This is a genomic window from Nitrospirota bacterium, assembly GCA_016214855.1.
In the GTDB taxonomy this organism is placed as follows: Bacteria; Nitrospirota; Thermodesulfovibrionia; order Thermodesulfovibrionales; family UBA6898; genus UBA6898.
In genome coordinates, this window is sequence record JACRMT010000004.1 from 56,886 (window position 1) to 114,556 (window position 57,671).

The 57,671-nt window shown below is 51.7% G+C and carries 52 protein-coding genes, 1 tRNA gene and 2 pseudogenes (2 of these 55 cut by a window edge); 42 read left to right on the top strand and 13 right to left on the bottom strand.

Features of this window, described 5'->3' with window-relative positions; all coding sequences use genetic code 11:
• From HZB62_02275 to HZB62_02350, 16 genes and pseudogenes are all read left to right on the top strand, one after another.
• Positions 1-1,735, top strand: a pseudogene (locus HZB62_02275) (site-specific DNA-methyltransferase) (it extends 987 nt beyond the left edge of the window).
• A gap of 53 nt (positions 1,736-1,788) precedes the next feature.
• Entirely contained in the window at positions 1,789-4,506 is a 2,718-nt protein-coding gene (locus tag HZB62_02280) for a DEAD/DEAH box helicase family protein (protein MBI5073988.1), read from the top strand.
• A gap of 125 nt (positions 4,507-4,631) precedes the next feature.
• A complete protein-coding gene (locus HZB62_02285; protein ID MBI5073989.1) occupies positions 4,632-4,895 on the top strand; it encodes a type II toxin-antitoxin system HicB family antitoxin in 264 nt (87 codons plus the stop codon).
• Between the two features lie 164 nt (positions 4,896-5,059).
• Positions 5,060-5,911: a lipoyl synthase gene (lipA, locus tag HZB62_02290; GenBank protein MBI5073990.1), complete on the top strand. Its 852-nt coding sequence runs from the start codon at positions 5,060-5,062 to the stop codon at positions 5,909-5,911.
• 16 nt (positions 5,912-5,927) lie between these two features.
• The gene (locus HZB62_02295; protein MBI5073991.1) at positions 5,928-7,226 is read left to right on the top strand and encodes a homoserine dehydrogenase; all 1,299 of its coding nucleotides are present in this window, start codon (positions 5,928-5,930) and stop codon (positions 7,224-7,226) included.
• 16 nt (positions 7,227-7,242) lie between these two features.
• Positions 7,243-7,488, top strand: coding sequence for a sulfurtransferase TusA family protein (locus tag HZB62_02300; protein MBI5073992.1), 246 nt, complete (start codon positions 7,243-7,245; stop codon positions 7,486-7,488).
• Positions 7,488-8,291 carry a molybdopterin-synthase adenylyltransferase MoeB gene (moeB, locus tag HZB62_02305; protein MBI5073993.1) on the top strand — a complete coding sequence of 268 codons (804 nt, stop codon included), beginning with the start codon at positions 7,488-7,490 and terminating at the stop codon, positions 8,289-8,291. Before HZB62_02300 ends, moeB begins: the two co-directional genes overlap by 1 nt.
• A 4-nt stretch (positions 8,292-8,295) precedes the next feature.
• Positions 8,296-8,703, top strand: a complete 408-nt coding sequence (locus HZB62_02310) for a M67 family metallopeptidase (protein MBI5073994.1) — start codon at positions 8,296-8,298, stop codon at positions 8,701-8,703.
• A 158-nt stretch (positions 8,704-8,861) separates the two neighbouring features.
• A complete protein-coding gene (gene htpX / locus HZB62_02315; protein ID MBI5073995.1) occupies positions 8,862-9,704 on the top strand; it encodes a zinc metalloprotease HtpX in 843 nt (280 codons plus the stop codon).
• Between the two features lie 165 nt (positions 9,705-9,869).
• Positions 9,870-10,748 carry a phosphoribosylaminoimidazolesuccinocarboxamide synthase gene (locus HZB62_02320; GenBank protein ID MBI5073996.1) on the top strand — a complete coding sequence of 293 codons (879 nt, stop codon included), beginning with the start codon at positions 9,870-9,872 and terminating at the stop codon, positions 10,746-10,748.
• A gap of 171 nt (positions 10,749-10,919) precedes the next feature.
• The gene (locus HZB62_02325; GenBank protein MBI5073997.1) at positions 10,920-11,840 is read left to right on the top strand and encodes a tRNA-dihydrouridine synthase family protein; all 921 of its coding nucleotides are present in this window, start codon (positions 10,920-10,922) and stop codon (positions 11,838-11,840) included.
• Positions 11,841-12,062: 222 nt separating this feature from the next.
• A complete protein-coding gene (locus HZB62_02330; protein ID MBI5073998.1) occupies positions 12,063-12,785 on the top strand; it encodes a DUF72 domain-containing protein in 723 nt (240 codons plus the stop codon).
• Between the two features lie 57 nt (positions 12,786-12,842).
• Positions 12,843-13,613, top strand: a complete 771-nt coding sequence (locus HZB62_02335) for a Ku protein (GenBank protein MBI5073999.1) — start codon at positions 12,843-12,845, stop codon at positions 13,611-13,613.
• A gap of 1 nt (position 13,614) precedes the next feature.
• Complete coding sequence (locus HZB62_02340; protein MBI5074000.1) at positions 13,615-14,460, top strand: Ku protein; 846 nt, start codon at positions 13,615-13,617, stop codon at positions 14,458-14,460.
• The gene (locus HZB62_02345) at positions 14,457-15,365 is read left to right on the top strand and encodes an ATP-dependent DNA ligase (GenBank protein ID MBI5074001.1); all 909 of its coding nucleotides are present in this window, start codon (positions 14,457-14,459) and stop codon (positions 15,363-15,365) included. The genes HZB62_02340 and HZB62_02345 overlap by 4 nt, the downstream gene beginning before the upstream one ends.
• 1 nt (position 15,366) lies before the next feature.
• Entirely contained in the window at positions 15,367-16,962 is a 1,596-nt protein-coding gene (locus tag HZB62_02350) for a hypothetical protein (GenBank protein MBI5074002.1), read from the top strand.
• Between the two features lie 140 nt (positions 16,963-17,102).
• Here HZB62_02350 and HZB62_02355 read toward each other — a convergent pair whose 3' ends face one another.
• Positions 17,103-17,543 carry a host attachment protein gene (locus HZB62_02355; GenBank protein ID MBI5074003.1) on the bottom strand — a complete coding sequence of 147 codons (441 nt, stop codon included), beginning with the start codon at positions 17,541-17,543 and terminating at the stop codon, positions 17,103-17,105.
• A gap of 146 nt (positions 17,544-17,689) precedes the next feature.
• Here HZB62_02355 and HZB62_02360 point away from each other — a divergent pair, with 146 nt between their 5' ends.
• From HZB62_02360 to HZB62_02395, 8 genes are all read left to right on the top strand, one after another.
• Positions 17,690-18,142: a nucleoside deaminase gene (locus HZB62_02360; protein MBI5074004.1), complete on the top strand. Its 453-nt coding sequence runs from the start codon at positions 17,690-17,692 to the stop codon at positions 18,140-18,142.
• A gap of 41 nt (positions 18,143-18,183) precedes the next feature.
• Positions 18,184-19,899, top strand: coding sequence for a sigma-54-dependent transcriptional regulator (locus HZB62_02365; protein MBI5074005.1), 1,716 nt, complete (start codon positions 18,184-18,186; stop codon positions 19,897-19,899).
• A gap of 174 nt (positions 19,900-20,073) precedes the next feature.
• A complete protein-coding gene (locus HZB62_02370; protein MBI5074006.1) occupies positions 20,074-22,917 on the top strand; it encodes a PAS domain S-box protein in 2,844 nt (947 codons plus the stop codon).
• Positions 22,918-23,212: 295 nt separating this feature from the next.
• Entirely contained in the window at positions 23,213-24,103 is an 891-nt protein-coding gene (gene prpB / locus HZB62_02375; protein ID MBI5074007.1) for a methylisocitrate lyase, read from the top strand.
• Positions 24,100-25,260: a 2-methylcitrate synthase gene (gene prpC / locus HZB62_02380; protein ID MBI5074008.1), complete on the top strand. Its 1,161-nt coding sequence runs from the start codon at positions 24,100-24,102 to the stop codon at positions 25,258-25,260. The genes prpB and prpC overlap by 4 nt, the downstream gene beginning before the upstream one ends.
• Positions 25,261-25,363: 103 nt before the next feature.
• Positions 25,364-26,815 carry a bifunctional 2-methylcitrate dehydratase/aconitate hydratase gene (locus HZB62_02385; GenBank protein MBI5074009.1) on the top strand — a complete coding sequence of 484 codons (1,452 nt, stop codon included), beginning with the start codon at positions 25,364-25,366 and terminating at the stop codon, positions 26,813-26,815.
• A 36-nt stretch (positions 26,816-26,851) separates the two neighbouring features.
• Positions 26,852-29,548 (top strand): aconitate hydratase AcnA, encoded by a 2,697-nt coding sequence (acnA, locus tag HZB62_02390; GenBank protein ID MBI5074010.1) that lies wholly within the window; start codon positions 26,852-26,854, stop codon positions 29,546-29,548.
• Between the two features lie 54 nt (positions 29,549-29,602).
• Positions 29,603-31,501: a propionyl-CoA synthetase gene (locus HZB62_02395; GenBank protein ID MBI5074011.1), complete on the top strand. Its 1,899-nt coding sequence runs from the start codon at positions 29,603-29,605 to the stop codon at positions 31,499-31,501.
• Between the two features lie 187 nt (positions 31,502-31,688).
• Here the strand turns inward: HZB62_02395 and HZB62_02400 are convergent, their stop codons facing one another.
• From HZB62_02400 to HZB62_02410, 3 genes are all read right to left on the bottom strand, one after another.
• A complete protein-coding gene (locus tag HZB62_02400; GenBank protein MBI5074012.1) occupies positions 31,689-32,954 on the bottom strand; it encodes a site-specific DNA-methyltransferase in 1,266 nt (421 codons plus the stop codon).
• Positions 32,955-32,982: 28 nt separating this feature from the next.
• Positions 32,983-33,072 (bottom strand) — tRNA-Ser (locus HZB62_02405).
• A 131-nt stretch (positions 33,073-33,203) separates the two neighbouring features.
• Positions 33,204-33,611: a hypothetical protein gene (locus HZB62_02410; protein MBI5074013.1), complete on the bottom strand. Its 408-nt coding sequence runs from the start codon at positions 33,609-33,611 to the stop codon at positions 33,204-33,206.
• 168 nt (positions 33,612-33,779) lie between these two features.
• On the opposite strand from HZB62_02410, the gene HZB62_02415 reads away from it, so the two are divergent.
• The 5 genes and pseudogenes from HZB62_02415 (at position 33,780) to HZB62_02435 (ending at position 39,478) form a co-directional block, all read left to right on the top strand.
• Positions 33,780-34,019, top strand: a complete 240-nt coding sequence (locus tag HZB62_02415) for a hypothetical protein (GenBank protein MBI5074014.1) — start codon at positions 33,780-33,782, stop codon at positions 34,017-34,019.
• Positions 34,020-34,023: 4 nt separating this feature from the next.
• Positions 34,024-35,451 carry an FAD-dependent oxidoreductase gene (locus HZB62_02420; protein MBI5074015.1) on the top strand — a complete coding sequence of 476 codons (1,428 nt, stop codon included), beginning with the start codon at positions 34,024-34,026 and terminating at the stop codon, positions 35,449-35,451.
• Positions 35,448-36,998, top strand: coding sequence for a radical SAM protein (locus HZB62_02425; protein ID MBI5074016.1), 1,551 nt, complete (start codon positions 35,448-35,450; stop codon positions 36,996-36,998). The genes HZB62_02420 and HZB62_02425 overlap by 4 nt, the downstream gene beginning before the upstream one ends.
• An 86-nt stretch (positions 36,999-37,084) precedes the next feature.
• Positions 37,085-37,615, top strand: coding sequence for a DUF2238 domain-containing protein (locus HZB62_02430; GenBank protein ID MBI5074017.1), 531 nt, complete (start codon positions 37,085-37,087; stop codon positions 37,613-37,615).
• 1,195 nt (positions 37,616-38,810) lie between these two features.
• Positions 38,811-39,478: pseudogene (locus tag HZB62_02435) on the top strand (hypothetical protein).
• A gap of 56 nt (positions 39,479-39,534) precedes the next feature.
• Here HZB62_02435 and HZB62_02440 read toward each other — a convergent pair.
• Entirely contained in the window at positions 39,535-39,876 is a 342-nt protein-coding gene (locus tag HZB62_02440) for an ArsR family transcriptional regulator (protein MBI5074018.1), read from the bottom strand.
• The gene (locus tag HZB62_02445; protein MBI5074019.1) at positions 39,870-40,382 is read right to left on the bottom strand and encodes a nitroreductase family protein; all 513 of its coding nucleotides are present in this window, start codon (positions 40,380-40,382) and stop codon (positions 39,870-39,872) included. The genes HZB62_02440 and HZB62_02445 overlap by 7 nt, the downstream gene beginning before the upstream one ends.
• A gap of 17 nt (positions 40,383-40,399) precedes the next feature.
• On the opposite strand from HZB62_02445, the gene HZB62_02450 reads away from it, so the two are divergent.
• The gene (locus HZB62_02450; protein MBI5074020.1) at positions 40,400-40,777 is read left to right on the top strand and encodes a UbiA family prenyltransferase; all 378 of its coding nucleotides are present in this window, start codon (positions 40,400-40,402) and stop codon (positions 40,775-40,777) included.
• 223 nt (positions 40,778-41,000) lie between these two features.
• Positions 41,001-41,243, top strand: a complete 243-nt coding sequence (locus HZB62_02455) for a phosphohydrolase (protein MBI5074021.1) — start codon at positions 41,001-41,003, stop codon at positions 41,241-41,243.
• Positions 41,244-41,326: 83 nt separating this feature from the next.
• Here HZB62_02455 and HZB62_02460 read toward each other — a convergent pair whose 3' ends face one another.
• The 5 genes from HZB62_02460 to HZB62_02480 all read right to left on the bottom strand — a co-directional run bounded on the left by HZB62_02460 (position 41,327) and on the right by HZB62_02480 (position 47,177).
• Positions 41,327-41,527 carry a cold-shock protein gene (locus HZB62_02460; protein ID MBI5074022.1) on the bottom strand — a complete coding sequence of 67 codons (201 nt, stop codon included), beginning with the start codon at positions 41,525-41,527 and terminating at the stop codon, positions 41,327-41,329.
• A 103-nt stretch (positions 41,528-41,630) separates the two neighbouring features.
• Entirely contained in the window at positions 41,631-43,532 is a 1,902-nt protein-coding gene (gene htpG, locus HZB62_02465) for a molecular chaperone HtpG (GenBank protein MBI5074023.1), read from the bottom strand.
• A 171-nt stretch (positions 43,533-43,703) separates the two neighbouring features.
• Positions 43,704-45,332 carry a DUF3373 family protein gene (locus HZB62_02470; GenBank protein MBI5074024.1) on the bottom strand — a complete coding sequence of 543 codons (1,629 nt, stop codon included), beginning with the start codon at positions 45,330-45,332 and terminating at the stop codon, positions 43,704-43,706.
• A gap of 62 nt (positions 45,333-45,394) precedes the next feature.
• Positions 45,395-45,712, bottom strand: coding sequence for a hypothetical protein (locus HZB62_02475; protein ID MBI5074025.1), 318 nt, complete (start codon positions 45,710-45,712; stop codon positions 45,395-45,397).
• 58 nt (positions 45,713-45,770) lie between these two features.
• Positions 45,771-47,177 carry a tetrathionate reductase family octaheme c-type cytochrome gene (locus HZB62_02480; protein MBI5074026.1) on the bottom strand — a complete coding sequence of 469 codons (1,407 nt, stop codon included), beginning with the start codon at positions 47,175-47,177 and terminating at the stop codon, positions 45,771-45,773.
• Positions 47,178-47,573: 396 nt separating this feature from the next.
• Here HZB62_02480 and HZB62_02485 point away from each other — a divergent pair, with 396 nt between their 5' ends.
• From HZB62_02485 to HZB62_02505, 5 genes are all read left to right on the top strand, one after another.
• Positions 47,574-48,632, top strand: a complete 1,059-nt coding sequence (locus HZB62_02485) for an amidohydrolase family protein (protein ID MBI5074027.1) — start codon at positions 47,574-47,576, stop codon at positions 48,630-48,632.
• Between the two features lie 84 nt (positions 48,633-48,716).
• Positions 48,717-48,995 (top strand): rhodanese-like domain-containing protein, encoded by a 279-nt coding sequence (locus HZB62_02490; GenBank protein ID MBI5074028.1) that lies wholly within the window; start codon positions 48,717-48,719, stop codon positions 48,993-48,995.
• A gap of 136 nt (positions 48,996-49,131) precedes the next feature.
• On the top strand, positions 49,132-49,278 hold the full coding sequence (locus tag HZB62_02495; protein MBI5074029.1) for a hypothetical protein: 147 nt from the start codon (positions 49,132-49,134) through the stop codon (positions 49,276-49,278).
• A gap of 48 nt (positions 49,279-49,326) precedes the next feature.
• Complete coding sequence (locus HZB62_02500) at positions 49,327-49,497, top strand: hypothetical protein (GenBank protein MBI5074030.1); 171 nt, start codon at positions 49,327-49,329, stop codon at positions 49,495-49,497.
• 2 nt (positions 49,498-49,499) lie between these two features.
• Positions 49,500-50,015, top strand: a complete 516-nt coding sequence (locus HZB62_02505) for a TlpA family protein disulfide reductase (GenBank protein MBI5074031.1) — start codon at positions 49,500-49,502, stop codon at positions 50,013-50,015.
• A 50-nt stretch (positions 50,016-50,065) separates the two neighbouring features.
• Here the strand turns inward: HZB62_02505 and HZB62_02510 are convergent, their stop codons facing one another.
• Together HZB62_02510 and HZB62_02515 are read right to left on the bottom strand one after the other, a co-directional pair.
• On the bottom strand, positions 50,066-50,524 hold the full coding sequence (locus tag HZB62_02510; GenBank protein MBI5074032.1) for a hypothetical protein: 459 nt from the start codon (positions 50,522-50,524) through the stop codon (positions 50,066-50,068).
• 18 nt (positions 50,525-50,542) lie between these two features.
• A complete protein-coding gene (locus tag HZB62_02515; protein MBI5074033.1) occupies positions 50,543-51,403 on the bottom strand; it encodes a cytochrome c3 family protein in 861 nt (286 codons plus the stop codon).
• A 177-nt stretch (positions 51,404-51,580) separates the two neighbouring features.
• Here HZB62_02515 and HZB62_02520 point away from each other — a divergent pair, with 177 nt between their 5' ends.
• The 6 genes from HZB62_02520 to HZB62_02545 form a co-directional block, all read left to right on the top strand.
• On the top strand, positions 51,581-52,120 hold the full coding sequence (locus tag HZB62_02520) for a DUF4337 domain-containing protein (protein MBI5074034.1): 540 nt from the start codon (positions 51,581-51,583) through the stop codon (positions 52,118-52,120).
• A gap of 5 nt (positions 52,121-52,125) precedes the next feature.
• Positions 52,126-53,292, top strand: coding sequence for a class I SAM-dependent rRNA methyltransferase (locus tag HZB62_02525; protein MBI5074035.1), 1,167 nt, complete (start codon positions 52,126-52,128; stop codon positions 53,290-53,292).
• 111 nt (positions 53,293-53,403) lie between these two features.
• Positions 53,404-54,474, top strand: a complete 1,071-nt coding sequence (locus HZB62_02530) for a 3-methyl-2-oxobutanoate dehydrogenase subunit VorB (GenBank protein MBI5074036.1) — start codon at positions 53,404-53,406, stop codon at positions 54,472-54,474.
• Positions 54,475-54,606: 132 nt separating this feature from the next.
• A complete protein-coding gene (locus tag HZB62_02535; protein ID MBI5074037.1) occupies positions 54,607-55,305 on the top strand; it encodes a response regulator in 699 nt (232 codons plus the stop codon).
• Positions 55,302-57,035 (top strand): PAS domain S-box protein, encoded by a 1,734-nt coding sequence (locus HZB62_02540; protein ID MBI5074038.1) that lies wholly within the window; start codon positions 55,302-55,304, stop codon positions 57,033-57,035. Before HZB62_02535 ends, HZB62_02540 begins: the two co-directional genes overlap by 4 nt.
• 84 nt (positions 57,036-57,119) lie before the next feature.
• A protein-coding gene (locus HZB62_02545) for a DUF47 domain-containing protein (protein MBI5074039.1) crosses the window boundary here: on the top strand, positions 57,120-57,671 show its 5' portion. The gene runs 66 nt beyond the window's last position; 552 of the gene's 618 nt are visible here — the first part of the coding sequence; its start codon is at positions 57,120-57,122; its stop codon lies off the right edge, out of view.

Here is a 57,671-nt window from a genome sequence, read left to right on the forward strand (position 1 = left end):
AGCGTAAAATTCCATAATATTTACCAAATGAAAAAAAATAGGCGAAGAAGGTGCCAGACAATATCGTTACCTCATGAAGCCAGACGGAACTTGGAGAGAACTAAGCTCTGAAGACCTATCGAACCCAGACAAATTTAAAACGGAGGGGAAGATTTTTAGCCACGATAACCTTACATCACAAACTGGCAATGACTCTACGATATTTCAATTTAAAGTTGGGGAGACAATTGTTCAGGCCCCTAAGAAAGGTGGATGGAAAACAAACAAGGCAGGAATGGAGAACCTATTACGGGCTGGCCGTCTAATTGTTATAGGTAACACTCCTCGCTATGTACGGCATTTTGATGACTTTCCCATATTTCCACTGAGCAATCGTTGGTTAGATACTTTAATATCAGGATTCGGTGAGGACAAGATTTACGCTGTACAGACACTTTCTAAAGTAGTAGCGCGTTGCATACTTATGACCACCGACCCCGGCGACCTCGTTCTTGACCCGACATGCGGCAGCGGAACAACGGCATACGTTGCGGAACAATGGGGCCGTCGTTGGATAACCATAGACACAAGCCGCGTCCCGCTTGCGCTTGCGAGGCAAAGACTGCTAACCGCCACATTCCCATATTATGAGTTGAAAGATCCAACAAAAGGCCCCTCCTCCGGTTTTGTCTATAAACGGAAAAAGAACAAGAAGGGTGAAAAGGTCGGCGGCATTGTGCCACATATTACTCTTAAGAGCATTGCCAACAATGAACCTCCGAAGGAAGAAGTTCTTGTTGACCGTCCGGAAGAGGTAAACGGCATTATCCGCGTGACAGGCCCGTTCGTGGTGGAGGCTACCATCCCGCAACCTATGGACACGGCTATTGCAGATGAAGAAACAAAGATAAATCCAGGCGAGGCTATCGAGGCGGCGGACTACATAACCCGAATGCTGGAAATACTTCGCAAGGTTGCCACTATCAGGGTATCCGGCAACAAGACTGTTACATTCCAAAAAGTCCGCCGTCCTGCAAAGGCCATGGACCTTCACGCAGAGGCTATGGTTGCAAACGGTGTAGAAAAGCCGGTTGCCTTCTATTTCGGGCCGGAAAACGGCGCAGTTACGGAGACTATGGTCCACAGGGCGTGGAAGGAAGCGAACATGAAGGGCTTTGATCATCTTTATGTCATCGGCTTTGCTATCCAGGCAAACGCGGGCACGCTGATACAGAAGGCGGGCAAAATGGGTATGCCTGCTACATACGTCCAGGCAACAATGGATCTGCAAATGTCCGACCTTTTGAAAAACCAGAGGACAAGTCAGGTCTTCAGCGTAACGGGTATGCCGGAAGTAAAGCTGATAAAGCTCAAGAAGAAGTCCGACACAGGGGAAGCCCTCTACAAGGTGGAACTGCTTGGCCTGGACGTTTTCGATCCCATACCTGAAGAAGGCAAGGATAATTTAGTACATCTGGATGGCAACAACGTACCCTGCTGGTTCATAGACACGGACTACAACGAGCTTGCCTTCTGTGTCTCTCAGGCGTTCTTCCCGAGGACTTCCGCGTGGGACAAACTGAAGAAGGACCTCAAAGGGACTTACGAAGATTCAGTCTGGGAGCATCTTGCCGGGACTGAAAGCGAACCCTTCATGGTAGGTGAACATGAAAGGATTGCCGTAAAGGTGATTGACGATCGGGGAAACGAACTTCTTGTTGTGAAGGAACTTAAAGAGGCCGAGTCTGAAAAATGAGTGAGTTCAACGAAGTCCCTAAGCCGATAATCAACAGTCCTTATGAAGAGCCCATGAAATATTACGAAATCGCCAAGGGCGAGAAGCCTGTTCTGATCGAAGGAGGCCGCCGCGCAGCCTGCTACTACTACCGCCCCCCAAGAAGGTCAACAGGAAGAACTGCTGCGGACGAAGTAGGGACAAAGGTTGATATGCCACTTGTCAACGACATACGTACCCGAATGAAGGAATGGCGTAAGCAAGGCTTTCCAGGCGTCACGGGAACCACAAAAGAGCTTATAGCTTATTGGACGCGGGAGGAGCGTGAGGCAGGACAGAAACTCTTCTTCTGCCAAGTGGAGGCGGCCTTGACTGTTATCTTTCTTAAAGAGGCCAGAGCGGACTTTCTCCAGGGCCTTGAGATACCGCGCGACGAGCCCTTCAAAGAGGCAATGGAGAAGGGTTATTCCGGCTTTGCACGTTATGCTGCGAAGATGGCCACGGGCGCAGGCAAGACCACGGTTATGGGGATGCTGGCGGCATGGAGCATATTGAACAAGGTTGCAGACAGGAGCAATGCCACCTTTTCCGACACAGTCTTTGTGATATGCCCGAACGTGACCATCCGTGAGCGCTTGCAGGAGCTTGACCCTAATCTTGGGGAAAGAAGCCTTTACATGACAAGGGACCTTGTTAGGTCGGACATGATGAAGAACCTCCGCGAAGGGCGAGTGCTGATCACAAATTGGCACATTCTGGAACCTAAGGAACTTAATACCGTTGGCAACGCTTCCTCGAAGGTGGTCAAGCGGGGAGTGCCAAGGCATATCAAGGTTGAAAAGACTGTAGAGGGCAAGAAGGTGGAGGTCGTTGAAACCAAATACATTCAATCAGACACTTCACTCGTTGAAGAGGTGCTGAAAGCGGCCAAGGGCAAGAAAAATATTCTGGTCTTCAACGACGAGGCCCACCATGCATACAGGCTGAAAGAGATAGATAATACCGCGGAAGTGGAGCAGGAAGAACTCTTCAAAAACGGCGACGGCGAAGAGCTTGCATATTACAAGAAAGAGGCCACAGTCTGGATTAACGGCCTGGATAAGATCAATAAGGTGCGCGGAATTAACTGTTGCGTGGACCTCTCCGCTACGCCGTTCTACCTGAACAATACAGGCAATGACCCCGGCAGGCCGTTTCCGTGGGTGGTATCCGACTTCGGCCTTGTGGATGCAATAGAATCCGGCCTCGTTAAGATACCTCAGTTGCCGATTGAAGATACGACAGGGCGCAATATCCCTGCATATTTCAACGTCTGGAAATGGATAGTTGAAGAGAAGCTGACAAGTGGCGAGAAAGGCGGTAGAAGAGGCCAGATCAAGCCCGCTGCCGTGCTGAAATACGCGCATCAGCCTGTTATCCAGCTTGCTACTCTATGGCAGGACACCTTTGCGGAATGGAAAAAGGACATTGAGCAGGGGCTTAGAGGCCCTGTCCCGCCTGTCTTTATCATTGTATGCAGGGATACAAGACTTGCAAAGGTTTTGTCTGACTGGATAGCACTCGGCGAATCCGAAACCACACCTTGCATTGAAGAGTTCAGAAACAGGGACGGGAAAGAGTACACCGTAAGAATCGACTCAAAGGTTGTCGAAGAGATCGAATCCGGTGTCGCCAAAAGCGACGAAGGCCGCCGCTTGCGGTTCGTCCTGGATACCATAGGCAAAACAAGCTGGCCGGGCGAGAAACCGCCTGAAGAGTATGTTCAGCTTGTCAATAAGAAGAACGAGAAAGCCATTGAAGAGGGCGGCGAGCTTATAGACCCGAATGTGCCGCCGGGCAGAGACATAAGGTGCATAATCTCCGTTGCCATGCTCACCGAGGTGTGGGACGCAAGGACGGTCACGCATATTGTCGGCTTGAGGCCGTTTGAGTCGCAGTTGCTCTGTGAACAAGTGGTGGGGCGCGGGCTTAGAAGATCCCAATATCACGATCTGAGCGTTGAGGAAGTGGCAAAAGTGTATGGCGTGCCGTTTGAGCTTATACCCTTTAAGACGAACCCGACAGGCCCCGTTGACCCGCCGCCCAAGATTCACCACGTAAAGGCTCTGTCACCTGAACGGGACCATCTTGCAATTACATTTCCAAGGGTGGAGGGTTATTCCTTCAGAGTGCGAAACCGGATAAACGTTGACTGGTCACGAGTCCCCAAGCAGACCCTCGACCCCGGTGACATACCGGATGAAACCCTTGTGAAGGGGCTTTCAACAGACTCAGGCGGAAAGCTGACCGTCCTCGGACCCGGCAAGACAGAAGACATAACGATGGAAGGATGGCGGGCACGGATTAGACTTCAGCAGGTGGAATTTTTCTTGGCCACGGCTCTTACAAAAAAATACGTCGGTAACCCGGCCTGTGAAATTCCGGCCCATGTGCTGTTCCCCCAGATGCTGGCAGTAGTCAAGAAATACATCGGGCAATATGTCGAACCAGTAGGCCACAGGCAGAACAAGGATGTTTTCCTTTCACCTTATTATGAACATGCACTGGAAGCCTTGAACCGCGCCATAGTCCCTGATGCTGGCTCAGGCGAAGACCCCGAGCTTCCAAGATACGAGTCAGGAAGAGGGCCGGGGTCAACCTTCGATGTGGACTTCTGGACAAGCAAACCCGTCAAGGAATGCCAGAGAAGTCACCTGAACTTTGCCGTGGCTGATACCGCGAAGTGGGAGCAGATAGTCAGTTTCTACTGGTCAGTGGGATTACAGGATCATATACAAAACAACGGACGCTGATAAGGCAATTAAAGAGGCTGTTGAAGGGTTGTCAAACGAAGTGAAGAGGACTAATCAGTAATGGTAAAATGTGGACAAGGATGCAGATCGAGCTGTGCAACTTTTCATAAAATAGGAGGCGATTTATGATACCAATTGATGTTGATGTGATTGTGTTCGAAGAAAATGAGACGTATGTTGCTTATTGTCCTGAGCTTGATGTTTCCAGTTGCGGCAATACTGTCAACCATGCTAAAGAAATGCTCAAGACTGCCATAAGGCTTTTTGTTGAAGAGGCTGAAAAGATGGGAACGCTTGGGGACATTCTTGAAGAAGCAAATTACAAAATGGATGTAAATGGCAAATGGTTGCCGCCTAAACTTGTTGCAACTGAATTAGTGAGCCTGTAATCTGTGGCAATAATAGTTCCCATTCCTGCCGCCAAACTGCGAAAGGTATTTGAGAAGGCAAGATTTAGATTCGTCAGGAGCGAAGGGGATCACTTCGTGTATACAAAGCCCGGTATTTCAAGACCTGTTGTAATCCCCTTAGAAATCTTGCATCTCAATAATCAATGAGACTTCCTGACTGGATAAAAACCCCGTACCGCACTGGCCTTCACGATACAAAGCATATTCTGCGAAGACACGGACTTTCTACGGTATGCGAAGATGCCCGCTGCCCCAATCGGGGTGAATGCTTTTCGAAGCCTACGGCTACCTTTCTTATCCTCGGTTCTCACTGCACGCGCAACTGCGGATTCTGTGCTGTGACGTCTGGGACTCCTGTTGCTGTTAATGCTGATGAGCCTGATCAGGTGGCTGCGGCTGCAGCAGAGCTTGGTCTCAACTATATTGTCATTACTTCTGTCACACGCGATGACCTGCCGGATGGAGGCGCAGGTCAGTTCGCGCAGACAATACACGCACTGAGAAGACGCCTCCCTGAAGCACGGGTCGAAGTGCTTACCCCTGATCTCAACGGCGATCGCAATGCCCTTAAGGTCGTTCTTGATGCCCGGCCGGATGTGTTCAATCATAATATGGAAACCGTACTGAGGCTCTATCCTGTTGTCCGTCATCAGGCGGATTACCAGCGATCACTTGCCGTGCTGAGGGCTGCAAAGGAACTGTTTCCGGCAATGGCTGTCAAATCAGGCTTTATGCTCGGACTCGGCGAAACCATGGATGAGGTTGTTCAACTGCTTGCTGATCTTCGCGACAGCAGGTGTGATCTTCTTACCATCGGACAGTATCTCAGGCCCACCAAGAATAACCTTCCTGTGGTAAAATACATCCTGCCAAAGACCTTTGATGAGCTGAAAGACACTGCTCTCCGTATGGGCTTCAGATATGTTGCTTCAGGTCCGCTGGTAAGAAGCTCTATGCATGCAGAAGAGATGTTTGACAGTCAACGAAATATATGAAGAGGGTGCTAAGCATATGATCAACATTGGGATTATCGGTTTTGGAACGGTCGGCACAGGTACGGCAGGCATACTGCTGAAGAACAGGGATCTGCTGAAACAGCGGACAGGTATTGATATCAACCTGCGCAAGATCGCTGACCTTGATATCAGGAGGGACCGTGGCATCAAGGTCCCGAAGGGCGTATTGACAACAAAAGCGGATGAGCTTTTTAACGATCCGGACATACATATCATTGTTGAACTCATAGGCGGCACTACGATCGCGAAAGATATGATCCTCCGCGCCATCCGGGCAGGCAAACATGTAGTGACCGCCAACAAAGCGCTTCTTGCGACCCATGGTATAGAGATATTCAAGGCTGCCGAAAAGGCCGGCGTCGAGGTAGGCTTCGAGGCTGCTGTTGCAGGTGGTATACCGATCATAAAGGTTCTGCGGGAAGGACTTGTTGCCAACAGGATAAGGGCCGTTTACGGTATCATCAACGGTACCACGAACTATATTCTCTCCAAGATGTCGGCAGAGAAGGCGCAGTTCTCAGACGTATTGAAGGAGGCCCAGAGACTTGGGTACGCCGAGGCAGATCCGACCTATGATATCGAAGGTATCGATTCGGCCCACAAGCTCGCCATCCTCGCATCGATCTCCTTTGGGAGACAGTTTACTATCAGGGATGTGTACCGCGAGGGAATCTCCTGGATATCACCTCTGGATATCGAGTTTGCGCGCGAGCTGGGCTGCAAGATCAAGCTGCTCGGCATTACGAAAGAGACGAATGGTCAGGTTGAACTGAGGGTGCATCCCACGATGGTGCCTGAAGATCTCCTTATTTCGAAGGTCGATGGGGTCTTCAATGCAGTGTATGTGGAGGGAGATGCTGTCGGCTCAACGCTCTATTATGGCCGCGGCGCCGGAGACCTTCCGACAGGCAGCGCGGTGGTGAGCGACATTGTAGACATTGCCCGTGATATTACGGCCAATTCGGTCGGCAGGCTACGCGCATTCGCGAGCTCTGAAAAGCCGATGCCTCTGATGAAGATGGATGATGTGATGTCCATGTATTACTTCAGGTTCTTCGCGATCGACAAACCCGGCGTTCTCTCGAAGATATCCGGCATTCTCGGCAAGCATAACATCAGCATCGCCTCGGTCATCCAGAAGGACCGCATGGAAGGCAAGGCCGTGCCCCTGGTAGTGTTGACGCATATGGCAAAAGAGAAGGGCGTTGTCAGTGCCATGAAAGAGATCAATAAGCTGAAGATCGTGGCAGGCAGGACCGTCTTCATCCGCGTAGAGGGCAAGGGACACCATTAGTCCGGCAGGCACGGTCTTGAATACGATCAAGCCGGATATAACGATCGATATAAGGGGTCTTACATGTCCCTACACCTTTGTTAAGGCAAAGCTTGCGATGGAGGCAATGGAGATGGGGCAGGTGCTTGAGATCCTGCTTGATCATGAAGAAGCGTGCGAAAGTATTCCGAAGGCTATGACTGAGCACGGTCATACTCTTCTCAGGACAGAAAAGGTCGGTGACAGGGACTGGACACTGCTCATACGAAAGGAAAGGGAATAATGGAATTTACAGAGGAGCAGCTGCAACGTTACAGCAGGCATATCATTCTGCCTGAGGTCGGCGGACGCGGTCAGGCAAAGATCATCAACGCAAAGGTGGTTATTGTAGGCGCCGGCGGACTTGGGTGTCCTGTGGGGTACTATCTGACCGCAGCCGGTGTCGGCACCATAGGCCTTATTGACAATGACGTTGTTGAGATAAGCAATCTCCAGCGCCAGATCGCTCACAGCGTGCATACCATCGGCATGCTCAAGGTCGAATCTGCGGAGAAGACATTCAAGGCGCTCAATCCGGATGTGAATATTGTTGCTCACAAGGTCCGCATATCGAAGGACAATATCCTTGACCTTATTAAGGATTATGATATTGTGGTTGACGGCAGTGATAATTTCCCGACCCGCTATCTGGTCAACGACGCCTGTGTTATGGCAAACAAACCTCTTGTCAGCGGAGCGATCCTTAAATTCGAAGGCCAGGTCACTACGATCATTCCGGGAGAAGGGCATTGTTATCGCTGCCTTTTCGAGGAGCCGCCTCCTGCGGGTCTGGTGCCGTCATGCCAGGAGGCTGGTGTATTGGGTGTGCTGACCGGCGTTGTGGGAAGTCTTCAGGCAACTGAGGTCCTGAAGCTGATCCTTGGCAAGGGCGATCCCCTCATGAACTCACTGCTTGTATATGACGCGCTGAAGACCACCTTCAGGAAGGTGAAAGTCCCGAAAAACCGGAACTGCGCAATATGCGGGGAGCATCCGACCATAACCGAGCTGATCGATTATAACGAAGGCTATTGCTCTCTTCCGTAGTTCCATGATTGAACTTGTCATTTCCCGGGAATTAGCTGATCAGATGGTGATGCATTGCAAGTCATGTTATCCGAATGAGGCATGCGGTATTGTTGCAGGGACCGGGAACAGGGTGACAAAGGTCTATCCGATGCCCAATACAGAACCGTCTCCGGTCAGCTATTTAATGGACCCCGGGGAACAATTCGGGTTGATGAAGGAGTTGAGGCAGGAGGGACTGAGCATGCTCGCCATCTTCCATTCCCATCCCCAGTCTCCGGCATATCCGTCGGCAAAAGATGTGAGTCTCGCGTTTTACGATGATGTTGTGTATGTGATCGTAGGCCTGACGGACCCGGAAGCTCCGGAAATCAGGGCATATACGATCGTGGATGGAGCGGTTGAATACTCACTTTTCGATATTGTCCGGTAGCTGCCTATGTTATCTCTTTGGTCCGTTCATGTTGACCCTGCTAGAAGCCATTCATTAAACTATTATCAATGGCGGCAACGTGCATCGAGACCGCTGTTTCGATGAAGATGTTAAATTCGATGGATAAGAGTTTTCTTAAGTGAAGTAAGGAGGTAATTATGAATATAATGAAAACCGTGATGCTCATGCTGCTTCTTACTATGCTCCTGGTTTTTGGCGGTGCAGCCGTCGGTGGACAGTCTGGTATGACCATTGCCCTTATGATGGCCGGCGTTATGAACTTTGTCTCTTATTTTTTCAGCGACAAGATCGTTCTGAAAATGTACCGCGCGAAGCAGGTTACGGAGTCTGAAGCCCCTGTTCTCTACCGTATCGTCAGGACCTTATCGCAGAAGGCAGGCATGCCCATGCCGAAGGTCTATATTATCCCGGACGATTCACCGAATGCCTTTGCAACCGGCAGGAACCCAAACCACGCAGCAGTGGCTGCAACAGAAGGGATCATGCGCATACTGAGCGAAGAAGAGCTTGCAGGCGTTATGGCCCATGAACTTGCCCATGTGAAGCACCGTGATATCCTGATCGGGACCATTGCGGCGACCATGGCAGGTGCTATCAGTTATTTAGGCCATATGGCCATGTTCTTCGGCGGAAGGGGCGATGACGATGAGGGAGGAAGCCCTGTTGCCGGCATTTTGATGATGATCCTGGCCCCTATAGCTGCAATGCTGATCCAGATGGCCATATCCAGATCCCGGGAGTATGCTGCAGATGCTGGTGGAGCGCAGCTGCAGGGCAATCCGATGTCACTTGCCAATGCCCTCGGAAAACTCGATGCAGGCGCTCAGACAATACCTATGGATGCCACGCCCGCAACCTCCCACATGATGATCGTCAGCCCGCTCACCGGCGGCTCGTTCATGAAACTTTTCAGCACGCACCCGCCTGTTGAGGAGCGTATAGCACGTCTTCGGGCTATGAGGATAGGATCTGCTTATTAAGTCATAACCAGAGGAAGTCCAATAAAAAACCCTGCGATACATCTGCAGGGTTTTTTATTGGACTTGAGCTGACGGTGCATTGCCCGAAAAACATCAAAACAGGTGAAGCGAAAAAAAGTCCTGTTGAGGTAAAATAAGCATCCAAAAACTCTTGAGGAGAAAGCAATGAATAATGTTCTGTTGAAGACCGAGATGCCTGATATCACATTTCTGAGGAAAGGAAAAGTAAGGGATATATACGAGGTGCAGGACTATCTCCTTCTGATCGCGACAGACAGGATATCAGCCTTTGACGTGGTTCTGCCAAACGGCATACCGGGCAAGGGCAGACTGCTGACCCAGATATCGTTATACTGGTTCGGCCAGATGCAGAATATCATCAAAAACCATATTGTTGCGACCAAGGTGAAGGATTACCCTTCGGTCTGTCATAAATATGCCGATCAGTTAGAAGGCAGAAGCATGCTGGTAAGAAAGGCAGCGCCCATGCCTGTGGAATGTATAGTGAGGGGATATCTCTCAGGTTCAGGCTGGAAGGAGTACAAAAAGAGCGGCACCGTCTGCTCCATGAAGCTGCCTGAGGGATTGGTTGAATCGTCAAAGCTTGCCGCCCCTATCTTCACCCCGAGCACAAAGGCTGAAGAGGGCCATGATATGAATATCTCTTTTGATGAGATGATCAGGATCGTGGGTAAGGATAGGGGAGAAAAGCTCAGGGATGTGAGCCTGAAGGTTTACACCAAGGCGCGCGATCTGGCAGAAAAGAAGGGGATTATCATTGCTGACACCAAGTTCGAATTCGGCATGTTCAATGACGAACTGATCCTGATAGACGAGGTGCTTACGCCGGATTCTTCCCGCTTCTGGTCTGCAAAGAACTATCAGCCCGGCAAAGGGCAGGACAGCTACGACAAGCAGATCATCAGGGATTATCTTCTGGGCCTTGACTGGGACCAGACCTATCCGGGGCCGGTGCTTCCTGACAATGTTGTTGATAAAGCCATCGCGCGCTATAAAGAGATCTACGAGATCATTACGGGTTAGAGTACGCGGTCCAAGCCTATGGATCTGGAGCAGGAGATTATCATGGTGATTCACATCCGCCACAGGAAAAATGTTTATGACGAACGAAATTAATATTGCCGGTTTTATAGGATCGCCGGTCTGTTAATAATTCGCTCTCTGAGGATCGATCCTCCGCTCTGTCTTGCGCCGATGGCAGGCCTTACCCACAGTGCCCTCCGCAGAATAATGACAGACTTTGGCGGGGTCGGTCTGTTGTCGACCGAAATGCTCTCGGCCAAAAGACTGCCGACCGAAAATCCCCGCATCTCTCCCTATCTGATCAGGTCTGAAAGGGAAAATCCTCTTTCGTACCAGCTCCTGACTGCCGATGCCAGGGAGATCAGCCGGGCCATAGATAAACTTCACACATGCAAGGCTGACGCTGTTGATCTGAATATGGGTTGTCCATCGACTGCGGTCGGCAAGTTCGGCGCAGGCGTCATGCTGATGGAACAGCCGGATGACGCTCGACGCATTACGGCCGAGGCAAGAAAGTGCACCTCCCTGCCGTTGAGTGCAAAGATCCGGCTCGGCAGCGACGCAGACAGCCGGAAATTAAAGGCCTTCTGCTCCATGCTCGAAGGCGAGGGCATTGATATGCTTGTTGTGCATGCCCGGTTCAGGCATGAGCCCTTTGCAAGAAATCCGCGCTGGGAATATATAGCCGAAATAAAGGAATGCATTACTATACCGGTCATTGCCAATGGAGGGATCTTCTCGATAGAGGATGCGGAAAAATGTCTGAGAGTATCCAATGCAGATGGCCTGATGCTGGGACGGGGAGCGATCATAAAACCCTGGCTTTTTGCCGAAATTGCACGATGTGTATACGGTAAAGATCTCCCGGTCCCTGTTGTTTCGCTGCCGGATATGTACGCTGCCTTCATCGAGGCATTAACCGCAGATTACCGCCCTATGTATCGTCTCGGCAGGCTGAAGGCATTTACCCACTACTTCGCCCGGAACTATAAATTCGGACACTCGTTGGCCTGCAAGGTCCAGACAAGCAGCAGTCTGGAGGAAGCAAAGGAAAGGGCCTGGACATTCTTTGAGACCACGAGTATTGAATGAACAATACGTCAAACAGATGGCGCCACGTTAAGCTTTTGACGCTGGCCGGTCATTGCCTATCAACTGCGGTACGCAGAAACATCCGGAGTAGGGCTCGGATTTGAGGAATAGGCCCTGCTGTAATGCTCGGAGGCATCTCATTGACAGGCCTAAACAACGTGATAAGATTAATAGCAAGGTTTGCATTAAGAGGCTGGGAATGTTTTGGGCAGAGGGCTGACAATGAAGATCTATACAGGCACAAGCGGTTACGGATATAAGGAATGGAAAGGGCTTTTCTATCCGGCAAAGATCCCGCCCAAGGATATGCTCCACTTCTATGCAGAGCGCCTCAATGCAGTAGAGATCAATAACACCTTTTATCACATGCCGACAGCAGATGTCCTTGATTCCTGGGCAGAGCAGGTCCCTCCCCACTTTATCTTCGCGGTGAAGGCGCCGCAGGTCATAACCCATTTCAGGCGGCTGAGGCATGTGAGTGAAGAGGCCCGGTATCTCTTCGGGACCCTGCCTGTGCTGGGGAGCAAATTGGGGCCTGTCTTTTTCCAGTTCCCTGAGACGTTTCATGCAGACCGGCCTCTGCTCGAAGCCTTTATCGACCTGATACCGAACGATATATCCGCTGCCTTCGAGTTCAGGCATCCGTCATGGTTTGAGGATGAGATCCTGGATCTCCTGCGCGCTCGGGGCTGCTGTATCTGCACTGCGGACACTGATGAAAGTCCGGCAGACAAGATCATCTCCACTGCGTCGTGGGGATATCTGCGCCTGCGCCGCGCCGATTACACGGACGCGAACATGGCAGCCTGGCTCGGCAAGATAACTGCGCAGAACTGGAAGAAGGCCTTTGTCTTTTTCAAACACGAGGATGAGGCCAAGGGGCCGCATAGTGCGATGCACTTTCAGGAACTTGTTGCATCAGGAACGGGAGGCATCAAGGGATGAACTGCTCGCGGCGATGGCGATCAGAGAACATTTCGGAGAGAGCCGCGGAGGATATTCATGGCAAATAAAGCGATCTGGAAGGGCTCCATCAATTTCGGCGATATCAATCTGCCGATAAAGCTTCATACTGCGGTCAGGGAAGAACGCATCCAGTTTCACCTGCTGCATAAGCGTGATAAAGTGAAACTGCACCAGAAGATGATCTGTGCCTATGACAGGGAACCGGTGCCTGCCGCGGAACAGGTTAAGGGGTTTGAGGTGGAGGGCGGGAAATACATCATCGTTGATCAGGCCGACCTCGAACAGGCCGATCCAAAGAGCAGCCGCCTGGTGGAGGTCCATGATTTTGCAAAGACCGCTGAGATCGATCCCCTCTATTTTGAACACGTCTATTATCTCGAACCGGACGCAGGTGGCAAAGGGTACAGAGCCCTTGCCGAGGCCATGGAGAGGCTGGGCGTTTCAGGCATATGCACGTGGGTCATGAGGAAAAGGCCGTATCTGGGCGCCTTACAGTCGAGGGGGAATGTCCTGCGGCTGACGACCCTGAGATATGCAGATGAAGTCATTGCTGCAAGCTCCCTTGAACTGAAGGCGCTTTCCCTAACCGAAAAAGAACTGAAGATCGGCATAGAGCTGATCAGTCAGCTGACCGTACCCTTTGAACCGCAGAAGTTCGTCAACGAACACCAGAAGAAATTACAGCTGCTGATCGACAAAAAAGTCCGCGGCGAGAAGATAACGATCCTGCGGCCGAGAAAACTGAAACCGACGTCTTCGGACAGACTGCTGCAGGCACTTGAGGCGAGCCTGAAGAAGGTGGCATGACATGAAGAAGCCGGAAGTAAAACGGGTGCGGACGAAGTCGTCCCCTGTCCGCAGGACAGCGCTGGCCGGTCAGTCCATATGGAACGGGACGATCAGCTTCAGCCTTGTGGCGATCCCGGTGCATATGGTCAAGGCCGTTGACAGCGGCCTTGTCTCGTTCCGTATGCTCCACAAAAAGGATTTTTCCCCGCTGCAGAGACGGATGTTCTGCCCAACAGAAGAAAAAATAGTCCCGCCGGATGAGATCGTCAGAGGCTATGAGACCGGACCCGACCGCTTTATCCTGATCACTGATGAGGAATTGGCGTCGGTCTCGCCGGAACGGAGCAGCACCATCGAGATCAGCGAGTTCATTGACCTGCTGGAAGTGGACCCGATCTATTTCGGCCACCCGTATTATCTCGTGCCTGCGAAAGGCGGCGAAAAGGCGTACCAGCTCCTTGCCGAGGTGCTGCGCAGGACAGACAGGGCAGGGCTCGCAAAATTCGTGATGGGAGAGCGCGAGTACCTGGTTGCGATCTGCAGCGCAGGGGGAGTGCTCTCCCTGATCACGCTCCATTACAGCTCCGAGATATTGGCGGATGAAGCCACGTCCCCAAAAGCGGAAGCAGCCGGGTCTGCAGAAAAAGAGCATGCAGAAAAGACGATCAGAAAGATGCTGTCCGGCTTTGACCCTGAAAAATACGCTGACCGCCGCAGAAAGAAGATCATGGATATCATCAATATAAAGATGAAAAAAAGAGGCGTGGTTGAGGCCCCCCATGGTGAAGAGGATGTCGAAGAGGGGCCTGCTGATCTGGTCGCTGCGCTCAAGGAGAGCATGCGCAAGGTGAAGACCGCAAGGTGAGCAGAAAGGTGATCGGAACAGGGGGAAAAAGCCTCATCCTCACGAATCTCGAAAAAGATCTTTATCCCGTATATGGCTTCACCAAGGCGCAGATCATAGATTACTACCGGAGGATCGCACCATTCATTCTGCCGCATATGAAAGACCGCGCCCTGACCCTGAAGAGATATCCCGAGGGGGTATATAAAAACTTTTTTTTCGAAAAACGTTGTCCTGCCCACCGGCCGGACTGGGTACAGACAGCCGAGGTCCAGAGGGATGACAGGGAGGAGGCGATGACGGTATGCCTGGTCAACGATCTGGAGACGCTCATCTGGTCGCAGAACCTGGCATCGCTTGAACTCCATCTGCCCCTGCATAGAGCAGGCTTTCCTGAGACACCCGATGCGATCGTCTTTGATCTGGACCCCGGGGACCCCGCAGATGTCATGGACTGTGCGCGGGTGGCGCTGATCATCCGGGACCTGCTCTCTAATCTGGGGCTGGCAAGCTTCGTGAAGACCTCGGGCAGAAAGGGCCTCCATGTGTACGTCCCCCTGAACCGGAAAAAGGCGACCTATGAAGACACCAGAACGTTTTCAAAGGCTGTTGCGCTGATACTGCAGACCAACTATCCTGACCTTGTGACCGCAAAGATGGCAAAGAATTTCCGGAAGGCAAAGGTCCTTATCAACTGGTCCCAAAACGACTCCTCAAAGACCATGATCGGTGTTTATTCCCTAAGGGCAGGCGAAAGGCCGCTTGTTTCACTTCCTCTTGCATGGTCTGAGCTTGAGGTTTCAGCCGCGATTGGCGATCCTGAAAGATTGAAATTTCTGCCTTCAGATGCCATAAACAGGACCGAAAAAGAGGGTGACCTTTTTCAAGAGGTTCGTACGAAGAAACAGGTCATTCCTTATCTCTGACATGGGACTGAAGGATTACAGATCAAAGCGGGATTTTAAAAAAACTCCTGAACCGGACACGGTGACCCATGCCCTTCCGGGCGATCTTATTTTTGTTGTGCATAAACATGCGGCCCGGGCCCTCCATTATGATCTCAGGCTTGAACTCGATGGGGTACTAAAAAGCTGGGCCGTACCCAAGGGGCCTTCACTCGACTCATCCGTCAGACGGCTTGCGGTGATGGTTGAAGATCATCCGTTTGAGTACAAAGACTTCGAGGGCATTATACCGGTGGGCAATTATGGCGCTGGAAGCGTCATCATCTGGGATAGGGGTTTCTATCACCACCCCTCTGCAAAAGACCGGAAGGAGAGCAGCCGGCTTCTTCGGGACGGGTTAAGAAAAGGAGATTTGAAGTTTGTCCTGGAGGGCGAAAAGCTCCGTGGGGAATTCGCACTGGTAAAGACGCGGCAGGGTGAGAATTCCTGGCTGCTTTTGAAAAAGAAAGACCGTTTCGGGACCAACGAAGAGATCCTCAGAGAGGACCGCTCTGTGGTCTCTGGCAGGACCATCAAGGAGATTGCCGTAGCCGCTCCGAAAAAGACTTCTGATGAACAGAGCTCACGGATCAGCCTTCGCGCGGCTATAGAAGGTGGTGAACTGAGAGATGCCCCGCTAAGGCCGATGCCTCATGCAGTGCAGCCAATGCTTGCGACTACTGCCAAAGAGCCCTTTGACCATCCTGACTGGATATTTGAGGTGAAGTGGGACGGGTACCGGGCCATAGCAGAGATCAGAGACGGCGATGTTGCGCTTTATTCCCGCAACCTGATTTCGCTGGACCGGAAATTTGGTCTTATCGTCAAAGCGCTCCAGACCTTCCGGGATGATGCTGTCCTTGACGGCGAGATCGTTGTGGTGGATGATCAGGGCCGGCCCGATTTCGAGATGCTGCAGGGGTACAAGAAAGCAGGGCGCGGACATCTGATCTACTATGTCTTTGACCTCCTGCATTTCCATGGTCATGATCTCACAGCCCTTCCGCTGCTCAGCAGAAAGAAGATTCTGAAGCAGGTGCTGCCGATTGCCCCGGAACTGCGGTTCAGCGAGCATGTAACGAAGGAAGGCAGACTGTTTTTCAAGGCTGCGAAAGAGAAGGGACTCGAGGGCATCATGGCGAAAGATGCCGCAAGCGTTTACCGGACCAACATGAGGAGCAGGCAATGGCTGAAGATCAAGACGCGGCTTACCCAAGAGGCGGTGATAGCCGGATTCACAAAGCCCGCAGGAAGTCGAAAATATTTTGGCTCCCTTGTCCTGGGCGTTTTCGAGGGGGATGAGTTGAATTACATCGGTCATTCCGGCGGCGGTTTCCCGATGAAGGTTTTAAAGAACATCAGCGAACAACTGGAGCCTCTGATCCAGACAGAATGCCCCTTTCGGGTCACTCCTGAGACGGTTGCGCCGGTCATCTGGGTGAGACCGCAGCTGGTCTGCGAGGTTGCTTTCCAGGGCTGGACCGGTGAAGGACTTATGAGGCAGCCCACTTTTTTGCGGCTTCGGGGGGACAAAGTCGCTCACGACGTGGCGAAGGAAACAACTCAGCCCCATCCCTGACACAGGGTCGTTGAGAGTAACCCCGGCAAAGGAGACTGGAGCATAACGATTACGCAGGCCTTAGATGTAATCAGATATGCCTTCGAAAGACATGCAAAATAACATGTCTTTCCTATTTAAAATCAGTATGTTAATAACTATTATTCAAAGTGTTTCATAATGTCTGATTTGTCGGTCTTCGTCAAATTGAACATAATGTTCTTGTCGAGCTTTGCCTTTACCGCAGCATCAAGATGATCAAGGATCTGGCTGTTGATCATCTTGCTTGCCGCAAGATACCACCTGGGCGATCCCTCTTTTTTGATGATCGCGTTTATGTCATTCGAAATAAGCTTTGCAGCCTTTTTTTCCATTTCAAGTTCTATATTGTGGGGCTCTCCGTATCCCTTTGCCGCCCCGTTCTTCCCGCCTCCCATAGCGAAACGACCGGATGTATCACTCAGTTTGTCGCTCAACTTGCCATGGGCCTCGATCGAATCATAGCTTTCGATAAGCTGGATTTTGGGGCTTTCATGGTCCTGTTTGGTTACCTTGTACGCCTTGAAATGTCCCAGATCAACAGCGATGATGACTTTATTCATGATTGTTCCTCCTTTTTTACTTATAGTATAGCAGTATCCTGCAGAGACGCAAAGATGAAAATCAGATCGTCAAACTAAGTAGCAATGTCAGGCATACCTGCTGTCTTATTTTTTTAGCATGCAGAAACCTGTGCTATTATTACCCAATGCAGAGTGATGATCTCACGTATATGAGAATGGCCCTTGAAGAGGCGGTTCATGCATTTGATAAGGGAGAGGTGCCTGTCGGCGCGCTCGTCATACGCGGGGGGGAGATCATCGGCCGGGCGCATAATCTGAGAGAAACGACCAGGGACCCTTCTGCGCATGCGGAGATCCTTGCTCTCCGTGCAGCAACCGGCGTATCAGACTCCTGGCGTCTTCTTAACGCTACCCTGTACGTCACAAAAGAACCCTGCATCATGTGTTCGGGCGCGATCATTAATGCACGGATCTCCCGCCTTGTCTATGGCTGTAAAGACGGCAAAGCGGGCGGCGTGGACAGTGTATATCACCTTTTGACCGACGACCGGCTCAATCATCAGGTTGAGGTCGTTTCAGGAGTTCTCGAGACCGAATCCGCCGCATTGCTTCAGCGTTTTTTTAAAGACCGCAGGTAGTTTTCTTCGCTTCGCCTTCTCGTGATACAATAAGCACGACTATGGAACAACCCGCCAAAAGCGAAATAGAGATCATCTTTGACGCTGCCTCTGACGGCATGATAGCGGTGAAGAGTGACGGTCTGGTCACCCTGTTCAACAAGGCTGCCGAAAGGATAACCGGCCTCAGCGCACAGGACATTATCGGCAGGCCGGCGGTCGATGTGATACCGAACACCCGCCTTCATATCGTGCTTGCCGAAGGCATGGCGGAGATCGGGCAGGAGCAGAACCTGGGCAATACGGTGATCATTACGAACAGAGTTCCGGTGCGCGATGCCGATGGCAGTGTGCGGGGAGCGGTCGCGGTCTTCCGCGATATTACCGAGATAAAGAAGCTTTCGACCACGATAAGCGATCTCTGGAATGTGCGGAGTCTGCTCGAGGCGGTTCTTGACTCGACATCAGATGCGATCTCCGTTGCTGACGGGAGCGGGAACAATATCATCGTTAATCCTGCATATACCCGTATAACCGGGCTTCCGCCTGAAGCGGTGATCGGCAAGCATGCGACCGTCGATATTGCCGAGGGTGAGAGCATGCATATGCAGGTGCTCAAGACCGGAAAGCCTGTGAAGAATGTTCATATGCGGGTCGGACCGGCAAAAAAAGAAGTCATCGTCAATGTCGCGCCGGTCTATATCGACGGGGAGATCCGGGGCAGTGTTGGCGTTATCCGGGATATTTCAGAGGTCATCGCCCTTACGGAAGAGCTTGCCCATGCAAAAAAACTGATACGGCAGCTGAAGGCGCGGTACACCTGGGACGATATTATCGGTAAGAGCCCGGCCATTGAACTGGCAAAGGAACAGGCAAAAAGGGCGGCAGAGACTCCTGCTACCGTGCTTCTGCGGGGAGAGAGCGGCACAGGCAAGGAACTTTTCGCCCATGCGATCCATAATGCAAGCAGCAGAAGGAAAGGGCAGTTCGTCCGTATCAACTGCGCAGCCCTGTCTGAGAACCTTCTCGAAAGTGAGCTCTTCGGGTATGAAGAGGGCGCATTCACCGGCGCAATAAAGGGCGGGAAGCGGGGCCTGTTCGAAGAGGCGAGCAGAGGAACGATATTCCTCGATGAGATCGGCGAGATAAGTCTTGCGCTCCAGAAAAAGCTGCTCCGGGTTCTGCAGGAAAAAGAGGTGACAAGGGTCGGCAGTGCAGTTCCCCTGCCGATCGATCTTCGCGTCATTGCAGCAACAAATGCCAATCTTGAGCTGAACGTAAAAGATGGCAGCTTCCGGGAAGACCTCTATTATCGCCTGAACGTTCTTCCGATACAGATCCCCCCGCTCAGGGAAATTAAGGCAGATATCCCTGTGCTGGCAGAACATATTATATTCAAGCTGAACCAGAGCTATGGAAGAGAAGTGCAGACGATCTCTGACGATGCGATGGAAGTCCTCCTGAGCTATAACTGGCCGGGAAACGTGCGGGAACTCGAAAATGTGATCGGCAGGGCGATGATCAACATGAGACTGAACGAAAAGGTGATCGAGAGCGAACATCTTCCGCTGCTCGGCTGTGAGAAGATCAATCAGGCCTTCTTTACTGCGGAGCAGGGCAGTCTGAGGACCCTCGATCAGGCGGTCTCTGCAGCAGAAAGAACTGCCATCATACGGGCATTATCAGAGGCCGGGGGCAGCCGTCAGAAGGCTGCTGTACTGCTTGATACAGCCCTCAGAAATCTCTACTACAAAATAAAGAAGTACGGCCTCGGCTGACCGCTTCAGATACGGCTCTGAACTCTTGCCGGATCTTCTCCGTCGCTAATGTATTGCCACCCCCATTGCCGGATTTAAGATGCCCGGTTGATTCAGAAGATACACATTGACCTATCAGCCAAAAAGTGCTATTTGTAATTATAGGGAATCTTAAAGCTTAAGGATTGGGTGGTCATGAAGCCTGTACCGGTCATAGCTGTCCTTGCGATCATTGCCGTATTAGCCCTGCCGGTATATATTGTGCTCGTTATTTCACCTGCGGTCACAGGCCTTATTGAGAAGAACGCCCAGGAGGAGGCACTCAGTGTTGCCTCTCATCTTGCTTCCATGCTTCTCCGGGACAATGTTACGCCTGGCCGCGGTTTTTTCCCGGACGACTTCCCTGCCGAAGTGGAAAAGATACGAAAAGATTTCAAGATCATGAGGGTTAAGGTCTATTCAGCTGCCGGTGAGGTTATCTACGCCACAGACCCCGCGTACCTTGGCCGCATAAACAGCGAGGACTTCTTCAGAAATACGGTGGCCAGGGGAAAGGTCTATGTCAAAATAGCGAGACAGCAGGCGATCACGCTTGAAGGCGAGACATCCGGGATCGATGTGGCAGAGACCTACGTGCCGCTTATGAAAGCAGGTGTTTTCAGCGGGGCCTTTGAGATCTATTATGATGTTTCAGGCAGGATCAGCAATCTCAAAAGGGTCATGTCTCAGGCGTATGCAGTCCTCTTTGCGGTAGTGGCAGGACTCCTCGGGCTTATAGGGGCCGCACTGGGCAGTGCGGTAAGGAACCTGCGGGAACGGGATATGGCAAGGCGGGAGTGGGAGAATACCTTTAACGCAGTGACTGATCCTATCATGATACTCGATCCTCAGTTCCGCATGCGCAGGATAAACAGGGCGATGGGTGAATGGCTTGGCATAGCGCCGGATAAGGCTGTCGGACTGACCTGTTACCGGCATGTCCACTGCACTGAAGAGCCGATCCCCGAATGTCCTCACAGTCAGCTGCTGAGGGATCATAATGTCCATACAGAGGAGGTCTATGAGGCACGTACCGACACTCACCACGCGGTTACGGTATTTCCGATCTTCGGTGCGAAAGGCGAGCTGTCCGCATCGGTGCACTATGCAAAGGATATAACCCAGCGCAAAAAGGCAGAGAAGGAACTGCACGATGCCGAGGCCAAATACCGCATTGTAGCGGACAATGCCTATGCCTGGGAGTTCTGGATGGCTCCTGATGGCAGCTATATCTATACATCGCCGTCGTGCAGAAGGATAACCGGGTACCTGCCGGAAGAATTTGCTTCTGATCCGGCGCTGTTGCTGAACATCGTGCACCCTGAAGACCGGGAGCGTGTGGCAGAGCATCAGAGATTGGCCCAGAAGCAGGCGACTGCCGGCGAGATCCAGTTCCGCATTGTCAGCCGTGACGGGGCTGTTCGCTGGATGTCCCACGTCTGCCAGCCGATATGCGATGAGCAGGGCAGGCACCTCGGTGTGCGCGGAAGCAATTACGATATTTCGAAACGGAAAGAGGCAGAGGCCGCCCTGCGGGACCGCGAGAAACTGCTGAGGACGATTGTTGAGTCAGAACCCGAGTGTGTAAAGCTTCTGTCCCGCGACGGAGAGCTCATCATGATGAATCCGGCCGGACTTGCGATGCTGGACGCGGAATCCCTCGATGCGGTAAAAGGGCATAGTATAGCTGCGCTGGTCAATGCTGAGTTCCGTGAACCCTTCAGGCGGCTGACAGAGGAAGTATTCCAGGGACGAAGCGGAAAGCTGCAATTCATCGCGACCGGATTCAAGGGGCGGCAACTCTGGCTCGATACGCATGCAGTGCCGCTCCGCAACGAAGACGACGAGATCATCGCGCTTTTAGGCATAACGCGGGATATCACGGATCGAAAGCGGGATGAGGAGTCACTTGAGCGGCAACTGAAGTTCATGACCGCACTGAGTGATATCGGGATGGCTATCAGCTCAAGTCTGGACATGAGGGGGACCCTCAACATTCTGCTTGACCGGCTGACCTCGCAATTAAGGGTCGATGCGGCGGATGTCATGCTGCTCGATCAGGACACGCTCTATCTCAGCTGTGCAGCAGCTCTTGGCTTCAAGACACCGGCCATCCGCAAGATAAGCCCCCGCTTAGGCATGGGGCATGCGGGTCGGGCTGCTATGGAGCGGCGGACGCTTATCATCACCGATCTCGGCGACACGCTCACGCATTCACTCAGGGATGAGGGGTTCAAATCTTATATTGGGGTTCCGCTGATATCTCAGGGCAAGATCAAAGGTGTCCTTGAGATATTCCAGAGGGAGCGTTTTGATCCGACGAATGAATGGCTGGGTTATCTGGAACTTATTTCAGCCCAGGCAGCGATAGCCATTGATAATGCTTCCATGTATGACAGTCTGCAGCGCTCGAACATGGAGCTTACCCTCTCGTATGACGCAACGCTGGAGGGATGGGGACGCACCCTTGAGTTCAGGGACGAAGATACCATGGGGCATACTGCACGGGTAGCCGACATGACCGTGCGTTTTGCCCGGAAGATGGGTCTTGATGAGCGGGAGATCGTGCATGTAAGGCGGGGGGCGCTCCTCCACGATATCGGCAAGATAGGCATTTCCGATGCAATATTGCTCAAACCCGGCAGGCTGAGCGATGATGAACGGGTCATTATGCAGCGGCATCCTGATTATGCGTACCGCCTTCTGTCTCCGATCCCGTTTCTCCGACCTTCACTCGACATCCCTTACTGTCACCACGAAAAATGGGACGGTACAGGATACCCAAGGGGCCTAAAGGGCGTGCAGATCCCGCTTTCTGCCCGCATATTCTCGGTTGTGGACGTCTGGGACGCGCTTCTCTCGGCCCGCCCTTACCGCGAGGCCTGGTCCCTTTCGAGGGTGAGGGAATATATTCAGTTGAGGGCTGATACAGAGTTTGACCCTGCTGTGGTCGACTGTTTTCTGAAGATCCTCGATGAGGAAGAGTCTGGCGAAACTTAGTTGTCGTGGCAATATGGCATGATATTGCATGCAATAAACTGCAATAAAGCAAAATATTGCAGTTTATTGATTTGGTGAATTCATTTGCCCTATTAATAAAATAAAATAATAACAGGCAGTTATTGTATTTTGCTGTATATCTTTCTTGAAATACATATTATGGAATAAAGATTGCAATCATCATTGTGATACAGAATTGCATTGATGAACCAGGTTTTTTCTCATAGAATGGAATAACATTCCTCTTGTGCGATATTTTTGAGGAGTGATCACTATGTTTACGGAGGAATGTTCAATGTCAAGACCGGCATCACAGGGCGCAAAGTTCAGGGCAGCGGTTGAAGAGGAGAGGCCGCTTCAGGTTGTCGGGGCGGTCAACGCCTATGCAGCCCGTCTGGCAGAGCGAACAGGATTTAAGGCTCTTTATCTGTCCGGCGGCGGTGTAGCTGCCAGTTCTCTTGGTGTCCCTGATCTCGGCATCAGTACCATGGATGATGTGCTTACCGACCTCCGCCGTATTACTGATATTTCTGATCTGCCGGTCCTTGTGGATATCGATACCGGATGGGGCGGTGCCTTCAATATCGGCCGAACAATCCGTTCCATGATCAAATGCGGAGCTGCTGCAGTTCACATCGAGGACCAGGTCCAGGCAAAACGCTGCGGACACCGGCCAGGCAAGGCGATTGTGAGCAGGGACGAGATGGTGGATCGCATCAAGGCCGCGGTCGATGCGAAGACCGATCCTGATTTCGTGATCATGGCGAGGACTGACGCCCTTGCGGTCGAGGGTCTTCAGTCAGCGATAGACCGGGCCTGCGCATGTGTGGAAGCGGGAGCAGATATGATCTTTCCCGAGGCAATGACAGAACTCGCGATGTATAAGGAGTTCGTAAAGGCCGTGAAAGTTCCGGTCCTGGCGAATATCACCGAGTTCGGCTCCACCGGGCTCTACACGGTTGAGGAACTGCGTAAGGCTGATGTTTCCCTTGTGCTCTATCCGCTTTCGGCTTTCAGGGCAATGAGCAGGGCAGCGCTTTCCGTGTACGATGCGATCCGCCGGGACGGAACACAGAAGAGCACATTACCGATCATGCAGACACGCGAAGAATTATATGATTATCTCGACTACCATTCGTTTGAGCAGAAGCTTGATAAAATATTTTCCCGGGAGGAGAAGCAATGAGCGCAGCAGAGGCAGTAGAAACAGCAGCACCAAGGGCAAAGAAATCGGTCGCACTCTCTGGCGTATGCGCAGGTAATACTGCTGTCTGCACGGTCGGGCGTACCGGCAATGACCTGCATTACCGCGGATACGATATCGTGGAACTGGCGATGCAGTCCACTTTTGAGGAGGTTGCTTATCTCCTTGTGCATGGGGAGCTGCCGACCGTATCGGAACTCAAGGACTATAAGAAGAAGATGAAGAGCCTGCGCGGACTGCCGGCAGAATTGAAGACTGTGCTGGAGCATATCCCTGCTGCGGCACATCCGATGGATGTTCTCAGGACAGGCTGTTCGGTGATCGGTACAATCCTTCCTGAAAAGGAGGACCGTAATATGCAGGGGTCGCGCGACATTATCGACCGCCTGGTCGCATCCTTTGGATCGATGCTCTTGTACTGGTGGCATTACAGCCAGAACGGCCGCAGGATCGATGTAGAGACGGACGATGACACGGTTGCAGGCCATTTTCTGCATCTGCTGCACGGCAGAAAGCCTTCACCGCTTCATGAAAAATCTCTTGACCAGTCGCTCATACTGTATGCCGAGCATGAATATACCGCCTCCACCTTTGCGGCGCGGGTCATCACCGGAACGCTTTCAGACGTGCACTCGGCCATTACCGGTGCGATCGGCGCGCTGCGCGGGCCGAAACACGGCGGTGCCAACGAGGTAGCCATCGAGATCCAGAGGCGTTACCGCACTCCTGAGGAGGCTGAGGCGGATATCCGGGCCCGCGTTGCGAACAAAGAGATCGTTATCGGTTTCGGCCATCCTGTTTATACGGTGAGCGATCCGAGAAATCCGATCATCAAGGAGATCGCGCGCAAGCTCTGCAAAGACGGAGATAACATGAATCTTCACCAGGTGGCAGACCGTATCGAGGCTGTCATGAAAAGGGAAAAGAACATGTTCCCGAACCTCGACTGGTATTCTGCGGTCTCCTATCATATGATGGGCGTGCCGATCCTGATGTTCACGCCGATATTTGTCATATCCAGGACCACCGGATGGGGTGCTCATGTTATTGAACAGCGGCTGGACAACAAGATCATCCGGCCTTCCGCGAACTATATCGGAATGGAGGACCGGACGTACCTGCCGATAGAAAAAAGATAACAGTACCCGAGGCAACGGGTGGACGCAGGGAGCTCCTGCGTTCACTGCGCCCCGCAGAGCACCGCTTTTCAGAATAAATTCAGTGAAAGATAAGAGGGACACTATGAGCTCACCTATATCGAATATCCGTCCGGAACCGGACAAGGTCCTGGCCGACATTGCTGATTACGTCTGCAGCTATGAAATTACGTCTGATGAGGCATTTGAGACAGCGCGGTACTGTCTCATCGATACGCTTGGCTGCGGTCTTGAGGCCTTGGGCTATCCTGCATGTACCAAGCTGCTCGGTCCTATCGTTCCGGGCACGATCGTGCCTGACGGGGCGCGGGTCCCGGGTACACAGTTCCAGCTTGACCCTGTGCAGGCAGCATTTAATATCGGCGCCATGGTGCGCTGGCTCGACTTCAACGACACGTGGCTTGCTGCGGAATGGGGCCATCCTTCTGATAACCTCGGCGGCATACTTGCCGTTGCCGATCATCTTTCGCGCAAAGCGGTCAGTGCAGGGAAGAAGCCTCTGACCATGCGCGACGTGCTGACCGCAATGATCAAGGCCCATGAGATTCAGGGGGTGATCGCGCTTGAGAACGCCTTTAACCGCGTAGGTCTTGACCATGTGGTATTGGTGAAGGTCGCTTCTGCTGCTGTATGCGCAAGACTGATGGGCGGCAGCAGGGAAGAGATCATCAATGCAGTATCGCAGGCCTTTGTTGACGGCCAGTCCCTCAGGACGTACAGGCATGCGCCGAACACCGGCTCGCGCAAGTCCTGGGCCGCAGGCGATGCAACCAGCAGGGCTGTGCGTCTTGCCCTCTTTACGATGAAGGGCGAGATGGGCATCCCCGGTGTGCTTACTGCCAGGGGCTGGGGTTTCTACGATGCGCTCTTCAGAGGCAATGAGTTCAAATTCCAGCGGCCGTACGGCTCGTATGTCATGGAGCAGATCCTCTTCAAGATATCCTTCCCGGCAGAGTTCCATTCCCAGACCGCTGTGGAATGCGCCATGGCGCTCCATGCCAATTTGAAGGAGATCGGCCGGACCACAGACGATATAAAAAAGATATCGATCCGCACGCATGAGGCAGCCATACGCATCATCGACAAGAAGGGCCCTCTCAGCAACCCTGCTGACCGCGACCATTGCATACAGTACATGGTGGCCGTGCCTTTGATCTTCGGACGACTTACTGCTGCGGACTATGAGGACAGCATTGCCGCAGATCCGAGAATTGATGCGCTGCGTGAGAAGATCACCTGCCTGGAGGATCCTCAGTTCACGAAGGACTATCATGACCCGGATAAGCGCTCGATCGCCAATGCCATCACCGTGGAAATGCATGATGGTACACAGCTGTCGGAGATCGTCATCGAATATCCGATCGGCCATTGCCGCCGCCGTAAAGAAGGCATGCCGGTACTTGTCGAGAAGTTCAGGACCAATCTCAACCGCCGTTTCCCGTCAAAACAGCAGAAGGCGATACTTGACGTCTCTCTTGATCAGTCAAGACTTGAAGGGATGCCGGTGAATGAATATGTTGATATGTTTGTGATATGAGGATCTGCACAAGGTTTGCTGAAGCAGTGAAGCAGTATGCATAACCTTTTCAATACGCTCAGGGAATTCGATCCCGGCATGGGCAGGACAGGGAAGATCTATTCCCTTCCTGCTCTTGCAGAGGCAGGTCTCGATAACATCTCCCGCCTTCCGGTCTCGATCCGCATCCTTCTCGAATCTGTGCTCAGGAACTATGATGAAAAGAAGATAACTGAAGATCATGTGAAGCAGCTTGCCGGATGGAAGCCTGATGCAGGCCGCACGGAAGAGGTCCCTTTTGTTGCGGCGAGGATCATATTGCAGGACTTTACCGGCGTGCCCCTGCTCTGCGACATGGCTGCCATGCGCGGCGTGGCCCTGCGCGAGGGTAAGGACCCGGGCATTATCGAGCCTCTTGTGCAGGTCGATCTTGTGGTGGACCATTCTGTGCAGGTGGACCACTACGGCGAGACATCTGCTCTACGGAAGAACATGACGCTTGAGTTCGAACGCAACAAGGAGCGGTATCAGTTTCTGAAATGGGGCATGAATGCCTTTAAGACCTTCAAGGTGATCCCGCCCGGCATAGGTATTGTGCATCAGGTGAATCTCGAATATCTCGCGCGCGGCGTTCACCGGAAGGATGATCTGTATTACCCTGATACCCTTGTCGGCACAGACAGCCACACCACCATGATCAACAGCATCGGCGTGGTCGGCTGGGGAGTCGGCGGCATAGAGGCAGAGGCCGGCATGTTAGGCCAGCCGGTCTATTTCCTCACGCCGGATGTTGTCGGAGTCCGGCTCAGAGGAAGGCTGTGCGAAGGGGTGACTGCAACGGATCTCGCTCTGACCATAACAGAGATGCTCCGCAGGGAAAAGGTTGTCGGAAAGTTCGTCGAATTTTTCGGTGAGGGCGCTTCATCTCTTGCGCTCCCTGACCGTGCTACTGTTGCCAACATGGCTCCGGAATACGGCGCAACGATCGGCTTCTTCCCTGTGGATGAACAGACCATTGCTTTTTTCAGGTCGAGCGGACGCACTGACGAAGAAGTATCTGCATTCGAGGCATATTTCAGGGCGCAGGAAATGTTCGGGATGCCGAAGCCCGGAGCGATCGATTATTCGAAGGTGATCGAGATCGATCTCTCTGGTGTCAGGCCGTCTGTAGCAGGACCGAGACGTCCGCAGGAGCGCATCGAACTTCCTGATCTCGGCAGCAGGTTTACTGAACTGTTCAGCAGGCCGGCAGAGGAGAGCGGTTTTGCCAAAAAAAGCGATGATCTGCCAAAACGCTTCAGGACAAAGGACCGCAAGGAGGTCGGTTCCGGTGATGTGATCATTGCTGCGATCACGTCCTGTACGAACACCTCTAATCCGGCGGTCCTGCTTGCCGCAGGCCTCCTTGCGAAAAAGGCTGTTGAGAAGGGTCTGACCATAAGGAAACATATCAAGACCTCTCTTGCGCCCGGATCGAGGGTTGTTGCCGATTATCTGAAGAGGGCCGGTCTCCTGTCCTATCTTGAAACGCTGGGCTTTTCTGTTGCTGCATACGGCTGCACCACCTGTATCGGCAATGCAGGACCGCTGGATCAGGGGATAGAAGAGACCATTGTGAAGAACGATCTTGTCTGTGCAGCGGTACTTTCCGGCAACCGGAATTTCGAGGCCCGCATTCATGCCAATCTGCGCGCCAATTTTCTGATGAGTCCGCCTCTTGTGGTGGCCTTTGCCCTTGCGGGTACGGTGATCAAAAATATGGAGAGAGATCCTCTCGGCATCGGGAGCGACGGCCTGCCTGTGTATCTGAAGGACGTATGGCCGGGCAATGAAGAAGTGGCTGCGGTGATGAAGTATGCCGGAGATCCGGAGGTCTTTCGACGCTTATACTCTGACGTTACAAAAGATCACGAACTATGGAACAACGTAGCAGCTGTTTCTGAAGAGGTCTATAACTGGCCGTCCTCCACGTACATTGCGGAACCGCCTTTCTTTGACGACTTTGCCATGCAGCCCGGCGCTGTGACCGATATTAGGCATGCACGTGTGCTTGCCATCTTCGGGGATTCTGTCACGACCGACCATATCAGTCCTGCAGGTTCGATCAGGGCCGATTCCCCTGCAGGCAGGTATCTCATGGAGCAGGGTGTAGGGAAGGGCGACTTTCAGAGCTACGGCACCCGGCGGGGAAATCACCACGTGATGATACGCGGCGCCTTTGCAAACGTGCGCATAAGGAATCTTATGCTGTCGGCCGGGGAAGACGGGAGCCGTCCTGAGGGAGGATATACTCTGTTTCAGCCGTCCGGTGAAATGATGAGCATCTATGACGCTGCAATGAGTTATTCAGCGCAGGATATTCCGACGGTTGTCTTTGCCGGCGAGGAATATGGCACGGGTTCTTCAAGGGACTGGGCAGCCAAGGGCACGCAGCTTCTTGGCGTGAGGGCTGTTATTGCAAAGAGCTTCGAACGCATTCACCGCTCCAATCTTGTCGGCATGGGCGTGCTGCCGCTGCAGTTCAGGACTGAAGATTCTGTTTCCTCGCTCTCTCTCAGAGGAGACGAGCAGTTTGATATCACAGGACTGGATGACCTTCGTCCGCAGCAGGAGATTGGACTTACCATCAGGAGGGCGGATGGCTCAGTGCAGAACATTATGGTCTTATCCCGTATCGATACCCCCATAGAGGCTGATTACTTCAGGCATGGAGGCATTCTTCCCTATGTACTCAGGGAACTATTGGCAAAGTAAGGTATTTGTCGTTATTATAAAGCTATAAGTAAAATATAAGACAGGAGGCTTACGATGGGCAGGTACGAGGAGCTATTCAGAAAGAGCATTGAGGACCCCGAGGGTTTCTGGGGTGAGGCAGCAGAGGGGATCTCATGGTATAAAAAATGGGATAAGGTGCTGGACGATTCGAACAAGCCGTTCTATCGCTGGTTTACCGGTGGGCAGATGAACACCTGCTACAACGCTGTTGATCGTCATGTTGAAGGCGGCCGCGCAGACCAGACGGCGATCATCTATGACAGTCCGGTAACTGGTGCAATACAGAAGTTCACGTATCGGGAACTTCTTGATCAGGTTTCACGGTTTGCCGGTGCTCTAAAAACTATGGGAGTCACCAAGGGCGATACGGTCATTATCTATATGCCGATGATCCCGCAGGCAGCCATCGCAATGCTTGCCTGTGCGCGTCTGGGGGCTATTCATTCGGTGGTATTTGGAGGTTTTGCTCCTCACGAGCTTGCGATACGCATTGATGACGCAAAGCCCCGGGTCATCATCTCCGCATCCTGCGGCATAGAGGTAAAGAAGATCATCGAGTATAAATCGATGCTGAATAAGGCCATTGAACTGGCTGAATATAAGCCGGAAAAATGCGTGATCTTCCAACGTCCCCAGGTTACTGCCGAGCTTATCCCGGGGCGTGATTTTGACTGGGACGAGATAGCGGCAAAGGCAGAACCGGCGGACTGCGTGCCGGTCATGGCGACTGACCCGCTCTATATCCTCTATACCTCGGGAACCACCGGCAAGCCAAAAGGCATTGTGCGCGACAACGGCGGCCATGCCGTTGCTCTGCGGTGGAGCATGGAAAATATCTATGATACAAAACCGGGTGAGGTTTACTGGGCAGCCTCTGATGTGGGCTGGGTAGTCGGCCACTCTTATATCGTGTATGCCCCGCTCCTGGCTGGATGTACCACAATACTTTATGAGGGAAAGCCGGTCGGTACCCCTGATCCGGGAGCATTCTGGCGCGTCATCTCGGAACACGGGGTGAAGACCCTTTTCACTGCGCCGACTGCATTCCGGGCGATAAAGAGGGACGATCCCCAGGGTGAATATCTGAAAAAATATGATCTGTCTAATTTTAAATATCTTTTCCTTGCCGGTGAGCGGCTCGATCCTGATACGTATCACTGGGCACACAACCTTCTTCACCGGCCAGTGGTTGACCACTGGTGGCAGACAGAGACTGGGTGGCCGATCACCGCTAACTGTATGGGTATAGAACAATTTCCTCTTAAGCCCGGTTCGTCGACCAAGCCTGTTCCGGGATTCGATGTCCAGATACTCGACCCCAGCGGCAAGGTTCTCGGCCCGACCGAGGAGGGTCTTGTCGTCGTCAAACTGCCCCTGCCTCCGGGCACGCTGCCTACACTTTGGCAGGCTGATGAGAGATTCCTACAGTCATATACCAAGGTATATCCCGGTTACTATTTCACGAGTGACGGCGGGTTCAGGGATGAGGACGGGTATGTCTTTATCATGGGCCGCGTTGATGATGTGATCAATGTAGCAGGCCATCGTCTTTCGACCGGTGAGATGGAAGAGATCATTTCCCAGCACCCGGATGTTGCAGAATGCGCAGTCTTTGGTGTTCATGATTCGCTGAAGGGGCAGGTCCCGTTCGGCCTTGTGGTCCTGAAATCCGGTGTCAAGACAGATGACAGCGTTATGAAAAAAGGACTCGTAGGCATGATACGCGAAAAGATTGGCCCCATTGCCTGCTTTAACGAAGCTGCAGTGGTCGGAAGGCTGCCGAAGACCCGGTCGGGAAAAATTTTAAGAGGCACGATGAGAAAAATAGCAGATGGTGAGCCGTATTCAATGCCATCGACCATCGAGGACCCTGCAGTTCTTGGTGAAATAGAGGAAACGCTCAGAAAAGCGGGGTATGCAAACAAGAAATAAGATGGTTGTAAGTATGAAGACATTTGCTTATTAAATCCCTCCTATCCTCTCCCCATCCGGGGACAAGCCTTTGCCAAAGGGAGGTATCATACCCCTCTTTGGCAAAGAGGGGTGAGGGGAGATTTTTGAAGTGTCGGTTTACCTATGAACTTAGTAGCAAGAGGGATAAAAACAACCTTAATGTTATCTATCTTTTGTGAAAAAGAACAATGCGGTTGGTATTGGTGCCGTCGGTATTATTGCTGACACCCCAGATATTTGAGGTCTTGGTAAATTCCTGCATATTGATAACGATCCCTTCGCAGGAGAAGCCTGCATCGATGCCGAGGGGCACCACATATTCATCGAGTCTGATGGTGCCCTTTCTTACCTCACCCACTTCAAAGGCTACCCATCCGTCCTGCCTGGTGATGCGATACAGTTCATGAAAGACCCTGCCCATGATTATTGACCACTCTGTTATTGATTTCGGCGTGGAGATCCCGTCTGCGATCCTTTCAGCATCCATGCCATTAAACCAGCACCTGAGCCAGTTGTCCTTTGAATAGGTGACGATGTCCAGAAAGGGCGGCGACGTCACGGTCAACTGAACGGTTTTTGATCCTATCTCAGGTGTTGCGGCGGCATCTTTCGTCAAAAATAACGCAGTGTTCCCTGCCTTGTTCAGGGAGTTCTTCTGTTCTTCCGTTACATTTTTGAGCAGGGTTCTCGTTTTTTTCAGGATTATCGCTTTTACATCTCTGTATTCCGGCGTCTGTTGTCGTTGTTTATTGATCCTGACCTGTTCATGCCGTGTGATTGCCTGATTGGGCGGAAACGTGTACACAGAGAAAAAGCCTGAGGAGTGGCCGGTCAAGCGGTTCGTGGCAACCATGCGGATCCATCTGTCTGTCATGTCTTCAGATCCGTCTTCTTTTCTTTTGAGCAGATACTGCTTGAGAGACAGGATCTCTGTCAGCGTATCAGGATGATAGAACATCGATAGATTTAGGTCAGACTTGATCCGCTTCCTGAATTTGATCTGATTCAGGCGTTCCGCGATATCCTCAATACGGGGAACAAAGAAACGTGGCATTGCCAGTATCTGATTAAGCGGATTTATATCATTCGAGATGATTCTGCGCGAAAGAATTCCTGCCTCGATGACGGTCGTGCCTCTCCCGCTGAAAGGATCGTAAACAAAATCGTTCTTGTTCGTCAGAAGGTCGATGAAAAAGGCAGGCAACTGCGGCTTGAAGCATGCCCTGTACGATATCTCGTGAATTGAAGATGCCTGCCGCTGTTTTGCAGTCCAGAATTCGTTGATATACTGCGGTATCTGATGCCCATGAAGACAAACTGTCCGTATATGCGGTCTCGCTGAATTCTGTTGGAGTGGAGCAGAACCTGACCTATTGGTGAACTGACTCAAAAATGCTGAAACAGTCTTTGTATTGGCTTTTGTGCTGCTCATGCGGTCAGTCCTATCATAAAGAGATAACTGGCGGAGAGGGGGGGATTCGAACCCCCGATGGAGTTGCCCCCATAACGATTTTCGAGACCGCCGCCTTCAACCGCTCAGCCACCTCTCCGAAGGGACTATTTTACCGTAAACGTATTTGCAATTGAAACCGGGCAGAGAAATAAGCTGCGGTCCGCAATCTTTTCCGGCCTTAACGTCTTAATACTGTAATGCGAAAGGCAGAAACTCCGTATTGTCCTGTCAGTGGAAAGCCTGTTCTTTTACCTGGATCACGGTCAAGGGCATTGAGCTTACAAGCTCCCTGTCGAGATAGTGTTCTATCCAGTAGGTGCCTGGCGCTGAAAATTCAATATTCAGATGCAGGGAGATATCGCGGTGTTTGTGATGGGCATCGCTCATCGTAATGCGGGAGACGGTTTCCCTGAGCGTGGTCTTCCTGTCAGGGGACAGGAGTCTTGTCATTACTTCGAATTCCCCTCTGCCGTCAGTCCATTCTGACATCAGGGCAAGTCTGGGGTGCAGGACCGGAAAACTGATTGCATAGATGTTTTCAAAAAGTCCCATCAGGCTGATCTTGCCCCCCTGTTCCTGCCTGACATCGTCGCAGACGATTGTGTAGCTGAGCGATGGTTTCATGCTATCTGTCATTAGTGACCCCTTTGCGATAGAGATAATGCTGATTTCATATTCTACCGTGAGCCTGAAAGAAACAACAAGAAGCTGCGCACGGCATGGCCCATGAACTGATGAGTCAGGATGGCGGCGCTGAACATGCAGGAGGATTTCTGGTATTACGTTCCGGACAAACGGTAAAATATGATTATGATCATCGATGCAAGAGCAAAAGACTTGGCTGACGCCCTGAAGCAGCTGAAAGAGCTTTTTTCTTCTCATGATAATGAGACAGACCCTCTTGAGATTCTGGTCCGTGACAAGAAGGATGCCGGCGAGATAAGGGCCTTTGCTTCCATGACCGGCTTCAAGACAGCACTCTATCATGAGGACGGCTATTACAGGATTACTGTTATCGGCGCGTCATGCGGGTGCCACGGGTAGATCAATGAGCGCTCCGCTGCAGAAGAATGAGTGTGTTGTGGTCCTGGGCGCAGGCCTTACGGGTCTGTCGGCCGGCTCTGTTCTTGCCCGTGCCGGGTACGGCGTTAAGGTGGTCGAGGCCGATGCTGCTGTAGGCGGCCTTTCAAGGACCATACAGCACAACGGGTACAGGTTTGACCTTGGGGGGCACCGGTTCTTTACGACCGATGAAGGGTTGAATCGTTTTGTCCGTGACCTTATGCAGGACGAACTGATCACGGTCTCGCGTTCGAGCAAGATCTTCATGCGGGACAAGTTTCTTGACTATCCCCTCAGACCCGCAAACGCTTTTTTCGGTCTCGGCATATTGACCAGTCTCAGGATCCTCGCTGATTTCGGTCTTGAAAAATGCAGGGGACTGATCAGTCAGAATAAATGCGTTTCCCTTGAGGATTGGGTGATAAGAAACTTCGGCCGCACCATGTTCGATATTTATTTTAAGGTGTACAGCGAAAAGGTCTGGGGTATCGATTGCAGCAGGATCAGCGCTGAATGGGTTGACCGCCGGATAAACGGTCTTTCTCTTGCGAAGGCCCTGAAAAATGCCTTCTTCAGGGTCAGCGGAAAGAAGATCCCGACCCTTGTTGATGAGTTCTTCTATCCGAAGCTCGGTATCGGCAGGATATCTGAAAGACTTAAAGATGAGATCGAAGTCGTCAATAGCGTTCTTCTTGATACCAGGGTCGAGGCTATCCACCACGACCAAAACGAGATCAGCGGCATTGTTGTGAGGCATCAGGAGCATACTGATGTCATAACCGGCAGGCAGTTCATATCGAGTCTGCCCCTGACACAGGTCATCAATATGCTCTGCCCCGCGCCGCCGCAGCATATCCTTGACGCCGCAGCCAGGCTCAGGTTTCGGGATCTTGTTGTTGTTGCGCTTATGGTGGACAAGAAACGGGTTACGGATCAGACGTGGATCTATATACCGGAAGAGAAGATCCCCTTTGGCAGAATTCACGAGCCGACGAACTGGTCTGATATGATGGCGCCTGAGGGAAAGACCCTGCTGGTGATCGAATATTTCAGTTTTAAAGGCGACAGGATATGGAGTGATACGGATGAGCACCTTGTGGAGGTGACGCTCGATCATCTTGAAACGCTCGGTTTCCTGAAAAGCAGTGATGTCTGTGACAGCGTGGTCGTTCGCGTTCCAAAGGCATATCCGCTTTTTGAAGTGGGGTACCGAGAGCTCTGCGAAGAGCTGTATGCATATCTCGGACAGTTCAAAAATCTTCATATTGCAGGGAGGTCAGGCATGTTCCGCTATTACAACATGGACCATGCCATTGAGTCAGGTATCAGAGCTGCAGAGACGCTTATCAACAGGGGAATGGCTTCAGGAGTGGCCGCAGAAGATGATGTTCTGTTGGCGGGCTGCGAAGGATGAGATGCGCTCTGGTCATCCCGTCCTGGATTCCGGAAGAGATCTTTTCCTCAAAGACTGCGGCATCCCAGATCAACTACTGGCAGCCTCTCGGAACTCTTTATGTTGCCGCTGTGCTGAGAGAAGCAGGCCATGAGGTTATCTTTGTTAACGGTGCATTTACGAAGCATGAGCAGCTTCTGGCCGAGATCAGCTCTTTCAATCCCGCATTTGTAGGCATCTATTCCACTACCTTTGGCTGGAATAAGGCAAAGAGGACAGCGGAAGATATACGGCGAATTCTGGAACTTTCAAATAGACAAGTAAACTCAAATGGCAAGAATAATCCCCCCTCGCCCCCCTTTAGTAAAGGGGGGAAGGGGGGATTTGGTGATGTCTTTATCTGCGCCGGCGGGCCTTACCCGATAGCACTGCAGGAGAAGTGCCTTGACGATGCGGGCGATCTCTTTGACGCTATCGTTACTGGCGAGGGAGAGCTGACCTGTCTTGAGATAATGCAGCGGCTTGAATCTGGCATGGGACTTCAAGGTGTTGCCGGCGTCGTATATCGTGAAAAAGGAGTGATCGTTAAGAATCCTCCCCGGCCGCTTATGGAGGATCTTGATGGGCTGCCGTTCCCGGCGCGTGATCTCCTCGGTGATTCAATGCTCTACATCCCTCCGCCGGCCACGTATAAGAGAAAGCCGGTAGCAGTGCTTATGACCTCGCGCGGCTGCAACCGGAAATGCATCTACTGCTTTCAGATAGACCGCCATCGGGAGCACGGCATCCGCTTTCGCAGTGTTGACAATGTGCTGAAAGAGATCGAGCATTGCCTTGCCATGGGATATAGAGAGATCAAGTTTATTGATGACACGCTTGCTGCTGACTATGACAGGGCCATGCAGATCGCGCGTGAGATAAAAAGACGAGGGCTTGATTTTACCTGGTTCGCCTCTGCCTGCGTGAACCAGGTGGATAAGCCGCTGCTTCAGGCATTCAGGGATGCAGGCTGCTGGGCCATTCTTTTTGGCGCAGAGAGCGGGGTCCAGAAGAACCTGAATACCATCAGGAAGGGCACGACCCTTGATCAGATACGCAAGGCAGTGAAGGCGGCACAGGAAGTTGGCATCAGGGTGAGCACGCCTTTCATGTTCGGCATTCCGGGAGAAACCTTTGAAGAGGGTCTTCAGACCATTGAATTTGCTCTTGATCTGAATCCTGACATTGCAAACTTTCATGCTATAACACCTTTTCCCGGCACAGAGCTCTATGACAATCTCGAACAATACGGTGCTATGTCAGACGAACTTTCCGACTTTACCTATCAGGGGGCTGCATTCATCCCTTTCACCATGTCCCGGGAAGAGATCCTGAAGCTCCGCCAGCTTGCATTCAAGCGATTTTATTCCCGCCCCTCATTTCTATTTAAGAGACTGCTTGAATTGAGAAATCCTCATGAGCTCATGATCGCTCTCAAGAGCCTCAGAAGCCTCTTCCACCTCTGGACAAAGGACGATCTCTTCAGCCGTAAGAAGCAGGGTTCTGCAGGGCAGGCTGCTCAGGAGTGAAGCAGACAGACAGCAGAGAACCTCTCGTGCTCCTTGCCATTGCAGTTGGCGGGCTTTTCATCACCGGCCTGAATCCTGCGGACAGAATGACATGGGTTCTCGAAGTTGCCCCTGTCCTGATCGGTATCCCGCTCGCGGTCAGGACATTCGGGCAGTTTCCGCTGACGCCGCTGCTCTACCGGCTCATTTTTCTCCATAGTCTGGTCCTTATGCTCGGCGGCCATTATACCTATGCAAACGTTCCTCTGGGGTTCTGGATGCAGGATCTCTTTCATTTCAGCAGGAATCACTACGACAGAATAGGACACTTTATGCAGGGCTTTGTGCCGGCGATCCTGGCCCGTGAGGTCCTGATCAGAAGATCGCCGCTCAGGCCGGGGAAGTGGCTCTTTTTTCTTGTTGTATGCATCTGTCTTTCTTTCAGCGCTCTTTATGAGCTGATCGAATGGTGGTCGGCCTTGATACTGGGGCAGGGGGCTGACGCCTTTCTCGGCACGCAGGGAGATGCCTGGGACACGCAGTGGGATATGTTTCTTGCATTGATAGGGGCCATAACTGCACAAGTAGTCCTCAGCAGGCTCCACGACAGGGAGCTTGGCAGATCTATACAGGCATAACGCATTGATCAGAACTGCGATGTAAGAGAACTGCAATAACTCATACAGGACTAATGCTCACAAATGCAGAACATAATTATTGACACGACTTGTCATCTAAATTAAGATGAGGCAATCAGATCTCATATGGGCGGAATTGGAGGGGAAAATGCGAATCTGGAAACCTATTAAGCTGCTGTCGATTATAGCGCTATTCATTTCTTTATTTCTTTTCACCGGCTGCGGCGGAGGATCCGATACACCTGAACAATCGCCGGTTTCTGAACAGCCTCCTATTTCTGAGCAACCTCCAGTTTCCCGTACTGATGCACTCGATACCTGGCACTGGAGAAACCCTTTGCCTCAAGGTAATCCGCTCTCGGGATTGGCCTATGGCAACGGCATATTCGTCGCCGTTGGTGGTAGTGGGACGATTGTGACATCTGCTGACGGGAAAACCTGGAGTTCAAGGACTTCAGGAACTACTGATTATCTCAGAGGAGTGACCTATGGCAATGGCATATTCGTAGCCGTTGGCGCTAATGGGACGATCCTGACATCAGCTGACGGAATAACCTGGAATTCAGGAACTTCAGGCACTGATAATTGGCTCTATGGAGTGACCTATGGCAATGGCATATTCGTAGCCGTTGGTGATTATGGGTGGATCCTGACATCAGCTGACGGGAAAACCTGGAGTTCAAGGACTTCAGGAACTACTGATTATCTCAGAGGAGTGACCTATGGCAATGGCATATTCGTAGCCGTTGGTTCTAATGGGACGATCCTGACATCTGTTGATGGTATAGTCTGGACTTCAAAGCCTTCTGTAACTGCCGCCACTACTATCTCTGTCCCTGACGCGCTCTATGGAGTGACCTATGGCAATGGCATATTTGTAGCCGTTGGTGTTACTGATATGGTTGGCAGGATTCTGACATCTGCTGACGGTATAACCTGGACTTTAAGGACTTCAGGCACTTCTACGTATCTCTATGGAGTGACCTATGGCAATGGCATATTCGTGGCCGTTGGTTCTAATGGGACGATTCTGACATCTGCTGACGGTATCGCCGGCGCTGATAATTATCTCCATGGAGTGATCTATGGCAATGGCATATTCGTAGCCGTTGGTGATTATGGGTGGATCCTGACATCTGCTGATGGAATAACCTGGGCTTTAGGAACTTCAGTCACTACTAACACTCTCCTTGACGTGACCTATGGCAATGGCATATTCGTGGCCGTTGGTTCTAATGGGACGATTCTGACATCTGCTGACGGTATCGCCTGGACTTTAAGGACTTCAGGCACTTCTACGCAGCTCTATGGAGTGACCTATGGCAACGGCATATTCGTAGCCGTTGGTAGATCTTTTGATGGACTAAACTCGACATTCGTATCCGAAATCCTGACATCTGCTGACGGTATAACCTGGACTTTAAGGACTTCAGGCACTTCTACGTATCTCTATGGAGTGACCTATGGCAATGGCATATTCGTGGCCGTTGGTTCTAATGGGACGATTCTGACATCTGCTGACGGTATCGCCCAGGGATAAATGCTGATCCCCTTGGAGTGACCTATGGCAATGGTATATTCGTAGCCGTTGGTGAGTTTGGGACGATCCTGACATCTGCTGACGGTATAGCCTGGACTTTAAGGACTTCAGGTAATTATAATTATCTCTATGGAGTGACCTATTGCAATGGTATATTCGTAGCCGTTGGCGGTGGGACGATCCTGACATCTGCTGACGGTATAACCTGGACTTCAAGAACTTCAGGAACTATTTATTCTCTCTCCGGCGTGACCTATGGCAACGGTACATTCGTAGCCGTTGGTAGTTACGGGGCGATCCTCCAGTCGGATCCAGTTTATTAATTCCCACATTCAGAGGCGCTGTATAAGGAGAGGGATATTGTACCTGAAACTGTCTGTCAAATTTCAGCCTCTCTTATTACAAACAACGGCTCCTGTATCTTCTCTCCGTGACAGATGGGGCATCTGCCCGGTTTCTTGAGCCGCTCCCGTTTGATAAAAACAAAGCCGCACTTGCTGCATTCAGCCGGTATGACTGTAAGGTGATGGCCGGTTTTATGTGTTGAACGCCCGATATGTTCAAGGTGTTCGTACACGTCCTTCTCTGAGATATGAACCTCTGCCGATATCTCCTTTGCCGAGAGTGTGCGCTCCAGCAGCAGAGACAAAATATCCTTTCTGATCGTCTCGTGCCGTTCAGCAGGGACAAAGGGTTCCTTAGGTTTCTGCTTTTTTACCACGTATTTCTATGTATTCTCGTCTCATTGTACCGGTCGGGCCGGGCTGGTTTCTGTTCTGCAGGATGACCGAAGGGTATCAAGGCAAAGGGTATTACGTGCTCAGGGACAGCAAAAAGTTTGCGGACCCCTATGACACGCTCACTTCGCGGGTAAATACCGAGCCATACGCCTCCGAGTCCAAGCGCATGGACTGACAGAAGAAGGTTCTCCGTAGCGGCAGCGCAGTCCTGCACCCAGTACCCTACATGCTTTTCAAGGGAAGGATCTCCGCATACCAGGATCGCAGTTTGGGCCTCTCTGCACATGAGTGCGTGGGGATGAAGATCAGGCACGCGGTCAAGCAGTTTCCTGTCATCAATAACCACAAAATGCCAGGGCTGTTGGTTGCCTGCAGAAGGTGCGCTCATGGCAGCCTCAAGAATCTCCTGAATGGTCTGTTCAGAGACCTGATCTGTTGTATATTTACGTATGCTTCTGCGTGAAAATAAGGCCTGCATAGCGTCCATCATAAGCCTCCTGATGCGTGAAAATCTCCCCTCGCCCCTCTTTGTCAGAAAGGGGATATTCCTCCCTTTGGCAAAGGGAGGTTAGGAGGGATTTCACAAAATATAGTCTCCTTCAGTATAGCAAAGGATTACCCTCTTTATCTTATTATGAAACCTATAAACGCCTGGCCGATCTTCGGAACTTATCGGAGGAAGCGCGTAAAGTAGCAGGCTCTGCGGCGCCGCTTGGCTCCTGGATAGCTGTTACAGGGACCTTTGATCCTGCGGTCATTCCTCTTGCCGCTGCAGTGATATTCTGGCTTGCGGGGTTTGATGTACTCTATGCGCTTCAGGACATTGAATTTGACAGACATGCCATGGGCATTGACCACAATATTTATAAACGCTGGAGTTAGGCGGCTTATAATACTAAGCGTATTGGTTATATATCATTCGCAACAAATCTCCCCACACCCCTCTTTGGCAAAGAGGGGCATGATACCTCCCTTTGGCAAAGGGAGGATAGGGGGGATTTTATAATTGAATACCTCGTCCTTCTTAAGTGCTTTTCTTACGGCATATTATTGTCTTTATGATTTATCTCATAGTCTTTTTTCTCCGGTCTGGTAAAATAGAAACATGTTCAAGGAAGGATGCCCAGGAAGCGCAGAGATACGGAGCCCCTCTCCTGAAGAGATCATCTGTTTCTGGTGTGATGCCAGGAATGAGATCTGGAGCGACGAGTCCGAGATGCACTGCAAGAATTGCGGCAAGCAGATAGCCCGCGATATGAAGCCCTCCTGCATTGCCTGGTGTCCGGCGGCAAAGGAATGCGTTGGGGCGGAGAAATACGAGAGGCTGATGAAGGCAATGATCAAGTAATAACTGCGTACGCTGTATGGATAAAAAACGAAAGCCCCTTCAGGTAATGAAGGGGCTTTCGTTTTCGTTTATAGAGACGAACGTTAGGCTGCTGTCACATTGACTGCTTTGGGGCCCTTCGGACCGTCAGCCACCTCAAAATTTACTTCCTGTCCCTCTGCAAGGGTTTTAAAGCCGTTGGACTGGATCTCCGAAAAATGCACAAAAACATCCACGCCATTCTCGCCTGTGATGAACCCGAAACCCTTGGACTCGTTGAACCACTTAACTTTTCCTTTCTGCATGCTGCTCTTTCCTCCTGAAATAATTTTTGGGCCCCGAAAAAAAATCCGAAACCTGTTATAAAGTATTGCACAGAAAAATTAGAGAAATCAAGCGCAATTTACCCTAATAGTGATCTGCTCCGTCAACCATGAGACGGGAGATATTCTTTGCGAAAAGAGCAGGGTCCTTTGGTTTCTGCCCGGAAAGCAGAAGTGCCTGGTCAAGGAGAAGCGCAGTATACTGTGCAAGGACCGGTGCGCTGCTGTCCTTTTCGAATATGCGGTTCATGGCGGCAAAGATCGGATGAGCGGGATTGATCTCGAGAACCTGCTTGTGTTCAGGAACCTCCTGCCCCATGGCCTTCAGCATTTTTTCCATGCGCGGATCAAGGTCGCCTTCGTCACCGACGAGACAGCAGGGAGAGTCCTTGAGGCGGCCGGAGAGGCGCACATCTTTCACGTCATCCTTTATTTGTGACTTGATATAATCCATGAGCTTGCCCAACTGTTTCTTTTCCTCTTCATGGTCGGCTGTCCTGTCAAGGCTTATGTCGCCCTTAAGTACGGATTTGAACTTCTTGCCCTTGTATTCGAAGCCGCTGAAGATGAAGTCATCGATGTCATCTGCCATGAAGAGCACCTCATAACCCTTTTCCGCAAAGACCTCGAGGTACGGAGATGCCTTCATCTCCTGCAGGGAAGGGCTGGTTATGAAGTAGATCTCGTTCTGTCCGTCCTGCATGCCGGATACATAGTCATCAAGCGTCCTGAGCTTGTCTCCTTCGGCCTTCGTAGAACTGAACAGGAGAAGGTCGGCGATAGTCTCTTTCCTTGCAAAATCGAGGTGCAGGCCTTCCTTGAGGATCCTGCCGAACTCGCGGTAGAACTGAAGGAAGGTGTCATAGTGTTCCTGCTTCATTTCAGCAAGGGTATCCAATACTTTTTTCGTGATATTGTTCTTTATTACCGTGATCTGCCGGTTGTTCTGGAGTATCTCGCGCGACACGTTAAGCGGCAGGTCTGAGGAATCAACTACGCCTTTTACGAACCTGAGATAGGCCGGAATAAGCTCCTCGCAATGGTCCATGATCTGCACCTTCCTGACATAAAGGGCAGGGCCCATCTTAAACTCCTTGTAAAAGATGTCGAGCGGGGCATGGGACGGCAGATAGAGAAGGCAGGTGAACTCTGACGTGCCTTCGGCCTTGTAGTGGATGACCTTGAGAGGATCGGAGAAGTCGTGGGACAGGTGTTTGTAGAATTCACTGTGTTCGCTGTCAGTGATCTCTGCTTTATCCCTGAGCCAGATGGCCTTCCCGGTATTGATCTGCTCATCTTTCTTTATTTTAACCTTTAAGGTCTTGTCGAGCGCTGACTCTTCTTCCCGTTCGATCTCAAGCATGATCGGGTATTCGATGTAATCAGAGTACTTCCGCACAACATCCCTGATCTGCCATTCGTCCAGATATGCTCTTTCCTCCTGTTTGATATGCAGGATGACATCTGTGCCCGGTGTCTCTTTTGTATAATCCTCGATGGTGAACGTGCCGTCAGCTGTTGATTCCCACCTGATCCCGGTCTTGTCCTTTGATCCTGCCCTGCGTGAAAGCAGCGTGACCCGGTCGCTTATCATGTACGAGGAGTAGAAGCCGACGCCGAACTGTCCGATAAGGTCAGGACTGTCCTTTACCGCCTTTTCTTTCAGTGTCGTAAGGAATTCCCTGGTACCTGAGTGGGCTATGGTCCCCAGTGCCCTGATCGCCTCGTCTCTGGTCATTCCTATGCCGTTGTCGCTGATCGTTAATGTTGCGGCATCCTTGTCAGCAGATATCCTGATCTTCCACTCGCCTTTCTGTTCGAGGATATCAGGATCGGTAAGGGACTCGTATCGCGCCTTGTCAATGGCATCTGAAGCATTTGAGAGGAGTTCCCTGATGCTTATTTCCTTATGGGAGTACAACGAGTGGATCATAAGATCGAGGAGCTGGTTGACCTCGGTCTTGAATTCGAATTTTTCGGCTGTCATCTTTTCTAACCTCTTTCTGTGATATTTATTAGCACTCGCCGGTGACGAGTGCTAACTTATTTATATTACAAAGTAATTTATCATGTCAAGGATAAAGACGATCGGAAAGGTGAAAAAAGTCCTGTTTACTGCGGGTGAAAGAGGAGGGGCCTTCCGGCCCCTCCCCATATTTTAGAATTCTACGTCAAAGGTAAGATAGATATTATTCGCTTTTCTGAGAGGCGGATACATTTGAGCATCCATCGGATTAAAGGTATTCAGGTCGCTGATCTTTTTCGGTTCTCCAAGCCATCCGTTGCTGCCGGTATAGTTGAAGTTATAGTGCTGAAATCCCAGTCTCACAAAGGCCTTGCCCAGTTTTGAGATCGGCTTGCTCCTGATCTCCTGGATCAGGTAGGCCTCATACACATCGCCCCTTGTGCCGAGTTTGCTTGCCCACATATCATCTGCTGCCGGGGCAAAGGCTATCCAGTATTTGGAGCCGTGGTTGTATTCCAGCCCGATCTTCGTGCCGGTGGCCTTGACATCGTACCGAGCGCCGAGATAGACCGCTGAACCGGTATGGTTTTCTCTCGACGTTCCATCGTTAAGAAGGCCATAGTCGCCGGTAAACTGCATATCGCCGGTATCGAAGCTGCCGTTGCCGTTCATATCCATAAAGCCGAAAGGAAGAGAATACGTCCTGCCGCTCGGATGGGACCTGCTCATGGCTGCCGATGCGAAAAGGTTCAGGTCGCCGGGTCCGACATTGTTGATCTTGCCCATCACGAGACTGCCCAGCTGATCGATATCTCCGACGTTTGCCTGCACATCTCCCCAGGCTGGTATCGGCGGGTTGCTCATCATGTTAAAGGCTCTGTTCCACTGCAGCTCAACGCGGAGATTTTCCGTGTCGTATGGAACAATGTTCAGGCCGATCAGGTCCGTATCCTTCAGTCCGTTGTTCAATGGTCTCATGCCGCTGTCAAAGCCCCTGCCGTAGCAGAGCTTGGCATAGGCGCCAGGAAGGATATCAATGTCCGGAGCAACGCCGAGGGTCATACCGTCAAAGGCATAGTCGACAAGGAGAGCCGGAACTCCGGAGTTTCCGCTATATTCCCTGTTCTGGCGCAGATTGGAAGGGACGCCGCCGGTGGAAGGTCTTCTGCCTACAGAGAACCAGACCGGCTGGTTGGCGATGTTGCTCCAGGTAGCAAAGGCCTGGTCAACCCGCAGCACGCTGTCCTGAGGGATGTGACTTACGTTGCCGTCAAATACACCCGACTTCTCGGGGGAGAAGAACTGGTCAGATACAGCGCTTGAGTCACTTCCGCCAAATGTCTTGTACATAAGCAGTCTGGCCTTGACCGTAATATCCTCGGTTGCCCGTGCCCTGAGATTCAGCCCGAGACGGTTTGTCATAAGAGTGTCGTTCTTCGGATCGTAGCTGCTGGTCGGCCTTGTATAGGTGTACATGTTGACACCTGGGATGGGAGAGGGCAGGGGTCCATACTGGGTCGTCGGATCATACTGCATATAATCGTGCACGTCGCCCCTCAATGAATCGAGCCTGAAGCGGTAATCGCCGCCGATCTCAAGCCAGGAAGGTTTCTTTGCATCGTCTGCCTTCTTCTCGACTTTCGTGATCCTCTGTTCTTTTACTTCGTCCTTTTTCTGGATCTCCTGCATCTGCTGCTTCACCTTGTCCAGTTCCCTGGTCAGATCCTCGATCTTCTTGACGAGATCTGCCTGGTCAACGGCAAGAGCAGGAAGAGGAAATATGATAGACAGAGCTATCATTGCTGCCAAAAATAACCGCATACTACACCTCCATATGGGATATTGCCCGATCCCGCCATGCGGGACGGTGCCCGGTCTGTTGCCTAACAGCCGGGCTTTGTGCCTTTCAAGTCGTTCGCTCCGTCAATGACGTTCTTGCCGTCCCTGACAGAGTATCTGATCTTAACCTCGTCGTCCTTGAAGAGCCGGTCGTCCAGCTTTATCAGCGCCTTCTCATTCTTAATGACAAAGGTCATCTCCTTGCCGTCATCAGTCCTGATGACGAGCGTTTTGGCCTCAAGGTCATAGTCTTTGATCTTGCCCTTAATACTCAATTTTTCCTCTGCAAGAGAAAACCCTGCGAGCAGAGCAATGCAGAATGCTGCCATTACCGCCACCATGATCATCCTTTTCGCTTTCATCTGTTCTCCTTTTCCCTGACGGGAGAGGGTGTCAACAGGGCACCCCCCTGAATTATCGTTATTTTTTTGCTGCTGTCCTTTTCTCGGACCTGCCAGGCTGTTCGCTCAGTGTTCTTGTGCCGACTCTCATGGGATCGCCTGCATAGCCAAGGGCTTTCCAATCGAGTCGTTTGCCTTCCATGTGACAGTCCTTGCATTTTAGCGACTGATCCTTTGGAGCAACCTCATGGTTAATGCTGCCATAGAAGGCTGTTTCGACGAATTGATGTCTGCCACTATAGGGAAGTCCAGAGCCTTTGGCCCCGTCAATGAGCCCTTTTTCCCAGTCAAAATGCTCCCAGACGCCTTTATAGGTCTGAGGAATGAGAAGGTATTGGAATGCGCTGTCCATGGGCTGTCTGCCGGTATGCACCTTAAAGGGATAGATCTTTGCGCCGCGGTCCTTTATGCTTCCTGTCGGCTTTGAGATATAGACGGTCTTTGAGGGGTCCTTAATCTTGTCGCCCTTCATGTACCGCTCGATCTTTCCGTCATACCAGGCATAGGTCGGGATAACGTTCATTTCCCATACAAAGTTACCTTTGTGTTTTGCATAGGTTTCCTTGCCGAACTGCTCCTCGGGCTCAATATCTTTGCCGAGCGTGGACCAGTCCCATCGCATCTTTGTGGCCTGACCCCTGGCGAACGCCGGTACATGACAGGTCTGGCATGCAACCGACTGCATATGCTGTCCGAGAACTTTCCTGGATGCCGAGTCCTTATGCGGGTCCCTATGGCAGTCCTCGCAGCTCACTCTGCCGTCATTAGTCGCAAGGAAGGTTGATGCGCCTGCGATCCTGTGGTCCTTGACCGTGTGACAGCCCTGGCAGGACATGTCAGTAACGCCTCCCATATGAACGTCATGGTCGCGCGTCGGTTTTGCCATGGTCGAATCAAGGTCGCCGTGCTTGACCGCATCGCCCCCTCCGCCATAGAAGTGGCAGACGCCGCAGTTATCGCGATTGGGTGATGCGACGCTCTGGGCAGCCTTTGTGAGATTCATCTTGCCCTGTTCCATGAGCTTGCGGTCCGGCTCTCCGGCAAGACCCTTACGGTAATTCCCTTCCTTTGCGTGGCATATCAGGCAATCTATCTTGGTCTTGTCCGTGAAGGTGAAGGTATTGTCCACCCAGCCATAGCTTGGGTGACACTTGGCACAGAACTCCTCGTTTGCGCACTTCTCACCTCCCTGGATCGAGATGCAGAAGTTGTTGATCATGTTCAGCTTGCCGTATTCTTCCTTGCTGTTCTCCATGCCCTTGATCGTCCTGGGCAGCCCTTTCCATTTCCAGTGAGGTGTCTTCATGAAATCCTCTGCCTGCTTGTCATGACACTGGAGGCAGGTCTTTGTAACATCTTCGCCTGATTTGAAGGGACCTTTCAGATACTGCGCGTGGTCCGCAGCATGCGAGATGCCGATAACCATGCATAACGACGTGACAGCTGCAGACGCGATTCTGAGAACAGTGACATTCATGCAGACCTCCTGCCCGACGGGCATTCTACAAGCGATTTGTTAATAAGAAATGAATGGTTGTCTGTTCTGCAGCGCTCTGGGAAAGGGAAGTGATGGAATGAAGAAACAATAACCGGAATATGATCATCTGCTGCAACAGATACGCATTCTCCTTGTGAATCCGCTTTCATCAAGAGTACTTTGCCATAGCATAGGTGCAAAGTCAATAAGATTCTTAACTAAATACATAAGAACATATGATTATTCTAATTTGATGATAGGCTGTCCGCCTCTGCTCACCGAAAACCGGCTGGTCTTCTATCTGATGTGAGTCCTGCGGGGAGGTGTATGGTAAAATGTTGCGCAATGCATAATGAAAAAAAGAAAATGACGTATCGGGCACAGATCATAGGAAGTGCTGAAAATGATCTTGTGCTGCCGCAGTTCCTTGGCATTGAACATGGCATAATCCGGTCCCTTTCCAGCCAGAGCCCGAACGATCCGGAGCAGGAGATCGTTGATCTCGGGCAGCTCGTAATAGCACCGCTTTTTTGCGATCATCACCTTCATTTTCCCGGAAATTCCGCGTTAAAGGCCGATGACGCAGGACGCCGGATTCTCTGCCATGGCATAGGGAGAGTATTTGAAGGAGGTGATAAGGCCGGCCGAGGGCTGACGGTCAGAGATGCACTGAAGGGCAGACTGCAGATAAGGGCAGCCGGCTATGCGCTATTCAGGAAGGGAGGGTACGGCACTGCCATCGGGCAGGGTGTTGAAGATGCGGAGGACGCTTTAAGAAGGATCGACGAGCTTCAGTCCCTGTCAGTTGATTATATAAAGATCATTCATTCCGGTATTTACGAGCCTGAGTCAGACCTGATCACGGCTGGCGGCTTTGGTACGGCAGAGCTGGGGCGCATTGTGGACCATGCAAGGAAGAGAGGCCTTGATGTCTATTGTCATGTGAATGGTGACAAGGAGGTTAAGGAGGCGGTTGACGCAGGCGTAACCGCTGTTATCCATGGCCTGCGCGTAAGCGATGCAACGCTGTCAGCCATGGCTGCCAACAACGTAGCATTCATACCTACCGTGCATGCATTTCATGGCCTGCATGCCATTGCCAGGTCCGATACCGCAAGGCAGAACATAGAGAGGTCGGTCAACGGGCATCTGTCTGCAGTCAGCAAGGCCTATGAACTTGGCGTGAGGATCCTGCCGGGAAGCGATGCCGGCCCCAGTTTTTTACCCTACGGCAGTTCGTATCTGGCGGAGCTTGGCCTCCTTGAGAAGGCTGGCATCCCGTATCCAAATCTCATTCGGGCTGCTTCCATGACTGCTCTGCAGGTGAATGCCTCAGCGGATTTTCTGGTCCTTGATGGTCTGTCGGTAACCCGGGTCGTGATGGCCGGGCAGGTGGTATACTGATCCGTATTTCTGACGCAAAATAGTATATGTATTTGCTACTATAATAATTACGTTAGAGTGAAACGATAAGGGAGGATAACGGACATGAGGACCATATCACTATTTTTGTTGGGACTGCTGATGCTTGTCTCTTCGGCTGCAGCTGCCGAGACCTTCAAAACAGTAACAGCGGACGAGCTGAAAAAGATGATCGACAGCGGAAAACAGATCACTGTTGTGGACACCCGCACAGAGGAAGAATTCAGGCAGGGTCACCTGCCAAAGGCAGTGAATATCCCGCCTGAAAAGGTGAATAACATCGGAGATCTTCTCCCGAAGGCCAAGAACAGGCCTGTTGTTTTCTATTGCAGGGGCGTTGGCTGAGGTCTTTCAAAGCAGGCTGCGGTCGCAGCCGAAAAGGCGGGATACACAGACATACAGATCTTTCAGGCCGGTTATCCCGAGTGGACTGCAAAAGGGTATAAGACTGTAACTAAATAAGAAGAAAAGGGAGACGACCATGCGGCGTATTGTTATCCTGTTCTCAGTATTACTTCTGTTCTGCGCGTCTGCTTATGCAGGGGAGAGAAGCGCGTCCGGGTCTGTTGTCCTTGCCGAACGGCAGGCAGCGGATGTCCGGGTCGTCATGTACATGACAAGCTGGTGACCCTACTGCAGAAAGGCCCGTGAGGACCTTAAGAGACTTGGTGTACAGCTGGTTGAATACGATATTGAAAAAGATGAAACAAAGAAAAAGGAAATGAAGAAGCTGACCGGCGGCTCGACCATGGTTCCGGTCATCGATATAGAGGGGATCGTCATCAGGGGCTATGAGCCTGACGAGATCAGGCATGCTGTCGAGAAGACGAGGAAAGGCCCGAGATAACAATGCCGAGGTTCTGCTCTGTCCTCCTTCTTCTCATCTGCCCGGTTTTGTGTTTCCCTGTCAGGGCCTTTTCCGTCACCCGGGGAGAAGCAGCTCCTGCATTTGCGCTTTCCGATCTTCAGGGCATGAAGCACACACTTTCCGATTATACCGGCAAGGTTGTCTTGATCAACTTCTGGGCAAGCTGGTGCGGAGAATGCATTACCGAGATGCCGTCGCTGAACACGGTACATACGCAGTTCAGCGACAGGGGGCTTGCGGTGCTCGGCGTGACCGTTGACAGAATCACTGAAGATGCGCGCGCTGCGGCAAAGAAAGCCCGTATTGCCTTTCCGATACTCGTTGATGCGAGGGGCGAGGTCTTTATCAGAAAATATGCGGTGATCGGTCTTCCGACAACGATCGTTCTGGACAGAAAGGGCGTTATACGGGAGATCCTCGTCGGTTCTCAGGATTTTCAGGAAAAAAAGATCAGGGACATGCTAGTTTCCTTACTGAATGAAAGAACTGCCCCTTAACTGTTTTGCCCGGCCGCGTTCAGTTCAGGGAGCCATGGCCCTTTTCCGTTTCAGAGCGCAGTTTCTCTCTTTTCTTTTCCACAGACCGATAGATACAGATCATGAAATATGCTGTTGTCTTCAATTTGCTTCCAGTCTGCGTTTGACCGGTGACGTGAAGCGATGATATTGCTGTCGTCTCTGAAATAGATCGTTGTTGTGTTCCTGTAATGGGTTTTCCTGCAGTCTATCTCGGAGAGGTAACCGATATATTCGAGATCGCTGCTGTTTTTCTTCATAGCCTTCAACTGCTGCCCCGCTGCAAGAAAAACGTCGGAACCTTTTTGCGGAAACAGATAGATCCAGGCGCTGACCGCACTGTTGTCGAGGCGGGTGAGGGTCTTTTCATTGATATGCAGATCGTCCCTAAGCGCTTTCCATCCTTCGGGTACGGCTGAAAAGGCCGGAATAACCGATAGTGACGCCAGCAGCATCAGCCAGAGGAGGATCATTGCAGGTTTTTGTTTCATGCTCTTCTCCCTGTATCGTTATTTGTTTTGATGGCAGCCTGTGCAGATACGCCCTTTGGTGAGCCGCAGTTTCTTGTATGAGTCAGCACCTACAGCCGCTGCGCTTTTCACGATGATGCCTGCCTGATGGGGATTATGACAGGTTGAGCAGGTGATCCTGCCCCTGTTCAGAAGCGGCAGCAGCACGCCCTGTTCTTTGGCATGCTGCTTCATGAATGCCAGTGTCTGACGGCGTGGCTTTATCTGAAAATGTGCATTAAAGAAGCTGGCAGGCATTGGAGGGTGACACCTCCAGCAGATGAATGCTACATCAGCCCTGAATATGACCTGTATACGGGTGGCCCGCTGGTCAGGAACGGCAGCGTGACAGACGAGGCAGATCGGTCCGTTGTTTACCACCCGAATGGTCCCGTCAGGTTCTGTCATGACATGAGGATTAAAGCTCAGGTCCAGATCTAAGGTATGGCATCGCGAACATATCTCCCTTCGGTCTGCATAAGGTGCGCCGCGGAGCAGCCCGGGATTGGAGAGCCTGTTCGTCCCGTGCGCCTCATGACAGGTAAGGCATTGCATCTCGCCGTCCAATAGGGGAAATCTGCTGTCTATGTCCCTGTCAGGAGTAAAGTTTACCGGGTGATGGGTTTCGCTATAGTGGTGGCAATCCATGCAGACGGAGGACATGTCCAGATCCGGCGCAACTGCGGATGCCTCGTCATAGGCAGGCGTCGATGTCCGGTGGCACATGACGCAATCCGTATGATACTGGTCAATGGCCTGTTGAGCTGCTTCACTGTAAACGACAACAGACAAAAGAAGGAGCGTCAGAAAGATCAGACAAAAAACAATGTGCCGTGTCCATCCATCAGCTGCTGCTCTCATTCGCTGCCTCCACGGGTAAGGATTTAGTTCCATGGTGTGATGCGGTCGTATTCTTGCCGTTGAAAATGAAATTGAGATGAACTCCTTATGAGAACTAGTTCACAATACAATTGCCTTAACCAAAATGACCGCTATATAATTGAAGGCCTTGGCACATGAACACGCTTGGGGGTATCCATGACAGAAGAAAAGAAAGAACGCTGGCTTAATTATCTTGCGCTCACTACCGTGATATTTGCGGTCTGCGCCACGCTCTCGACATTCAAGGGAGGCGGCCATTCCACAAAGGCTGTGCTAAGCCAGACCATGGCGTCGGACCAGTGGGCCTATTACCAGTCAAAGAGCATTAAAGGCTATCTGTATGAGCTCCAGAAGGAGGAACTGGATCTGGAGCTGAAGTCTCAGGGTTCAAGAGTGTCCCGGCTGATGAAGGATGAGTTTGCGAAAAAGATCGCTGCATACGAAGAGAAGATAAAAAAATATGAAGGAGAGAAGGAGAAGATACAGGCTGACGCCAAGTCCTATGAGCAGAAGAGGGACAGGGCACAGAAGCACCAGCAGGCATTTGGCGTTGCAGTCATCTTTCTTCAGATAGCGATCCTGCTGTCTTCTGTTTCGGCGCTGCTGAAGAAGAAACCTCTCTGGCTGGTGAGTCTCGGCGCCGGTGTTGTGGGACTGTTCTATTTTGCCAACGGTTTCCTCCTCTTCATAAAATAAACTGCATGCAGAAGGTCCATCTTAAAAGAACGAAACGGTTGCATGGCGGACATCTTTGGGTATTTTCCAACGAACTGCATGAGGGTCTGAAAAACTATGAACCGGGTTCCCTTGTCGAAGTCTATGACATGCACGATGAGTTCATCGGTATCGGGTATATTAATCCTAACAGCCTCATAGCGGTTCGGCTTCTTACCCGTGAACGGCACAGCATTGACCGTGAATTTATAGCTCAGCGGATCAATGCTGCGATCACCCTGAGAAAAAGACTTATCGGCGACAGGGAGGCTTTCAGGGTCATATACAGCGAAGGGGATTACCTTCCGGGTCTCATTGCAGACACGTACGGCGCATGTGTTGTCCTTCAGTTCCTTACTTTTGGTATGGACGCCATGAAGGATATGGTGATCGAACTGTTCGACGAGATCCTCAGGCCGGAGATCATTGTCCTGAGGAACGAGAGCAGGGTGAGAACCCTTGAGGGATTGCCGCAGTACAAAGAGATCGTGAAAGGCAGCCTTGAGAGTCTGCCGATGATCAGGGAAGACGGACTTTTTTTCGAGATCGATCCCTATGAGGGCCAGAAGACCGGGTTTTTCCTTGACCAGAGAGAGAACAGGGTCTCTCTTAAGCGATACATACAGCACGGAAAGGGATTGGACCTCTTCTCCTATATCGGCGCGTGGTCAATGCACCTTGCATCGGCCGGAGCAGAGATCACCTGCGTGGATTCGTCCGACAGGGCTATTGCTCAGGCCAGACGAAACGCTGACCTGAATGACCTGGGCAGCAGGATCGATTATGCGGTTGAGGATGTCTTTGCCTTTCTTGATAAGGAGCTCCGAAACGGGGAGGGAAGATACGATTTTATCGTCCTTGATCCCCCTGCCTTTGTAAAGAGTGCAGGCAAGCTGAAGGAAGCAGCAAAGGCCTATCGTGAGATCAATGAGCTATGCATGAGGCTCCTTAAGCGCGGCGGGATACTCGCCTCATCCTCCTGCTCCTATCATATGAGCAGAGAGCTCTTCGTTGATACGCTGAATGCTGCGGCAAAAAATGCCCGCCGCAGCCTGCGGCTGATCGAGTTCCGTTCTCAGGCCCCTGATCATCCCGTGCTGCTTTCCATGCCCGAGACCGAATATCTCAAATGCGCCTTTCTTGTCGTTGATTGATCGCCGGTCTCGGCAGCCCCCCCCGGCAGATCGTTTTTTGAAAAGGGGAATGCGTTCATGGGCGTATTGGCGTATGGTATAATCCAGGATATTTGGCAATAATAAGGGTGGATGATGAAGAAAAGTATGCTCCTGATGAAAGGGAATGAGGCGTTGGCCGAGGCTGCGCTGAGGGCGGGTTGCAGGTTCTATGCCGGCTATCCTATAACGCCCCAGAACGAGATCCCTGAATACCTGTCCAGGAGAATGCCGGAGGTCGGCGGAACCTTTATCCAGGCCGAGTCGGAGATCGCTGCCGTTAACATGGTATACGGCGCTTCAGCGGCCGGGGCACGGGCCATGACCTCGTCGAGCAGCCCGGGTATGAGTCTTAAGCAGGAGGCGATCTCGTTCCTTGCAGGCGCTGAGCTTCCGGCTGTTATCGTCAACATCCAGAGGGGCGGGCCGGGCCTCGGCAATATTGCTGCGAGCCAGGCTGACTATTTTCAGGCGGTGAAGGGCGGCGGTCATGGCGACTACCGGTGTCTGGTCTATTCGCCGTTCAGCCTGCAGGAGATGTGGGACCTCACCCTGCGTGCTTTTGATAAGGCTGATGAGTATCGTACCCCTGTTATAATCCTCGGCGACGGCGTTGTCGGCCAGATGATGGAGCCGTTTCGTCCGACTGCCTATAAGAATCCGAAACTGCCGAAAAAGAACTGGGTGCTTGACGGCGCAAAGGGAAGGAAGCCCCGCGTTATCCGTACGCTCTACATGGGACAGGGAGAGCTTGAGCAGAGGAACATCAGCCTCCAGAAAAAGTACGACCGTATGAAGCGGAAAGAGGTCATGTTCGATGCGTATGATACAAAGGACGCCAGGCTCGTTGTCGTTGCCTTTGGCATTGCTGCACGAATAGCGCTTTCCGCTGTCAAGGAGCTTCGGCGTGAAGGAAAGAAGATCGGCCTGTTTAGACCAATAACCCTGTTTCCGTTCCCTGAAGAACAGCTTGCAGCGCTTTCCGAAAAGGGAAGGCGTTTTATCGTTACCGAGATGAATGCAGGCCAGATGGTTGATGATGTGAGGCTTGCGGTGAACGGAAGATCAGAAGTGCTTTTCTACGGCCGGCCCGGCGGCGCGGTCTTTAATCCAGAGGAGCTGTATCAGAAGATAAAGGCAGCATACGGAAAGCCGAAACGATAACGTTCTCTGCAGTAATTCGGTTCAACCTCCTGTCACCTGAGTGGTTTGCCCGCTGTTTTATCGATATACGCCTTATTTTCGCAGGGTATTGCAACGCTTGCATGACAGGCAGACGGCGGGTAAGATAGAGCTATGGGAGCGAAGAAGATCCTTATTGTAGATGACGAACCCGACATTGTTGAGCTGCTCTCCTATAACCTGAAGAAAGAAGGGTTTGAGGTCGCCTCTGCTTTGGACGGCAATGAAGCCGTTGGCCTGATCAAAAAAGCTGATTTCGATTTTCTGATCCTTGACCTGATGCTGCCGGGTGTCCAGGGCATGGAGCTCTGCCGTGTTCTGAGAAATAATCCTGCTTCCCGGCATATCCCGGTGATCATGCTCACGGCAAAAGGAGATGAGATCGACCGGATCGTCGGCCTCGAAACTGGCGCTGACGACTACATGACCAAGCCGTTCAGTCCAAGGGAGCTCGTAGCCCGCGTCAGGGCTGTTTTGCGCAGGGCAGGCGAAAGGGCTGCTGAAGACAGAACGATCCGCGCAGGTGAACTGGTGATCAACAGGGAGACCTATTCGGTCACAAAAAAGGATCTGCCGATCGCACTCAGCTCTACAGAATTCAGGCTCCTGCTCTACCTTGCGGAAAGAAAAGGCAGGATCTTCAGCAGGGACCAGCTTCTTGATGCAGCATGGAAGGACGAGGCGTTCGTGGAACCCCGGACCGTGGATGTGCATATCAGGCGTCTTCGCACGCAGATTGAGGATGATCCTTCTGATCCCCGCTATATAAAGACGAGAAGGGGAATAGGATACTACATGGACGCTGACCTGTGAACAGAGGTCTCTTCAGACGCATCTTTATCCTCTATGCCGTGGTGATCGTTCTGGCTGTTGCCTTTGTCGAGATCTTCATAACCTCGGCGGTCAGGGACAATTACCGGGAGATCCTCAGAACCAATCTCGCCTCCCAGATAAATCTTATTGCCAGGAGTGTCTCATTCAGCCAGACCAATCTCGACAGTCTTTGCAAAGGGCTGAAGAAGGATATCAATGCGAGGGTCACGATCATCAATCTGGACGGCCGTGTCGCAGGAGATTCGGATACGGACTCATCTCTCATGGACAATCACCTTCACCGAACAGAGATCGAGCAGGCGCTTTTATTCGGGACCGGCATGGCTATCAGGCACAGTGACACCATTAACTACGACTTTCTGTATCTCGCCAGAAAGGTTTCGCAGGGACAGGGGGAAGGTTTCATACGGCTGGCAGTGCCGCTCAGGGATGTGGACAAGGCGGTGAACCTTCTCAGGATGAAGATCATCCTTACGGTCGTGGCTGTCCTGCTGGCAACCTGGATCTTCTCGATCTGGCAGACTGACCACTTGCGCCGGATGCTCACGCAGATCACGGATTTTTCGAAGTCGCTCTCGAGGGGTGAAATCGACAAGCGGCTTTTCCTGAAGAACGCCGGTGAGTTCAATGAGATCGCAGACAATCTTACGTCCATGTCGATCAGGCTGCAGGGGACAATAGCAGAGAGCGAAGAGGAGAAGAACCGTCTTAAGGTTATTTTCAGGAGTGTGCCCGATGCCCTTCTGATCATCGATGCCAAAGGGATCATAACGCTTTCGAGCGCTTCTGCGCGTGAATTCTTCGGCGATATGCCGATGAGAGGGCTGTTGTTCGCGGAGGTTGTGAGAAACCATGAATTTGCGGACATCATGGATGAAGTGCGCAGGAGTCTTTCGCCCGGCATGACCGCGTTCAGGATAGACCATCCTGCTGAAAAGTATCTGAGCGTCCGGGTGTCGCCGCTTTTCTATCATGAACATGAACTTTCCGGTTTTGTTGCGATCTTTCACGATATAACGCAGATGGAGAAGCTCGAACAGGTAAGGAAGGACTTTGTGGCCAATGTATCCCATGAACTGAAGACGCCGATCACGGCGATCAAAGGATTTTCCGACACGCTCCTTGATGGAGCAATGGATGATCGGGAGAATGCCCTGAGGTTTATTCAGACCATCAGGTCAAACAGCGAACGCATCAACAGTCTTGTTGACGATCTCATGACGATTTCCAGGATCGAACTGGGTGTGATCAGCGTTGAGAAGTCCCTGATCGATATCGGAGATGTATTCGAGAGCGTGGCGGAGATATTCAGGGACAGGGCCTTGGCAAAGGGGCTCTTCCTTGAGGTTGTCGGGAGCCCTGAACTGCTTCAGGTCTCAGCCGACAGGGACCGCCTGATCCAGATCCTGACCAACCTGGTCGACAATGCAATAAAGTTCACGGAAAAAGGCGGTATCACTCTTGGCGCTGACAGGGAAGATGGCCGGCTGTATCTCTTTGTTGAGGACACGGGCATAGGAGTTCCTGCGAAATTCGTATCGAGGCTGGGCGAACGTTTTTTCAGGGTTGATCCCGGCCGCTCGCGTACCATGGGCGGCACCGGTCTCGGCCTTGCTATTGTCAAGCACCTGGTAAAGGCCCATGGCTGGTCCATGCGGGTTGAGAGTGTCCAGGGAAAGGGGACCAAAGTGATCATTTTTGTGTCATGATACCTGCCGAAGACCCGTTTCATTCCATTGACAGCCCGGTGCTCTTTCTATATTATTAATCACTACCCGGAGGTACAAAATTGTATGGGACTTTTTCCTAAAGAAACAGATTTTTTCGAGATCCTTGACAGGGACGCCCTCAATATTACGAAGGCCAGTGTCATGCTTGTTGCACTTATGGAAAACTTTGAGCGGCTTGAAGAGCGGGCCAAGGAGATCTATGAGGTGGAGCAGGAAGGCGATGTGCTTACTCACGAAATCATGAAGAAGCTCAATACAACGTTCATTACACCGATCGACCGGGAAGACCTCCATGAACTTGCCGCAAGTCTTGATGACATTCTCGACCTGATTTGGGGTGCTGTCGACAGGATGGTCGTTTTCAAGATCACCGAGGCCACGTACGAAGCAATAGACATGTCAAAGGAACTCCAGACAACAACCGAAGTTATCCATAAGGCGATACACAAGCTCAAAGAAAAGCAGTACGGCCATGTCCAGGACTACTGTATCGAGATCAACCGGCTCGAGAATAAGATCGACCGCATGTTCCGCGATGCGCTCGGCAGGCTCTTCGAAGAAGTAAAAGACCCGATTCTCATTATCAAGTGGAAAGAGATCTATGAGCATCTTGAA

Excerpts from the sequence above, each read along its gene's own strand:
- HZB62_02280 (MBI5073988.1), top strand. The coding sequence starts at position 1,789 with ATGAAATATTACGAAATCGCCAAGGGCGAGAAGCCTGTTCTGATCGAA.
- HZB62_02285 (MBI5073989.1), top strand. The coding sequence starts at position 4,632 with ATGATACCAATTGATGTTGATGTGATTGTGTTCGAAGAAAATGAGACG.
- lipA (MBI5073990.1), top strand. The coding sequence starts at position 5,060 with ATGAGACTTCCTGACTGGATAAAAACCCCGTACCGCACTGGCCTTCAC.
- HZB62_02295 (MBI5073991.1), top strand. The coding sequence starts at position 5,928 with ATGATCAACATTGGGATTATCGGTTTTGGAACGGTCGGCACAGGTACG.
- moeB (MBI5073993.1), top strand. The coding sequence starts at position 7,488 with ATGGAATTTACAGAGGAGCAGCTGCAACGTTACAGCAGGCATATCATT.
- HZB62_02310 (MBI5073994.1), top strand. The coding sequence starts at position 8,296 with ATGATTGAACTTGTCATTTCCCGGGAATTAGCTGATCAGATGGTGATG.
- htpX (MBI5073995.1), top strand. The coding sequence starts at position 8,862 with ATGAATATAATGAAAACCGTGATGCTCATGCTGCTTCTTACTATGCTC.
- HZB62_02320 (MBI5073996.1), top strand. The coding sequence starts at position 9,870 with ATGAATAATGTTCTGTTGAAGACCGAGATGCCTGATATCACATTTCTG.
- HZB62_02325 (MBI5073997.1), top strand. The coding sequence starts at position 10,920 with ATGGCAGGCCTTACCCACAGTGCCCTCCGCAGAATAATGACAGACTTT.
- HZB62_02330 (MBI5073998.1), top strand. The coding sequence starts at position 12,063 with ATGAAGATCTATACAGGCACAAGCGGTTACGGATATAAGGAATGGAAA.
- HZB62_02335 (MBI5073999.1), top strand. The coding sequence starts at position 12,843 with ATGGCAAATAAAGCGATCTGGAAGGGCTCCATCAATTTCGGCGATATC.
- HZB62_02340 (MBI5074000.1), top strand. The coding sequence starts at position 13,615 with ATGAAGAAGCCGGAAGTAAAACGGGTGCGGACGAAGTCGTCCCCTGTC.
- HZB62_02350 (MBI5074002.1), top strand. The coding sequence starts at position 15,367 with ATGGGACTGAAGGATTACAGATCAAAGCGGGATTTTAAAAAAACTCCT.
- HZB62_02355 (MBI5074003.1), bottom strand. The coding sequence starts at position 17,543 with ATGAATAAAGTCATCATCGCTGTTGATCTGGGACATTTCAAGGCGTAC.
- HZB62_02360 (MBI5074004.1), top strand. The coding sequence starts at position 17,690 with ATGCAGAGTGATGATCTCACGTATATGAGAATGGCCCTTGAAGAGGCG.
- HZB62_02365 (MBI5074005.1), top strand. The coding sequence starts at position 18,184 with ATGGAACAACCCGCCAAAAGCGAAATAGAGATCATCTTTGACGCTGCC.
- HZB62_02370 (MBI5074006.1), top strand. The coding sequence starts at position 20,074 with ATGAAGCCTGTACCGGTCATAGCTGTCCTTGCGATCATTGCCGTATTA.
- prpB (MBI5074007.1), top strand. The coding sequence starts at position 23,213 with ATGTCAAGACCGGCATCACAGGGCGCAAAGTTCAGGGCAGCGGTTGAA.
- prpC (MBI5074008.1), top strand. The coding sequence starts at position 24,100 with ATGAGCGCAGCAGAGGCAGTAGAAACAGCAGCACCAAGGGCAAAGAAA.
- HZB62_02385 (MBI5074009.1), top strand. The coding sequence starts at position 25,364 with ATGAGCTCACCTATATCGAATATCCGTCCGGAACCGGACAAGGTCCTG.
- acnA (MBI5074010.1), top strand. The coding sequence starts at position 26,852 with ATGCATAACCTTTTCAATACGCTCAGGGAATTCGATCCCGGCATGGGC.
- HZB62_02395 (MBI5074011.1), top strand. The coding sequence starts at position 29,603 with ATGGGCAGGTACGAGGAGCTATTCAGAAAGAGCATTGAGGACCCCGAG.
- HZB62_02400 (MBI5074012.1), bottom strand. The coding sequence starts at position 32,954 with ATGAGCAGCACAAAAGCCAATACAAAGACTGTTTCAGCATTTTTGAGT.
- HZB62_02410 (MBI5074013.1), bottom strand. The coding sequence starts at position 33,611 with ATGACAGATAGCATGAAACCATCGCTCAGCTACACAATCGTCTGCGAC.
- HZB62_02415 (MBI5074014.1), top strand. The coding sequence starts at position 33,780 with ATGATTATGATCATCGATGCAAGAGCAAAAGACTTGGCTGACGCCCTG.
- HZB62_02420 (MBI5074015.1), top strand. The coding sequence starts at position 34,024 with ATGAGCGCTCCGCTGCAGAAGAATGAGTGTGTTGTGGTCCTGGGCGCA.
- HZB62_02425 (MBI5074016.1), top strand. The coding sequence starts at position 35,448 with ATGAGATGCGCTCTGGTCATCCCGTCCTGGATTCCGGAAGAGATCTTT.
- HZB62_02430 (MBI5074017.1), top strand. The coding sequence starts at position 37,085 with ATGACATGGGTTCTCGAAGTTGCCCCTGTCCTGATCGGTATCCCGCTC.
- HZB62_02445 (MBI5074019.1), bottom strand. The coding sequence starts at position 40,382 with ATGGACGCTATGCAGGCCTTATTTTCACGCAGAAGCATACGTAAATAT.
- HZB62_02455 (MBI5074021.1), top strand. The coding sequence starts at position 41,001 with ATGTTCAAGGAAGGATGCCCAGGAAGCGCAGAGATACGGAGCCCCTCT.
- HZB62_02460 (MBI5074022.1), bottom strand. The coding sequence starts at position 41,527 with ATGCAGAAAGGAAAAGTTAAGTGGTTCAACGAGTCCAAGGGTTTCGGG.
- htpG (MBI5074023.1), bottom strand. The coding sequence starts at position 43,532 with ATGACAGCCGAAAAATTCGAATTCAAGACCGAGGTCAACCAGCTCCTC.
- HZB62_02470 (MBI5074024.1), bottom strand. The coding sequence starts at position 45,332 with ATGCGGTTATTTTTGGCAGCAATGATAGCTCTGTCTATCATATTTCCT.
- HZB62_02475 (MBI5074025.1), bottom strand. The coding sequence starts at position 45,712 with ATGAAAGCGAAAAGGATGATCATGGTGGCGGTAATGGCAGCATTCTGC.
- HZB62_02480 (MBI5074026.1), bottom strand. The coding sequence starts at position 47,177 with ATGGTTATCGGCATCTCGCATGCTGCGGACCACGCGCAGTATCTGAAA.
- HZB62_02485 (MBI5074027.1), top strand. The coding sequence starts at position 47,574 with ATGCATAATGAAAAAAAGAAAATGACGTATCGGGCACAGATCATAGGA.
- HZB62_02490 (MBI5074028.1), top strand. The coding sequence starts at position 48,717 with ATGAGGACCATATCACTATTTTTGTTGGGACTGCTGATGCTTGTCTCT.
- HZB62_02495 (MBI5074029.1), top strand. The coding sequence starts at position 49,132 with ATGCGGCGTATTGTTATCCTGTTCTCAGTATTACTTCTGTTCTGCGCG.
- HZB62_02505 (MBI5074031.1), top strand. The coding sequence starts at position 49,500 with ATGCCGAGGTTCTGCTCTGTCCTCCTTCTTCTCATCTGCCCGGTTTTG.
- HZB62_02510 (MBI5074032.1), bottom strand. The coding sequence starts at position 50,524 with ATGAAACAAAAACCTGCAATGATCCTCCTCTGGCTGATGCTGCTGGCG.
- HZB62_02515 (MBI5074033.1), bottom strand. The coding sequence starts at position 51,403 with ATGAGAGCAGCAGCTGATGGATGGACACGGCACATTGTTTTTTGTCTG.
- HZB62_02520 (MBI5074034.1), top strand. The coding sequence starts at position 51,581 with ATGACAGAAGAAAAGAAAGAACGCTGGCTTAATTATCTTGCGCTCACT.
- HZB62_02525 (MBI5074035.1), top strand. The coding sequence starts at position 52,126 with ATGCAGAAGGTCCATCTTAAAAGAACGAAACGGTTGCATGGCGGACAT.
- HZB62_02530 (MBI5074036.1), top strand. The coding sequence starts at position 53,404 with ATGATGAAGAAAAGTATGCTCCTGATGAAAGGGAATGAGGCGTTGGCC.
- HZB62_02535 (MBI5074037.1), top strand. The coding sequence starts at position 54,607 with ATGGGAGCGAAGAAGATCCTTATTGTAGATGACGAACCCGACATTGTT.